This window comes from Oceanimonas marisflavi (assembly GCF_003049725.1).
Taxonomy (GTDB): Bacteria; Pseudomonadota; Gammaproteobacteria; order Enterobacterales; family Aeromonadaceae; genus Oceanimonas; species Oceanimonas marisflavi.
This window is the reverse complement of record NZ_QAGM01000020.1, coordinates 1-53,692: the sequence shown is the minus strand read 5'-3', so window position 1 is coordinate 53,692 and position 53,692 is coordinate 1. Positions and strand designations below refer to the sequence as shown.

Genomic DNA, 53,692 nt, shown 5'->3' with positions numbered 1-53,692 from the left:
TTGATGACGGTTATTCCTGCGAAGAGACGTCATCCCCGCGAAGGCGGGGATCCATGAGAGATTGCACTGGTCTCCCGCCTTCGCGGGAGTGACAACAAAAAATGGTATTACAGCCAGGGGGTAACCCGGGTTGCCGGCAGCGACCACTGACCACCTCCTGCCAGCGCAGCATCGTCCAGAGCCAGTCTGGGCAGGCCCTGAATGCGTTCCTGAGCGTTCAGCGGCTGCAACTGCACTCCCTTGATCTCCGGCACAAAATAGCGCCCCGGCCAGCCGGCCATTTCCTTCAGCAGGGTCTTCATTTCATCTCGAATGCCGCGCAGCTGACCGGCATTCGTCTCCCCGGCAGGCAACAGAGCCTGGATCTGAATGGAAATCTCACAGCGCTCAGGCTGCTCGACGTCCAGCCGGACCACGGCCTTGTCCAGGTCCAGCTGCTTGTCGAAGGGCAGCACAAATTCACCATGAGGCAACACGGTCACATCGCCACGATGCTCACCGGCCACCTCTACCCTGCCCGACTCGATATGACACCAGCCAGCGGTATCGTTACGGCTGAGATAAAATCCCAGGGTAGCGTGCTCGACCCCGGCGTCGGCCACCGTATCCAGGTGCTTGTAAAAACCGCTGTACCCCAGGTTGAGGGAAGCGGCGTGGGCGGGAACGATCAGCAGGGCCAGCGCGGCCCCGAACAATACAGATTTCATGCCTCGAAATGATCCCCTGCTGATGAAGAAGGCGAAGGAGTGCCTTGCTCGCCGGCGCCACGAACGCCGCAGGCTTCCCGGTAAATAATGCCCTTGACCACCATATACAGTGGCGCCACCCAGACAAGGCCGATACCAAAACTGAGCAGGGCCGCCATAAACAGCAGCACCAGCGCCAGATGAATGGCGATGAGGTTGAGCCACTGACGGGCAAACAGCCGCAAAGAAAGCAATATGGCCTGAAACGGGCTCAAACCTTTTTCCAGGATCAGCGGAAACACAAACATCAGCGCCACACTCAGCACCAGAGTCGGCAGCATGGACAGCGCTGCCGGCAGACCCAGTGCCACTCCCAGGGGCAGAAACAGGCTGGTCATAAAGCCCATGATCAGACTGGCTACCGCCAGCGGCAGCACATAACGGAAATAGTCAAAAATCTGATTGGGGCGAATGGGCCGCTCTACCGCCCGGTGAATACCCATCATGTCCAGGCCGCCGCTCATGGGCGCCATGATCATGGAAATCAGCAGGCCCAGCAGGCTGGCATTCCACTCGTTTTCACTGTTGCCGGCCACCGTTACCAGCAACTGATTAAGCAGCAGCCAGCTGCCGGCCACACCGATGGCGGCCATGACCATGGTGAGCTTGGCACCATAAATACGTTGCCAGCCTTCCTGCAACACCGCTCTGGGGTTAAGGGAAAACCCGTGTTGCAGTGATTGCTGCAGACGGGCAAATTCGGGTTCGTTCATCAAATATGGTTTCTGATTCAGGGGATGGCGCCATTATAGCGATATCAGACGGTTCCCGTAACCCGTTGTCGGCTGGATAAAAAACAGACTGATCTGTCTCTGCTGGAACAACAAAACCGTTTGTTGCGGCAATTTTTATTTGCTTTGCATCATGCCGGACGAGTCCTAGAATGCGCGCTTTCTTTTACCCTGAGAACGCCGGGCTGGAGCAGGCCGACAGCGGCCGCATTCTCCTCGCCGGCGAGGACATTACCGCGGTGCCTGCTGAGCAGCGGCACGTCAACACCGTGATGGGCTCCCGGCTCAGGGAGTGGCCGGGCGCATTCTCGACCGCCAGTACAAGGGCGCGACCCTGGAGTCCCGGGTGCAGCTCGACGCCGGCGGCGACATTCTGATCGCCGGCTTCTTCGACGAAGACGATGCCGGCACCGACTTCGCGCTGGAACAGCGGATCTCGGTAAGCTGGGTGGACGGCTGGGAGGTGGTACTGCCCCTTGACATCCTCCCCTCCCTAAAAGAAGGGGATTCCCCGTTAGGGGAGTAGCCTGTCGCCAGGCTGACTGGTTCCTGTTTCACTGTGGACTGCTCGGGCGGGGCTTGGTTATCGCCGTAAATTCCGCGCAATGGCGGATTTTACGATGGTGAATCAACCCCATATCCGCCTAAGTCTCATGTCCACTCCGCAGGCTTAACATTCGGCGAGCCCCGCCGTAGGTCTGCTAGAGACAGGGTTAATTTTAGTGACGGTTGGCGCACCGCGCCAATCGCTTTCCTCCCTGCCCGCCTTTTCCGTGGCCGAAGAACGCCTGGCCGTGTACGCCTGGGCCGAATACCTGCCCGAGGCGGTGTTGCGAGCCTTTACCGAGGAAACCGGCGTGGCGGTGGATTATGCCAGCTTTGATTCCAACGAGGCCCTTTACGCCAAGCTCAAGCTGCTGCAGACCAGTGGCGCCAGAGAAGGCTATGACGTGATTTTTCCGTCCAGCTACATGCTGAGCAAAATGGCCCGGGAAAACATGCTGCAGCCCCTCGACAAGAGCAAGCTGCCCCACTTCGGCCAGCTGGACTCTGCCCTGCTGGATCGGGATTTTGACAAGGGCAACACCTACAGCATGCCCTACGCCTTTGGCAGCACCGCCATTGCCGTTAACCGGGACGAGCTGCCCGATTGCCCGATGCCAGGGTGACCGGCTGGGCCGATATGTGGCGCAGTGAGTTCAGCGGCCAGCTAATGCTGACCGACGACATTCGCGAAAATTTCCAGATGGCGCTGCTGACCCTGGGCCATTCCGCCAACAGCCGGGATCCACAGGAAATTGAAGCGGCCTACGACAAGCTGGTAACCCTGAAGGACAATGTGCTGTTGTATAACTCCGACAATCCGCGCATGCCCTATGTGACCGGTGAAACCAGCATCGGCCTGCTGTGGAGCGATCAGGCCTACAAGACCCCGGCAGGACGGCCTTAACCTGGAGTATGTCTATCCCGAGGAAGGCGCCATCTTCTGGGTGGACAGCGCCGCCATTCCTGCCAACGCCCGTTCGGTGGACGCCGCCCATCGTTTTCTGGATTATCTGATGCGCCCCGAGGTGGCCGCGCAGATCATTACCGAGCTGGGGCTGGCGGTGCCCAACCAGGGTGCCAGGGCGCTGTTGCCCGCCGAGGTAGCGAGCGACCCGGTGCTGTTCCCGTCGGCCGAGGTAGTGGCGAACGGTCACTTCCAGGATGATCTGGGTGACGAGGTGCTCGCCGTCTACGAACAGTTCTGGGTCAGACTGCGTACCCAGTGAATGAAAGAGCCCGCCATTGGCGGGCTCTGCTTTTTTCAGCCGTTATTCAGCCCTGCCGCTGAATGGAGGCGCCGGCCAGACCGGCCAGCAACTCCTCCACCCAGGCGGTGACTTCCCGCGTGGCCGGGCCGTAGCGGTGTTCATCGAAATGGTTGCGTATTTCGCTGGGCTCCAGATTGATTTCCAGGGTATGGGCGTTGTGCATGGCCGCCTCGTGCACAAAGCCGGCGGCCGGGTAGACATTGCCCGAGGTGCCGATGGCAACAAACAGGCTGGCCTCGCTCAATGCCTGGTAAATATGATCGAGCTGCAGCGGCATTTCGCCAAACCACACCACATGGGGCCGCAACGGCTCGGGAAACTGACAGCAATGACACAAATCCGTGGTGTGCAACGGGCCAGGCCAGTCAATGGTCTGGTTGCTTTGGGGGCAACGGACCTTGAGCAGCTCGCCGTGCATATGCAGCACGTTGCGGCTGCCGGCCCGCTCGTGCAGATCGTCGATGTTTTGCGTGACAATGGTGACCCGATCCGGCCACTCGGCTTCAAGCCGGGCCAGGGCAATATGCGCGGCATTGGGCTTCACCGTTGGCAACAACGCCCGGCGCTCGTTATAAAACCGTTGCACCAGTTCGGGATTGCGCCGGTACCCCTCCGGGGTCGCCACGTCTTCGATATGATGCTCTTCCCACAGACCATCCGCGGCCCTGAAAGTGCGAATGCCGGACTCGGCGGAAATGCCGGCCCCGGTAAGAATGACGATGTTTCCTTTCTGCACGCCGTGCATGCCTCTGCTAATTCCATCCTGCCTCATAGGCTAACAGTCAGTGAGGCGCAGAGCCAATAGTGCCTTAGTCTAAATGGCAGAAAGCCAGGCATTTGCCTGGCTTTCTGAACTACTCTGCGTCGTTGGGGCTCGCGTTTTCAACCCGGGCCTTGAGCTTCTGGCCGGGACGAAAGGTCACTACCCGCCTGGCCGAAATGGGAATGTCTTCTCCCGTTTTGGGATTGCGCCCGGGGCGCTCTCCCTTGTTGCGCAGTTCAAAATTGCCGAAGCCGGAAATCTTGACCTGCTCACCCTGTTCAAGTGCGCTGCGAATTTCCTCGAAAAACGCTTCAACCATGTCCTTGGCATCGCGCTTGCTGATGCCAAGGCGGGTGAACAAATGCTCTGCTATATCGGCCTTGGTTAACGCCATAAGCTCAATCCCTCAAGGAAGCATTAAACTCGTCGGAAACCGCCGTTACGATGCGGGCCACGGTGTCGGCGATTTCCTTTTCTTCCAACGTCCGTTGGGTGTCCTGCAATACCAGGCTGAGTGCCAGGCTCTTTTTGCCCTCGGCAATGCCCTGCCCCTGGTATACGTCAAACAAGTTTAATCCAACCAGCTGATTACCGCCAACTTTCCTAACCAAATCAAGGATATCGGCAGCAGCCAGGTTCTGATCGACCACCAGTGCCAGATCGCGCCGGTTGGCCGGGAAACGGGAGACTTCCACCGCGTCGGGCACCCGGCGCTCGGTCAGCGCCGACAGCTCGATTTCAAACAGGTACACCTGGGACTTGAGGCCCAGCTTTTTCAGCAGGCTCGGGTGCAGGGCGCCAAAGTGACCCACTGGCTGACCGCCACGCAGCAGCTGAGCGGATTGCCCCGGGTGCAGAGCAGACAGCTCGGCCCGCTCCACGCTGAAGGCCAGCTCGTCGGCACTGAGTGCCAGCAGGCTTTCCACATCCCCCTTGAGATCAAAAAAGTCGGCGGCCTGGTTACTCATGCTCCAGTGTTCGTCCACTACCGGGCCCAGTACCAGGCCGGCCAGCACAGGAGTCTGACGCACGCCGTTTTCGGCAGTCTCATCAGGTACAAAGGTCAGGCCCTGTTCAAACAGACGCAGCCGTGACTGCTGACGGTTCTGGTTGTACACCGCCGCCTGGATCAGGCCCGGCCACAGGGATACCCGCATGGCCGACATGTCGGCGGCAATGGGATTGGGCAGCACCATGTGCTCGGCGCCGGGGAACAGCAGCTGCTGCTGGGCCGGATCCACAAAGCTGTAGGTAATGGCTTCCTGATAACCGAGATCCACCAGGGCATCCTTCAGCCGGTTCAGCGGCAGGTGCGCCTCATGGTGAGACGACATGGACAGGTTGGCCCGGGGGGCCACATCGGGAATATTGTTGTAGCCATAGATACGGGCCACTTCTTCCACCAGATCTTCTTCAATGGCGATATCAAAGCGGTAGCTCGGCACCACCACGGTCCAGCCTTCATCTGTGGTGGTCACGTCCAGCCCCAGGCGGGTCAGCATTTCGGTGACCTGGCCGGCCTCGATATCGATACCGATCAACCGGTTGAGTTTGGCGTGGCGCAGGGTGACGGTAGCGGCCTGGGGCAGCTTGTCTTCGGCCACGGCTTCAATGACCGGGCCGGCTTCGCCGCCGCAGATCTCCAGCAGCAGCGCGGTGGCCCGCTCCATCACCTTGTGCTGCAGGCGGTAGTCCACGCCGCGCTCAAAACGGTGGGACGAGTCGGTGTGCAGGCCGTAGCTGCGGGCGCGGCCGGTAATGGCCAGCGGGCTGAAAAAGGCGCATTCCAGCAGCACGTCGCGGGTGTTCTCAGTCACGCCGGTGGCTTCACCACCGAAGATGCCGGCCATGGCCACCGGACGTTCGCTGTCGGCGATCACCAGGGTATCGGCGTTCAGGCTTACTTCATTGCCGTCGAGCAGGGTCAGCTTTTCGCCCTGCTCGGCCATGCGTACCTGAATACCCCCCTTGAGGGTATTGAGGTCAAAGGCATGCATGGGCTGGCCCCATTCCAGCAATACGAAGTTGGTGATATCCACCACGGGATCTATGCTGCGAATGCCGCTGCGGCGCAGTTTTTCCTGCATCCACAGCGGGGTTTCGGCCTTGACGTTGATATTTTTCACTACCCGGCCCAGATAACGGGGGCAGGCGTCGGCGGCATGCAGCTGAATATCCAGCTGGTCGTCAATGCTGGCGGACACGGCGGGGATCTCGGGCCAGGACACATCCTGGTTGTTGAGCACGCCCACTTCCCGGGCCAGACCGGCCATGCTCAGGCAGTCGGCGCGGTTGGGGGTCAGATCCACTTCAATGGTGACGTCGTTCAGGGCCAGATAGTCACGCACGTCGGTGCCAACGGGCGCGTCGGCGGGCAGCTCGATAATGCCGTCGGACTCGATATCGATGCCCAGCTCACCGTAGGAGCACAGCATGCCGTGAGACGGCTGGCCGCGCAGTTTGGCCTTCTTGATCTTGAAATCACCGGGCAACACGGCGCCGACCACGGCCACCGCCACTTTCAGGCCCTGGCGGCAGTTGGGCGCGCCGCAGACGATGTCGAGCAGCTCGTCGCCGCCCACATTGACCTTGGTCACGCGCAGCTTGTCGGCGTCCGGGTGCTGACCGCATTCCACCACTTCACCCACCATTACTCGGGAAAAGTCGCCGGCAACGGGCTCGATGCCGTCCACTTCCAGGCCGGCCATGGTGATCTGCTCGGCAAGGGCCTCGGCGTTAAGACCGGTGTTGACCCATTCATCCAGCCATGATTTTGAAAACTTCATTATTGCTCCTGCCGCTTACCGGAATTGCTTGAGAAAACGCAGATCATTTTCGAAAAAGGCTCGCAGATCGTTCACGCCATAACGCAGCATGGTCAGACGCTCCACGCCCATGCCAAAGGCAAAGCCGCTGTAACGCTCGGGGTCGATACCCACGGAACGCAGTACGTTCGGGTGCACCATGCCGCAACCCAGTACTTCCAGCCACTTGCCGTTCTTGCCCATTACATCCACTTCGGCGCTGGGCTCGGTGAACGGAAAGTAAGACGGACGGAAGCGGATCTGCAGATCTTCTTCAAAGAAGTTATGCAGAAAATCATGCAGCACGCCCTTGAGCTGGGTAAAGCTGACGTTTTCGTCCACCAGCAGGCCTTCCACCTGATGGAACATGGGGGTGTGGGTCTGATCGTAGTCGTTACGATATACCCGGCCCGGCGAGATGATGCGAATGGGCGGCTGCTGCTGTTCCATGGTGCGGATCTGCACGCCGGAGGTCTGGGTACGCAGCATCAGTTTGGGGTTAAAGTAGAAGGTATCGTGATCGGCCCGGGCCGGGTGATGGGCCGGAATGTTCAGGGCATCGAAGTTGTGGAAATCGTCTTCGATTTCCGGACCCTCGGCCACTTGAAAGCCCAGCTCGCCAAAAAAGGATTCAATGCGCTTGATGGTGCGGCTGACCGGGTGCAGGCCCCCACTCACCTGACGACGGCCCGGCAGGCTGATGTCCAGGGTTTCACTCGCCAGTCTGGCATTGAGTTCCGCCAGTTGCAGGGCTTCGCGCTTGGCATTGAGCGCATCATTAACGGCCTGTTTGGCCTGGTTGATGGCCTGACCGGCGGCGGGGCGTTCTTCCGGAGAGAGCTTGCCGAGCGCCTTGGACTGCTCGGTAAAGGTGCCCTTTTTGCCCATGTAGCGAACCCGGATTTCATCCAGTTCGGCGGCAGTGGCGGCAGCCTGGATCTCCGCCTGCGCCTTGACGATCACGTCTTCCAGCTGATCCATGTATTCCTCGTTGACTTGCCCGTATACACGGACGCTAAGTATTAGAAAAGGTCTTGATAATAAAGGAAATGCTTTGTTGCTTCCACCACTGAGCCGGGAGGAAGCCAATAAAAAAGGAGGCCGTAGCCTCCTTTGAAAATCATCGTAGTCCGACTTACGCCAGGGCTTCTTTCGCTTTGGCAACCAGAGCGGTGAAGGTGGTCTTGTCGTGTACGGCGATGTCAGCCAGGATCTTGCGATCGATTTCAACAGAGGCCTTCTTCAGGCCGTTGATGAAGCGGCTGTAGGACAGACCGTTCTGACGGGAAGCCGCGTTGATACGGGCAATCCACAGCTGACGGAACTGACGCTTTTTCTGACGACGGTCACGGTAGGCATACTGGCCGGCCTTGGTTACCGCTTGTACCGCTACGCGATAAACGCGTGAACGGGCGCCGTAATAACCTTTGGCCTGCTTCAGAATTTTCTTGTGACGAGCGCGTGCAGTTACACCACGTTTAACTCTTGGCATTGTTCACTCTCCTCTTAAGCGGTGGGCAGCATGGATTTGATCTGGGCAACGTCAGACGCCGCTACCAGACACTTACCGCGCAGCTGACGCTTACGCTTGGTGCTTTTCTTGGTGAGGATGTGACGCAGGTGGGACTGCTTGCGCTTGAAGCCACCAGAGCCGGTCTTCTTGAAGCGCTTGGCAGCGCCCTTGTTGGATTTCATCTTAGGCATGAAATACTCCGCATTGTTAATAACATCAAACAGACAAGGCGAGCCGGACGCAGCGCCCGGCTACTTGTTAAACCTTACTGTTTCTTTTTAGGGGCAAGCACCATCACTGCCTGGCGGCCTTCCAGCTTGGGAAAGGATTCCACCAGAGCCAGCTCTTCGAGTTCGGTCTTGATGCGGTTAAGCAGGTCAAAACCGAGCTCCTGGTGCGCCATTTCACGCCCACGGAAACGCAGGGTGACTTTGGCCTTGTTGCCTTCTTCCAAAAAGCGAACCAGGTTGCGTAGCTTTACCTGATAGTCGCCTTCATCGGTACCGGGCCGGAATTTGACTTCCTTGACCTGGATTTGTTTCTGCTTTTTCTTCTGTTCCTTGGTCGCTTTACTTTTCTCGTAAAGGAACTTGCCGTAATCCATGATACGGCAAACGGGAGGCTCGGCATTGGGACTGATTTCCACCAGATCGACGCCCGCCTCGCTGGCAGCGTTCAGTGCCTCATTGATGGACACGACCCCCAATGCTTCACCTTCCAGGCCGACCAGACGAACTTCTTTCAGTCGGATTTCTTCATTCAGTCGATTGCGGGGAGCGGGCTTGCCCCCTTTTTTGGCGCCTTTTATAACCTATCCTCCACTGTTTTCTTTCCGCGGGTCTGAACCTCTTCCTTGATGAGCGCGATCAGCGCGTCAACATCAAAGGTTCCCAGATCCTGACCTTTTCGGGTACGAACTGCTACCTTGCCGGCTTCGACTTCTTTGTCGCCGCATACCAGCATGAAAGGTACCCGCTTAAGAGTATGCTCGCGGATTTTAAAGCCAATTTTCTCATTTCTCAAGTCCGCCTTGGCTCTGATACCCACATTATTCAGGGACTCGACCAGATTTTTGGCATAGTCGGCCTGATTGTCGGTAATGTTGAGCACCACCGCCTGGGTGGGAGCCAGCCAGGTCGGGAACAGACCGGCGTATTCTTCAATAAGAATACCGATGAAACGCTCGATGGAACCCAGAATGGCCCGGTGGATCATCACCGGCACATGGCGCTCGTTGTCTTCGCCCACATAGCTGGCACCCAGGCGGCCCGGCAGCGCGAAGTCGAGCTGTACGGTACCACATTGCCAGGCACGATTCAGGCAGTCGTGCAGGGTAAATTCGATTTTCGGACCATAAAAGGCCCCCTCGCCCGGCTGCAGCTCATACTCAATGCCATAGGCCTTGAGCGCTTCTTCCAGGGCCAGCTCGGCCTTGTCCCAGATCTCGTCGCTGCCGATACGCTGTTCCGGACGGGTGGACAGCTTGACCGCGATATTGGTGAAACCAAAGGTTTCATAGGTGTCGTACACCATGCGAATGCAGGCGGACACTTCGCTCTGGATCTGATCTTCGGTACAGAAGATGTGGGCATCGTCCTGAGTAAAGCCACGTACCCGCATCAGGCCGTGCAGGGCACCGCTGGGCTCGTTGCGGTGGCAACAGCCGAACTCGGCCATGCGCAGGGGCAGATCCCGGTAGGACTTGAGGCCCTGGTTGAAGATCTGCACATGCCCCGGGCAGTTCATCGGCTTGATGGCGTAATCCCGGTTCTCGGAGTGGGTGGTGAACATGTTCTCGGCATACTTGTCCCAGTGGCCGGATTTTTCCCACAGCACTCTGTCCATCATGAAGGGGCCCTTGACCTCTTCATACTGGTACTCACGCAGCTTGTCGCGCACAAAGGTTTCCAGCTCGCGGAAGATGGTCCAGCCGTCGTTGTGCCAGAACACCATGCCCGGGGCTTCTTCCTGCATGTGATACAGATCGAGCTGCTTGCCGATTTTGCGGTGATCGCGCTTGGCGGCTTCTTCCAGCTGCACCAGGTAGGCCTTGAGCGCCTTCTTGTCGGCCCAGGCAGTACCGTAAATGCGCTGCAGCATCTTGTTTTTGGAGTCGCCGCGCCAGTAGGCACCGGACACCTTCTGCAGTTTGAAGTGCTGGCAGAAGCGCATGTTGGGCACGTGCGGCCCCCGGCACATGTCGATGTATTCTTCATGGTGATACAGGCCGGGCTTGTCGTTCTGGCTGACGTTTTGATCGAGAATTTCGATTTTGTACGATTCATGCCGACGGGCAAAGGTGTCTCTCGCCTCTTGCCAGCTGACCTTTTTCTTGATCACGGCATACTCGGTCTTGGCCAGTTCCAGCATGCGGGCTTCGATCTTCTGAATGTCTTCCTCGGTGAGGGTGTGTTCAAGATCCACATCGTAATAAAAGCCGTTTTCGATCACCGGACCAATGGCCATGCGGGTTTCGGGCCACAACTGTTTGATGGCATGTCCCAGCAGGTGAGCACAGGAGTGGCGGATGATCTCGAGGCCGTCCTGATCCTTTGCGGTAATGATCGACAGGCTGGCGTCGTGGCTGATCAGCTCGCAGGCATCGGCCAGCTCGCCGTCGATGCGGCCGGCGATACAGGCCTTGGCCAGGCCCGGACCGATATCCTGAGCCACTTCCATAATGGTGACGGGGTTCTCGAAATGGCGCTGACTGCCATCGGGAAGAGTAATTGTCGGCATGCAATGTCCTTAACAGTGGTGCACCCTACCAAAGCGCACATGTATTCGGTGAAAAGAATGATGGTTCACTATATTGTTCCCGACCATCTGGCGTTACCTGGCCAGCCTGGCACGCAATGGGTGTTATCCGGCGGCACAGGTCGGGACGCCAAAGACTAACAGAATTAATGCCCGGTCGCCATGCACCCGCCACCTCAATCAGCTTCATCCTGCGCCTTGTGCTTGAGCAGAATGAACCGGCTGTGAGGAATGTAGAGCAGCTCCGCGACCTGGCGCACAATGGCTTCTTCCTGTTTATCCAGTTCACCGTCGACCAGCGCCATGCGCCACAAGGCCAGTAAAATGGCCTCGCGCTGCGGTACCGGCAGTTCCTTGAGATGGGTAGTGAACTCATACAGGGAAACCGCATCTTGCTGATGTGCCCTTCCCTGCTGCAACCACTCGTGCACCTGGGCGGGGGTCTGATCGAAAAGCTGGCCCAGAAGGCTCTCGAGCCGCTGCTGCTCCGCGCGGGTAACCTCTCCATCTGCCAGCATGACTTCACTGAGCAGGGCTGCAACAGCCACTTCTTCCTGCATGGAAAGAGGATCTTCGTTTGTCTGACCCGTAAACCATTGTTTCAGTCGCTCGATCATGATTTATCCTCATTGGCACCGGGCCTGATGCCGGCCGCTTTTGACCTATACTGGTGGCACAGCCCGATAGTGTGGAGTGAATAGTGTATGTGGCCCGTCATTGCCAGTCAGATCAGTGAGGCGATAAACACTGAGTTCAGTATTGCCGAGCGCACCCCCTTGAGCGGCGGTGAAATCAACCAGGCGTTTCGCATCAGCGATGGCCAGCATCACTTCTTCGTTAAACTCAATGACCGCACCAACGTCGATATGTTCCGGGCCGAGTGGACCGGACTCGAGCATCTGCTCAACAGTCAGACGCTGAAAATACCCCGTCCGATCTGCTGCGGCACCACCATGAGCAGCAGCTTTCTGGTACTGGAGTACCTGAAACTGGGACCGGCCGAAGAGCAGGACTGGCACATGCTGGGGCGGCAACTGGCTCATTTGCACATGGGTTGCACTCAGCCCATGTATGGCTGGGACGAGGACAATTTTATCGGCACTACGGTACAACCCAATGCCTGGCACAAAAAGTGGGCCACCTTCTTCGCTGAGCAGCGTATTGGATGGCAACTGCAATTACTTGAAGACAAAGGCATTCATTTTGGTGATATTGAAGAGCTCACGGGAGCCATTAAAAACCGCCTGGCCGGCCATCAGCCGAAGGCCTGTTTGTTGCATGGAGATTTGTGGCGTGGCAACCTTGGCTTCTGTGAACGACAGGGAGTGCTGTTTGATCCGGCCAGTTATTTTGGTGATCGGGAGGCCGATATTGCCATGACCGAGCTTTTTGGCCAGTTTCCACGGGTATTTTACCAGGGCTACGATGCCGTCTGGCCCCGGGAAGAAGGCTATCGGGAACGGCGTGAGATCTACAACCTCTATCACCTGCTCAATCACGTTAACCTGTTTGGTCAGGCTTATCTGGAGCAGACCAAAGCGTTGTTATTAAAAATTATTGCCAGTTAGGAGAAGCCATGTCGCAACCCGTGGTGTTGATTACCGGTGCCGCCAGGCGCATTGGAGCTGAAATCAGTCGTTGCCTGCATGCTCAGGGATACCACCTGGTATTACACTATCACCACAGTGAACAGCAGGCCCGGGAACTGGCCGACAGCCTCAACCAGTCTCGTCCGGACAGCGTCCGGCTGTTGCAACAGGATCTGACCCGGCTCGATGACATTAACGCCATGGCTGACAGAGCCCTCGGTTGCTTTGGCCGGGTAAGTGCCCTGGTTAATAATGCTTCTGCCTTTTATCCCAGCCAGTTTGGCGACATCACCCCCGCACAATGGCTGGAGTTGTCAGCCACCAATGCGGCGGCCCCCCTGTTGCTGAGCCAGGCTCTGTTTCCCTCTTTGAAAAAAGAAAGAGGCAGCATTATCAACATGGTGGACATTCATGCAACCAACGGCCTGCGTCATCACCTGCCCTACAGCATGGCCAAAAATGCCCTGGCGACACTGACTCGCGGACTGGCAGCAGAGCTGGCGCCGCATGTGCGTGTTAATGGTATTGCTCCCGGTCCCATTATCTGGCCCGAACATGAGCTGAATGAGGAGCAAAAACGCCGGGTGCTGGGTTCCGTTCCCATGGGTCGCCTGGGCACGCCGAGGGAAATTGCCGAAACAGCCGCCTTTTTACTGAACGGACCGGAATATCTTACCGGCCAGATCATTGCTCTTGACGGGGGGCGCTCCTGTCAAAGCCTGCCAGAGGCCTGATGTATAACCACCCGGAGAATCGTTATGCGTGACTATTTTGAGCAAAATATCGTCTGCCCTCACTGCGGTCATCATACGCGCATTGAAGTCGATGCCTCCGGGGGGGATCAGGATTATTACGAAGACTGCCAGGCCTGTTGCAATTCCATTCATATCCACCTTATGCGCAACGAAGTAACCGATGAGGTGGAATTGAAAGTGGATGCTGATGATGAGCAATATTTTTAAACCAATAATTGTATGTTGGCATAACTAGGGCAAGTATAATAACCGGGTTAAATACCCGGTTACTATTACTCAGCTGCGGCTCGCCAGCACTCTCTCTACTGTGTCTACAATGGCCTGCGTCTGCGGGTCAACTTCTATGTTGGCCCGGTAGCCCGGCTGTACCTCGCCCAGATTGGTACGGGCCAGGGTCTCGGGGATCAAATGCACGGCAAAGTGCTCGGCGGTCACCTCCCCCAGCGTCAGGCTGATGCCATCAATACCGATATATCCTTTGGTAAACAGGTATTTGCCAAGACCTGCCGGTACGCCAAAACGCAGTGTGGTATTGGTGTCGGTCTCAATGCGCTCCAGCAACTCACTCATGCCCATAATGTGTCCCGACATGGCATGACCGCCAATATCATCGCCAAAGCGGGCCGCCCGCTCCAGGTTGATCTTGTCCCCCACCTTCAGCTGCCCCAGGTTGGTCACCCTCAGGGTCTCCTGCATCAGGTCAAAACTGACCCGATCACCGTCCATGGCGGTCACCGTCAGGCAGCAGCCATTATGGGCCACGGAAGCACCCAGCTCCAGCCCCGGCAGCAGTGCTGCCGGCATGGCCACCACATGAGTGCGAAAATCAGGTTTTTCAATAAGATTAAGCAGAACGCCCTGGCCCTGTACAATTCCGGTAAACATCGTGTAAATCCATAGCAAAACAGTTAAAAACAATGGGAAAAAGCATCCGCAGCCGTTATATTTCCGGCATATTGCGATGCAAGCAAGTCACACTTCCTTTCAATATTTCTGCAATACCGGATCGCCCGTACCGGTTGCGTATTTTGCTGAGCGAGAAAAGCATGTCCTTCCCCTCTTTCCTGGCCGAAATCCGGCACCTGCTGCGGCTATGCGGCCCCATTCTGGTAGCCCAGGTGGCGCAGACCACCATGAGCTTTGTCGATACCGTCATGGCCGGACAAATCAGTGCCACCGACATGGCGGCGGTGGCCGTTGCCACCAGCTTCTGGTTACCGATTATTCTGCTGGTGCAGGGGGTGGTCATGGCACTCACCCCCATCATATCGCAACTCAACGGCGCCCGTCGCCACCACGAAGTAGCCGGGGCCGTACACCAGGGCTTCTGGCTCACCCTGCTGGTCATCGTGCCCGCCTGGCTGGCCCTGTATTTCTCTCCCATGGTGCTGCACTGGATGGACGTGGAGCCACTGCTGGCAGAAAAAACCACGGGTTATCTGCACGGCATCCTCTGGGGCATGCCTGCCTATGCGCTGTATCAGGTGCTGCGCAATTTCAGCGAGGGGCTGTCTCACACCAGACCCACCATGATCATCGGCTTTATTGGCCTCGCAGTAAACGTGCCCGCCAACTATGTGCTGATCCATGGCAAGCTGGGTCTGCCCCAGCTTGGTGGTGTGGGTTGTGGCTATGCCTCGGCACTGGTGTTCTGGGCCATGCTGGTGGCCATGCTCATCTACACCAAACGTTCGGCGCTGCTTAACCGGTTTAATGTTTTTGCCACCCTCACTGCACCAGACATAGCCCGCATTGGCCGAATTTTCCGGCTGGGTTTTCCCATTGCCATGGCCATATTCTGTGAGGTCACCCTGTTTACCGTGGTGGCTCTGCTGTTGGCGCCACTGGGTGCCGATGTGGTTGCAGGCCACCAGGTAGCCATCAATTTTTCCAGCATGATCTTTATGCTTCCCCTCAGCCTTGGGATGGCGCTGACCATTCGTGTGGGCCACAGCCTGGGTGAGGGGCTGGCTGAGCAGGCGAAAATAGCCAGCATGGCGGGCATTGGCTTTGGCGGTTTGCTGGCAGTGGTCACCGCGCTGACTACCGCCCTCTCCCGTCACTGGATCAGCGGTATTTACACCGACAATCCCTTTGTGCTTGAGCTGGCCGCCAGTCTGCTGTTGCTGGCCTCCCTGTACCAGATCTCCGATTCGGTGCAGGTGATTGGCGCCGCTGCGTTGCGGGGCTACAAGGACACCCAGGTGATTTTCTACATTACCCTGCTGGCTTACTGGCTGTGTGGCCTGCCGGTGGGCATGGTGCTGGGCCTCACCGACTGGCTGGTGCCGGCCATGGGGCCTCACGGTTTCTGGATTGGTTTTCTGGTAGGCTTGACCATAGCGGCATTTCTACTGATATGGCGGTTACGCATTATTTATGAAAGGGTCACTCATCGCGATCGTGCTGGCCTGCCTCTGGTTGACGGGCTGTAACGACCGGCAGGCGCTGAAACCGGCTTTTGATACTTACCTTGCCCGGGTAGCAAACGTGCTGGGAGCCGAGCCCCCCACACTCACCAGGCCTGGCCCTCTTCCACCACTACCACCTCAACGGCTGCTGCAGCTGCAGCAGCCACGCATCAGTGCCGGCCTGCTGGATACCCTCAAACTGGGTGAATGCCGGCTGCTGGCTCTGGTGGGCCAGCACAACAGCCCCATCGGCAAAAGCCAGAGCGCCGGCGCCGTACTCTTGTATCATCTTCGCTTTCAGCAGGGATTGCGGGACTGCAGGGGCCGGCATGATGATAGTGAACTGCAGGCCTGGCTGGATGAGCTTGAGCAACAAAAGGCGCCGCTGCTTCCGGGATATCACTGGAACATGATGGTAGCCGAGCCGGAGATCCGCGCCGCCCTGACTCCTCGCCAGCGGCCAGTGCCCGCCGATCACCGCGGCTTTCAGGCGACCATCAACGCCTTTTCCCTGTTTGCAGCACTGCAACGACAGGCTAAAGGCACACCGTCTCTGAGCCTCGTTAACAGCGATGAGTTCAACGAACGCCTCGGCGGTCTTTACAACAACGATTATCTGGGTGAACTCTATTATTCCCTGCACAGCGCGGCTCACTACCTGGAGCAAAGCCTGACATTTCTCGCTCGCTTGTCACAATTCGACTGCGGCCCGGCAGGACAGCAGGATGCAGGTCGCCTGCGAAACGCCATGGAGCATTACTACATCAAGGGCATACAGGGGCAACTGAGCGAACTGGACCGTCACTTTGTGCGACTGGCCCCTTTGCTTGCTCAAAGCCTTGTTGCCCCTCCTGAGCGCCGGGATACCATGGCCGATTACCGCAGCTGGTATGCATCCGGCCTCGACAGCCGTATCTACACTCATTACCGGCAACTGACCCTGAAGCACGCCAAAGCCTGGCAGGCCTTTCTGCGACGGTGTAATCTTTCACCGGGATGAACAATTGTTCTCCATCCGGTTGTTGCAACTGAAAAAAGGCTTGCCCAGCCCTCTCCCCTTGGCTAGTATACGCAGCGCCTGAAGGCCCTATGCGTTCTTAGCTCAGTTGGTTAGAGCACCACCTTGACATGGTGGGGGTCGGTGGTTCGAATCCACTAGAACGCACCAGATTTCAGTGATGTGTCCGTCGAACAGGATGAAACGCATCATATAATGTTTTGCGTCCTTAGCTCAGCTGGTTAGAGCACTACCTTGACATGGTAGGGGTCGGTGGTTCGAATCCACTAGGACGCACCAGTTGCAAAGTCAGGCGTTCTTAGCTCAGTTGGTTAGAGCACCACCTTGACATGGTGGGGGTCGGTGGTTCGAATCCACTAGAACGCACCAGATTAAAAAAAGCCCGCTCACTGAGCGGGCTTTTTGCTTTCCATGCTGTCCACTCTTCTTTCTATTTCACCGTGTTCCTTTAATTATTTGCCAATATATTTGGATGTTGGAATAACAAAATATTCAAAGCGGCGCTCACATTCACTCATGTTGAAGCCAGCCAAACTGAACATTGAAACAAAGTGATTTTCCCGTCATTGCCTTTTGTTCACACTGGCTTCAATTACCGCGCCCACCGGCGCCCATAACAAGAGTCCGAGAGAGTGCCAGCATGAACAAAACGTCGTTAAACGCCCACTGGATGCCCTTCACCCCCAACAAGGGCTTCAAGGCCAGCCCCCGTATGCTCACCGGTGCAAAGGGTATGCACTGGCTCACCGATGACAACCGCCAGGTTCTGGACATGACCGCCGGACTGTGGTGCTGTAACGCCGGTCATGGCCACCCGCATATTGCCGAAACCATTGCCCGTCAGGCCCGGGAGCTCGATTACGCCCCCTGCTTTGGATTTGGTCACCCACTGTCCTTTGAACTGTCGGAACGGCTCGCCAGCCTGGCACCGGGTAATCTTAACAAAGTGTTCTACACCAACTCGGGATCCGAGTCGGTAGAAACCGCACTGAAAATGGCACTGGCCTATCACCACGCCCGGGGAGAGGCCGGCCGACAGTTATTTATTGGCCGTGAGAGGGGTTACCACGGCGTTAATTTCGGCGGTATTTCGGTGGGTGGCATTACCAGCAACTACAAGGCTTTTGGCCAGTGGCTGCCTGTCGATCATCTCTCCCACACCCAGGATCTGAGCCGTAATGCCTTTTCCCGCGGTCTGCCCCTGCATGGTGGCGTGGCGATGGCCAACGAACTGGAAAAACTCATCAGGCTGCACGATGCCAGCCGCATTGCCGCCGTGATCATCGAGCCCATTACCGGTGCCGGCGGTGTGCTGCCTCCTCCGGAGGGGTATCTGCAGCGTATTCGGGAGATCTGCGATCAGTACGGCATTCTGCTGATCTTTGACGAAGTGATCTGTGGATTTGGTCGCACCGGCACTCCCTTTGCCAGCCAGACATTTAATGTACAGCCCGACATCATGACCACCGCCAAGGGGCTCACCAACGGCGCCGCCCCCATGGGTGCAGTACTGGCCGGCGATCACATTCATGATGCCATTGTCGAGTCCAGCGCCAGCGGTGTGGAATTTTTCCATGGCTATACCTACTCGGCCCACCCCCTCGCCTGTGCCGCCGCCATGGCCACACTGGATGTGTATGAACAGGAGGGGCTGTATTACCGAGGGGCCGCCGAGGGCGAGATCAGCCGCTACTTTGAGCTGGGCCTGCACAGCCTCAAAGGTCTTCCTGGCGTGATCGACATTCGTAATTATTCACTGATTGCCGCCGTGGAATTCGAAGCTCCGGCCGGCCAGACCGGCACCACCGGCGCCAGCATTCAGGGCTCGGCATGGGAGCAGGGGCTGATGCTGCGCTCCCTGGGCGACGCCATTGCCATGTCACCGCCGCTTATCCTTGAAAAGGAGCATGTGGATCAGACCATAGGCATACTGGAGCGCTGTATTCGCCAACACCTTGGCTGAACCATCAAAAAGGGCTGCAGATGCAGCCCTTTGGGATCCTGTACTGCCTTAGCCGGCAGCCAGCTCTGCCAGCCTGTTTCGGGCTTCATTCAGCCCGGCCTCTCGGGTTCCCTCCCCCATGGCGAGACCTTCGGCATAAACAAATTCCACCTCAGTAATCCCCAGAAATCCAAGTACGGTCTGCATATAGGGCGTGATCAGGTCAAGAGAGCTGCCTCGGTGCAATCCTCCGCGGGTAGTCACCACAATGGCTTTTTTGCCCTTGAGTAATCCTTCCGGCCCTCTATCCGTATAACGGAAAGTCACCCCGGCCCGACACACCAGGTCAATCCACGCTTTCAGCTGTACCGGCACATGAAAGTTGTACATGGGCGCGGCAATGACCACCCGGTCGGCCGCCCTTAGCTCGGCGATAAGCTCGTTGGAAAGCGCCAGCAGAGCACGCTGCGGCTCATTGAGTTCACCGCCACCACGCAAGGCCTGAGCACCATCACCATCCAGCACCGGCAGCGGACTGGCGGCCAGATCTCTGCTGACAAAAGAGGACGCGGGGATCCGGGATACAAAATGGTCAATCAACTGCCCTGATTCGGACTGATCACCAAGAATGCTGGATTTCAGGATCAAGGTATGAGTCATGTTATAGGCTCCTTAATACAGTAATACTGAATAATCAAAACACCGTCTTGCTTCGTGATTTCAAGCTTAAGGAGAGTACGGAAAGAGTTAAATCGGAATTTGCCGGTCAAAACATTCAAATTATTAGAACTAAAACAGCAGGAAGATTCACGTTGACGTTAACGAGACACCAAAGGACAGGCAAAAGAAAACCCTCGTATAACGAGGGTCAAACAAACGGAAACGTGCTTAAACAGAGCTACGCATCTCACCTAACAAGTTGCTTTCATTGGCTTGCAGCAAGTGGTTAGACCGTGATGCAGGGACAATGTAACCGGTGCAAAATGTGAAGTCAACGTAAAACACCATAAAAAGGATGCCATATTTCGCCACCACCACCCCCGCTTTACGTTGACGTTATGGTCATAATTTTTAACGACCCATCAGGCTTGAATGGCGCCTGTACTGCTCATCTGCAAACCGGCTGAACAGACCACGAGCCCGTGCCGCCGGTCCCCAAGGCATCGGCGGCACTCGTGGCTTCATCCAGAACCACTCGCTTGTTACACAATTGTCAGTTTTTTCCGTGTCTTACACGAGCACAATGGTAAAACCGTGACTAACCTTATCACTAAAGGATGTGAAATGTGTGTGCGCACGGCCCTGTCCTTTTAATCAGGTGCCGCTAGTAAATCAGGGGGAATGACCATGGGTATTTTCGAGCATTATCAAACGCGCTATGAAAAGGCCAAGGAAGAAGAATACAGCCTTCAGGAGTTTCTTGACCTCTGTCGCGAAGACAAGGGCTGTTACGCCTCCGCTTCCGAGCGGTTGCTGATGGCCATCGGTGAGCCGGAAATGATAGACACCGCTCAGGTGCCGAGATACAGCCGGCTGTTTTCCAACCGGGTAATCGCCCGCTATCCCGCTTTTGCCGATTTTTACGGCATGGAAGAAAGCATCGAGCAAATCGTTTCCTACCTCAAGCACGCCGCTCAGGGGCTGGAAGAAAAGAAACAAATCCTCTACCTGCTGGGCCCGGTGGGTGGCGGTAAGTCATCCCTGGCCGAGTGCCTCAAGGCCCTGATGCAAAAGGTGCCCATTTACCGGATCAAGGGCTCTCCGGTAAACGACCATCCCTTCAGCCTGTTCGACATGGCCGAGGATGGCCCGGTGCTGGAGCAGGAATACGGTATTCCACGCCGCTATCTGCGGCCCATCATGTCGCCCTGGGCAGTCAAGCGCCTGCACGAATACGGTGGTGACATTACCCGCTTCCGCGTAGAAAAGGTCTATCCGTCTGTGCTCGACCAGATTGCCGTGGCCAAAACCGAGCCCGGCGATGACAACAACCAGGACATCTCCTCCCTGGTGGGCAAGGTCGACATTCGCAAGCTGGAGCATTACGCCCAGGACGATGCCGATGCCTATTCCTATTCCGGCGCCCTGTGCAAGGCCAACCAGGGCATGATGGAATTCGTTGAAATGTTCAAGGCGCCCATCAAGGTGCTGCACCCGCTGCTCACCGCCACCCAGGAAGGTAACTACAACGGTACCGAGGGGCTCTCCGCCCTGCCCTTTGAAGGCATTATCCTGGCCCACTCCAACGAGTCGGAATGGCAGCACTTCAAGCACAACAAAAACAATGAGGCGTTCCTGGACCGGGTATACATCGTCAAGGTGCCCTACTGTCTGCGGGTCACCGAAGAGGTGGAAATCTACCAGAAACTGCTGACCAACAGTGAACTGTCCACCGCCAAGTGTGCGCCGGGCACCCTGGAAACCCTGGCGCAATTTACCGTACTGTCCCGCCTCAAGGAGCCGGAAAACTCCAGCATTTATTCCAAGATGCGGGTATACGACGGTGAAACCCTGAAAGACACGGATCCCAAGGCCAAGTCCTATCAGGAATACCGGGATTACGCCGGGGTGGATGAAGGCATGACCGGACTCTCTACCCGCTTTGCGTTCAAGATCCTGTCCCGGGTGTTCAACTTTGATCACGCCGAAGTGGCCGCCAACCCGGTGCATCTGTTCTACGTGCTCGAGCAGCAAATTGAGCGGGAGCAGTATCCTCAGGAAGTACACGATCGCTATCTGGAGTTCATCAAGGGTTACCTTATTCCCAAATACGTGGAATTTATCGGCAAGGAAATTCAGACCGCCTACCTCGAGTCCTATTCCGAGTATGGCCAGAACATCTTTGATCGTTACGTCACCTACGCCGACTTCTGGATTCAGGATCAGGAATACCGGGACCCGGATACCGGCCAGCTGTTCGACCGGTCTGCGCTCAACGCCGAGCTGGAAAAAATCGAAAAGCCCGCCGGCATCAGCAACCCCAAGGACTTCCGCAACGAGATCGTCAACTTCGTGTTGCGGGCCCGGGCCAATAACGCCGGTAAAAACCCCAACTGGACCAGCTACGAAAAGCTCAGAACCGTTATCGAGAAGAAAATGTTCTCCAATACCGAAGAGCTTCTGCCGGTCATTTCCTTCAATGCGAAAACCAGTGCCGACGAGCAGAAAAAGCACGACGACTTTGTGGATCGCATGATGGAAAAGGGTTATACCCGCAAGCAGGTACGGCTGCTGTCCGAGTGGTATCTGCGGGTACGCAAATCAAGCTGATAGTCATCAGTTGGGGGAATCATGGCGCATTTTATCGACAGACGACTGAATGGCCGCAACAAGAGCGCTGTCAACCGGCAGCGCTTCATTCGCCGCTACAAACAACAGCTTAAAAAGGCGGTGTCCGACGCGGTGCTCAAACGCAGCATTCAGGATATCGACAAGGGCGAGAGTGTCTCCATACCCACACGAGACATCTCCGAGCCCTTCTTTCATCACGGCAAGGGTGGCCACCGGGATCAGGTGCACCCGGGTAATGATCAGTTCGTTACCGGTGACCGGGTCGATCGCCCTTCCGGGGGCGGCGGTGGTGGCAGTGGCCAGGGGGAAGCCAGCAACCAGGGCGAAGGTCAGGACGACTTCGTGTTCCAGATCTCCAAGGATGAATATCTGGATTTGCTGTTCGACGGACTGGAGCTGCCCAATCTGGAGAAAAACAAACTCAACAAGATCAGCGAAATGAAAACCTTTCGGGCCGGCTATACCGCCGACGGCGTGCCGGCCAATATCAATGTGGTACGTTCATTGCGCCAGTCTCTGGCCCGGCGTACCGCCCTGCAGGCGGGCAAAAAGCGCTCCGTGGCCGAGCTGGAGCAGGAGCTGGCAGAGCTGTGCAAACGACCGGCGGAGAATTATGCCCGCATTCAGGAGCTGGAAGACGAGATCAGCGAGCTCAGGCGACGCATTGCGGCAGTACCCTTTATCGACACCTTTGACTTGCGCTACAACAACTTCGTCAAACGACCGGTGCCCTCCACTCAGGCGGTGATGTTCTGTCTGATGGACGTGTCCGGCTCCATGGATCAGGCCACCAAGGACATGGCCAAACGCTTTTACCTGCTGCTTTACCTGTTTCTGACCCGCAGCTACAAAAACGTGGACGTGGTGTTTATCCGTCATCATACCCAGGCCAAGGAGGTGGACGAACAGGAGTTCTTTTACTCCCAGGAAACCGGCGGCACCATCGTTTCCAGTGCATTACAGCTGATGAAAGAAGTCATGAATGAGCGTTACCCGGCCGATCAGTGGAATATCTATGCCGCCCAGGCCTCTGACGGTGACAACTGGGCTGACGATTCGCCCCTGTGCCGGCAGCTGCTGCAAAAAGACATCATGCCGCTGGTGCGCTATTACACCTATATCGAAATCACCAACCGGGCTCATCAGAGCCTGTGGCACGAATATGAATCCATTGCCCGGCAGTTTCCGGCCTTTGCCATGGAGCATATTCGCTCGGTGGAAGACATTTACCCCGTCTTCCGGGAGCTGTTCAGAAAACAGGCTGCGTGAGGTAACCCATGGCCCAAGCATTGAAAAAACGCCGGCCGCTCAGCGACGGCCCGGACTGGACCTTCGATTTGCTCGAAGCCTATCACAAGGAAATTGCCCGCATCGCCGACAGCTACGGGCTCAGTACCTATCCCAATCAGATAGAGATCATCACCGGCGAGCAGATGATGGACGCCTACTCCAGCATCGGTATGCCCATTGGCTATCATCACTGGTCCTATGGCAAGAAGTTCATTCAGACCGAGCAGACTTACAAGCGAGGCCAGATGGGCCTTGCCTACGAAATCGTGATCAACTCCAACCCCTGCATCGCCTACCTGATGGAAGAAAACACCATGCCCATGCAGGCACTGGTCATGGCCCACGCCTGCTATGGTCATAACTCCTTTTTCAAAAATAACTACCTGTTCAAAACCTGGACCGATGCCGAGTCGATCATCGACTACCTGCTGTTCGCCAAACATTATATTAACGAATGCGAAGAGAAGTACGGCTTATCCGAAGTGGAGAGCCTGATCGACAGCTGTCACGCCCTGATGAACTATGGCGTGGATCGTTACAAGCGACCCCAGAAACTGTCGCTGGCCGAAGAGCGCCGCCGGCAGAAAGCCCGGGAAGCCTATCTGCAGACCCAGGTAAACGAGCTGTGGCGCACCCTGCCCCGCATGGAGGATCCGAAAGAAAAACAAAAACTGCGCTACCCCCGGGAGCCGGAAGAGAACCTGCTGTATTTCATTGAGAAGCATGCACCTCTGCTGGAGCCCTGGCAGCGGGAAATCGTGCGCATTGTGCGCAAGATAAGCCAGTATTTTTATCCGCAGAAACAAACCCAGGTCATGAACGAAGGCTGGGCCACCTTCTGGCACTACACCATTTGTCAGCACATGTATGACGAAGGCCTGGTCACCGATCGCTTTATGATGGAGGTGCTGCACAGCCACACCAACGTGATTTTCCAGCCGCCCTACAACAGCAAGTATTACTCGGGCATCAACCCTTATGCGCTCGGCTTTGCCATGTTCCAGGACATTCGCCGCATCTGCGAACACCCCACCGAGGAGGACAAGGTCTGGTTTCCGGATATTGCCGGCTCGGACTGGGTCAAAACCCTGCACTTTGCCATGGAGAATTTCAAGGATGAAAGCTTTGTCAGCCAGTTCCTCTCGCCCAAGGTGATGCGCGACCTGCACCTGTTTGCCGTCGCCGACGACGATACCCGCAATTATCTGGAAATTTCCGCCATTCACGACGACGCCGGGTACCGGCAGCTACGTCAGACCCTGTCAAATCAGTACAACCTGTCGAACCTGGAACCCAACATTCAGGTCTACAACGTGGAGATCAAGGGCGACCGCTCGCTGACCCTGCGCCATGTGCCCCATAACCGCATTCCGCTGTCGGATTCATGCCATGAGGTCATCAAGCATGTACACCGGTTATGGGGATTTGATGTGTTGCTGGAGCAGGAAGAAGCCGATGGCAGCGGCACTCTGCTGAGCCGCTGCCCGCCCAAAAACAAACCGGAATAGCCGATAAGTAACAAAAACGCCTCATAATGAGGCGTTTTTTTATGACGGCTGCACCAAGGGGGCGGGCAGCTGCTCACGCATTTCCTGCCACAGCCGCCCGGAAGCCTTGCCATAGTCCCGCACCAGCTCCACCACTTCCTCGGCCCGGTTGGCGCTGGCATGCTCGGCCAGACCACGGTAATAGTCCGCTGCCAGAGTACGGGCGCCGGCCCGGGAAAAATAATAGCGCCCTACCCGGCAGTACAGCCCCTTAAAACCATTGAGAATAAGCCCGTAAATGGGATTGCCTGACGCAAAGGCCAGACGATGATGCAGCTGATAGTCAAAGGTGGCATAGGCCTCGGCATCATCAGCCAGCTGCTCCAGTCCGGCCACGACCTCCAGCACCTCATCGGGTTGATGGTGAATGGCACCGCGAATAAAAATACTGCTGATGTGAGTGCGGGCCGACAACAGATGGTCAATCAACTCCGGCGTTTTCTCTGTATCCATCCGGGCCAGGGTTTCAAGAATATTGAGCCCGGAGGTTTCCCAGAAATTGTTGACCCGGGTCGGCTTGCCATGACGAATGGTCAGCCAGCCATCACGGGCCAGCCGGTGCAGCACTTCACGCAAGGTTGTGCGGGTAACGCCTATCAGCTCCGAGAGCTCCCGCTCCGCCGGCAAAATCGAGCCGGGTGGAAACCGGCTGTTCCAGATGGACTCTATGATATATTCTTCCGCAAAACCGGCCGGGCTTTGTGCCTTGATGATCATGAAACCACTCTGTATCACAAATGTTAAAAATGGTAAAAAGCAGAAAAATGATAACAGAGCAGCCCTGAGCGTCACAAGCAAACCCGCCGCCCTTGTACACCAACAGACGAGGATTTTTCTTGAACCACTTCTCCCACACTCGCCTTGCCTGGGCCCTGCTGACGCTGGGCAGCACAGCGCTGCTGCTGGCGGCGCTTTACTACCAGTATGTGGAAGACTATGCCCCTTGCGTGATGTGTGTATACCAGCGTGCGGCCCTTGGGGGCATTATACTGGCCGGCCTGCTGGGCTGGCTGGCCCCGGCGCACAGGCTTGTCGGCAACCTGGCTCTGGCTGGCTGGCTGGCGGCCTCGGCAGAAGGCTTTTTACTGGCCAAAGAACATGTGGGCTACCAGCTCAACCCTTCCCCCTTTCATCAGTGTTCCACCGTGGCCGAGTTTCCCGCCTGGTTTCAGCTGGATGTCTGGTGGCCGACGGTGTTCTACCCCAGTGGTGACTGTTCTTCCATCGACTGGCACTGGCTGGGGCTGTCCATGCCGCAGTGGCTGATGGGAATTTTCGGCGGGCTGGCCGCGCTGGCGTTGGTATTTATTGCCGTGCGAGTGATCAGCTGGCCCAGGTAATAATATGATCTTCCCAGTCGCCGGCCTTTGATTCCGGCACCACCTTGCCCCGCACCGACTGGCCGGCTCTGTGCATGGCGCTCTTGGAGCCGGTGCGCAGAGGATGCCAGGACGGCAGGGATTTTCCCTCGGCCAGCACCCGGTAGGCGCAGGTGGAGGGCAGCCAGTAAAATTCACCCAGTTGTTCACGGGTGATCTTCAGGCAGTCCGGTACCCGGGCAAACCGGTTGGCATAATCACTGCACGCACAGCTATGGGTATTGAGCAGTTCGCAGGCGACATTGGTATGCACCAGCTCGTCGGTGTCTTCGTCTATCAGCTTGTTGAGACAGCACTTGCCACAACCGTCACACAAGGCTTCCCATTCCTCGTCGGTCATGTCGTCAAGGGTTTTGGTCTGCCAGAAATTTTCCTGCATTTAGTTCGCTACCTTCGCCTCAAAGACGAACTTGTTGTCCAGTGTCAGCACAAGCTCATCACCGCCCTGCAGCTCAGCCACACCCTTGGGTGTGCCGGTGAGCACAATGTCGCCGGGCATCAGGGTAAAACTGTGGCTGATATCGGCCAGCAACTCGCCCATGGACCACATCATCAGCCCGGTATTGCCCTGCTGTCTGTTCGAGCCGTTCACGGTAAGAGAAAAGTCCAGCTGCTGCAGGGGCGACAGCAGATCGGGAGCCACAAAGGGACTCATGGGGCAGCTGCCGTCAAAGGCCTTGGCCCGCTCCCAGGGTTGCCCCTTGCCTTTCAGCTCATCCTGCAGCGCACGCAGGGTCAGATCGAGCGCCAGCCCGACGCCGGCCACGGCATCAAGGGCCTGCTCTGCCGTTGCCTTGCACAAACGCCGGCCAACCAGAAGAGCCACTTCCACCTCGTGATGAACCGGGCCCAGCTCCCGCGGCAATACCAGCGGCGCGTCCAGCGGCGCCAGGCTGGTGGCGGGCTTGATAAACAACAGGGGTTGCTCGGGCACAGGGTTGTTCAGCTCTGCGGCATGCTCCCGGTAACTGCGGCCCACGCACACCACCTTGCCGGTGGCATAGGGTAATACGAAGCCTTCCTGATCCACATGCTGATACATGCATTGTCTCCTTATTTGCCGCCGCGTTCGGCAGCCTGACGGGCCAGGTGTTCCTTGAGCAGGTTTTCCGGCGGTGGCGGCAGCTGCAGATAGAACCCTTGGGTCTGCAGGGCCTCGCGCACCTTGTCAATATCGGATATACCCAGGCGGGTCTTGTTGGCCAGATTCAGCATCATCGCAAGTTGCGGGGTGCCAAAGGTCTCCAGCAGAGGAGCGGGAACACGCGAGAAATCGTCGCGCCGTTCAACAAACAGATAGGTCTCGGCCTTTTTGGGGCTTTTATACACTGCACACAACATGGAAATTGCTATAATCCGTCGGGTTTAATTGCCAGTCAGGATGGCAGACTATAACATCAGCACGACCAATAACAAAAAGGTTCACTTCCTTGGGGGACAGCCGCTTATGGCGGAGCGTGGCATTGAATTGAAAGGCAGCAGTTTTACCCTGTCGGTTTTACATATTACCTCGGCCGACATAAAACAGGTCAGGCAGCAGCTTCAGGAAAAAGTCGCACAGGCGCCGGAGTTTTTCCGCGCCGCGCCGCTGGTTATCAATATTGAAAAATTGCCGGAAGTCCCCGACTTTGCCGCCCTGTCTGCCGCCGTTCGCGAACTGGAACTGATACCGGTAGGCGTCAGCGGCATTCTCGACGATCAGGGTCGCGCCGCCGCTCGCGCGGCTGGACTGGCTGTCATGACCACCGGCAAGGTGCCTGCTTCCCCCCAGTCTCCCCCTGCAGCCCTGCTCAACCAGCCGGGCACCCGGGTTCATCGCGGACCGGTCCGTTCAGGCCAGCAGATTTATGCCCAGAATGGCTCCCTGGTGGTAATAGGTGCCGTCAGTAACGGTGCCGAAGTCATCGCCGATGACAGCATTCATGTTTACGGCGCCTTGCGCGGCCGGGCGGTGGCCGGAGCCAAAGGCAATGAGCACGCACGAATTTACTGCCAGCAACTGATGCCGGAGCTGGTGTCCGTCGCCGGCCACTATCAACTCAGCGATGGCCTGCAGGGCGAACACTGGGAGCAGGCCGTCAGCATTTCTCTGGCGGGCGAACAGCTCAAGCTGGACAGGCTCTGATTTTATTTCGACTTAGGAACACACTTTATGGCACGGATAATTGTCGTCACCTCAGGAAAGGGAGGAGTGGGTAAAACCACATCCAGCGCAGCCATCAGTACCGGTCTGGCCAAACTGGGCCATAAAACGGTGGTGATCGATTTTGATATCGGTCTGCGCAACCTGGATTTGATCATGGGCTGTGAACGCCGCGTGGTCTACGATTTTGTCAACGTCATCAATGGTGACGCCAACCTTAACCAGGCCCTGATCCGCGACAAGCGGGTGGAGCAGCTTTATATTCTGCCCGCCTCGCAAACCCGCGACAAGGAAGCCCTCACCCGTGACGGCGTGGAAAAGGTCATCAACGATCTCACCACCATGGGGTTTGACTACATCATCTGCGATTCGCCCGCCGGCATTGAAAGCGGTGCCCTGATGGCCCTCTACTTTGCCGATGAAGCCATTGTGACCACCAACCCGGAAGTGTCCTCGGTGCGCGACTCCGACCGCATTCTGGGGATCCTTTCTTCCAAGTCGCGCCGGGCCGAACAAGGCCTGGAACCGATTCGGGAGCACCTGCTGCTGACCCGTTACTCCCCTGAGCGGGTTAACCGGGGCGACATGCTGAGCGTGGAAGACGTGCAGGAAATCCTGGCCATTCCGCTGCTGGGGGTGATTCCCGAGTCCCAGGCCGTGCTCAAAGCGTCCAACGCCGGTGAACCGGTGATCCTGGACGAAGGGTCCGACGCCGGTCAGGCCTATGCCGATACCGTGGCCCGCCTGCTGGGCGAAGAGCGGGAGTTTCGTTTCCTCGAAGAAGGAAGGAAGGGATTTTTCAGCCGACTTTTTGGGAGTTAACTTATGTCTCTACTGGACTATTTCTTCAGCTCAAGAAAGAACCAGAGCAGCGCCAAGCTCGCCAAGGAGCGCCTGCAAATAATCGTGGCTCATGAACGCAGCCAGCGGGATACCCCCGACTACCTGCCGCAGATGAAACAGGACATTCTGGAAGTCATTCGCAAGTATGTAAATATCGATCTGGATCAGATCTCGGTTCAGCTCGATCAGAAAGGCGAAAACCTCTCGGTGCTGGAGCTTAACATCATGCTGCCCGACCCGGATGACAAACCCGCGTCGTAAGACGTTGATGGTAAAATAAATAAAAACGGCGCTGTGTTTGCACGGCGCCGTTTTTATAATCATTACAGTCTGCTTTGCAGCAATTCGCCGCGCCAGCCCTGCAGCAGCGCCGGCAGAGCGTCTTCGCTCTCTTCCAGCCGCCACTTCCAGCTCAGATACTGATGGATCAGCCGCTTTGAAGCTATCAGCTCTGCCGGCACGCCGGATGCTTCGCCGGCCTGCTCCACCAGGCCGCGAATGCGCTTGAGCTCGGCCTTGTAGCCGGGAAAGTCCACCAGCCGCTGTACCGGCTCGGGCCAGCTTTCCGGTGCCGCCAGCGCCTGTTGCACCAGCGCCAGCAGGGTCTGGCCATGACGCTTGATCTCCATGGGCTCCAGTCCCAGCCGGTTGAGATCGGTCAGGCTTTGTGGCGCCCGCTCGGCCACCCGCAACAGGTGCGCCTCGCGTACCACAAAGTTGACCGCCAGATCCCGCCTGCGAGCCTCATTCAGCCGCCATTCGCACAACCGCTGCAAAATGCCCAGAGCCTGCCGGTCCAGGGTCCAGGCGTTCTTGGCTTCCAGATAGGCCAGCTCGGGCTTTACGCTCACACTCCGGCGTTTTACCGCCCACTCACACTCCTGCTCGAACCAGTCCAGCAGCCCCTTCTGCGCCAGCTGCTCATGCAGTTTCTGATACAGCGGATAGAGATAAATCACGTCATCGGCGGCATAGCTGAGCTGGGCCGCCGACAAGGGCCGGGCCAGCCAGTCGGTACGGGCGTGGGCCTTGTCGAGACTGACACCCAGCAGCTGCTCCACCAGCGGGGCAAAACCCAGCTGAGTGCCAAGGCCAAGAAAGGCCGCGGCCAGCTGAGTGTCGTGCACCCTGGCCGGCAGGGCGCCACTCTGGTGCTGAAACAGCTCCAGATCTTCGCCTCCCGCATGCAGCAGGCACAGCCGGCCCGAATCATGCAGCAGCCGCCACAACGGGCTCATGTCGGTCACCGCCAGCGGATCCACCAGTGCGGTGCGTTCACCATCGTTAATTTGATACAGGCCCGGACGGGCATAATAGGTACGGGTGCGAACAAACTCGGTGTCTATCGCCAGTACGCTGGCGTTGGTCTGGCAGAAATCCGCCAGAGTCTGGTTATCGGTAATAATGGTATAAGTCATGCGGACTCTGTCTGGCATGGCCCGAATTATGCCGGGCCTGAAAAAATAAGTTAACGCCGCTTACCGGCGCCGCTGCCGGTGCCACTGGCGCAACAGGCGCTGACGCTGGCGCTGGCGGCGGCGCGTACACTGACGGGTACGGTGATAGGGCCGCTGGGGAAACATCAGCGGCGTTTCTTCCCGGGTAAACGAATAGAATATGGTCACCCCGACTCCTTAGCGACCGGGCAGCTTCTGCCAGGTTACCTTGTCTCTCAAGTATACCGGCCTGGCCTCGGCGGCGCTGACCCCCTTGCCGGCGGCCAGATCCCGTAACGCGGCGGGCAGCATGTCGCGCGCTTCGGGAAAAGGCACCGCCTCGCACAGGGCATTTACCCGGCTGGTGAGTTCAGAATAGGTGACAAAGCCGCTGCCGGCGCCCTGCTGCCAGCGCTCATCGCCGGCGGCAAGAAACTCATCCGGCGCCAGCACTTGCTCCGGATGAGTTTCCATCATCACGCCGTTTTCAAGCTCAAAGCCGCCCACATAAATTTCGCCCATGCGGGCATCGATGGCAGACAGTACACGGTTGCAGCCGGTATGGCGATGAGCCCCCTGCGCCAGCGCCTGCAAATTGGATATGCCAAACAAGGGCAGATCGGCGCCAAAGGCCAGCCCCTGGGCCACTCCCAGGGTAATGCGCACGCCGGTAAAGGAGCCGGGACCACGGCCAAAGGCCAGGCCGTCAAGCCGGGACAGGGTCACTCCGGCTTCGTCCAGCAGCTCCTGCACCATGGGCAAAATCAGTTCGGTATGGCCCCGGGGCGCCACCTGATAGCGGCTGAGAATGGCGCCATCCTGCCACAGGGCGGCGGAGCAGGCTTCGGTGGCGGTATCAATGGCCATTAACAGGCTCATGGGTGATTACTCCAGATTTGACAAAAATTCATTCAGCGCCGGCAGGCTGCGGGTGCGCGGCATGGCCGGCAGGCTGGCAATAAAGTCGGCGCCATAGGCCCGGTTTACCAGGCGTGCATCGGTGATCACCAGCACGCCTCTGTCTTCCACATCGCGGATCAGGCGGCCCACCCCCTGCTTGAGGGTAATAATGGCCCTGGGCAGCTGAACCCGGGCAAAGCCATCTTCGCCCCGGCGGCGGCAGTCTTCCAGCCGGGCACTGAGCAAGGGATCGTCGGGGGCGGCAAAAGGCAACTTGTCGATCACCACGCACTGCAGGGCGCGGCCGCGCACATCTATACCTTCCCAGAAACTGCTGGTGGCCACCAGCACGGCCTGGCCGTCCTGGCTGAACTGCTCCAGCAACCGCACCTTGTTGTCTTCTCCCTGCATCAGCACGGTGCGATCCAGACGGGCGCGCAGCACCTCGGCCACCTCCCGCATCACCTGATAGCTGGTGCACAGAAAGAAAGTGCCACCGGGCACCCGCGCTATGGTCTCAAGCAGGCTGTTGGCCAGCTGCCGTCCCCGGCCTGCCCCGCTGGTTTCGGGCAGATAGCGGGGCACGCACAGGCGCGACTGGCGAGGGTAATCAAAAGGGCTGTCCAATTGCAAGGTGCGACACTCTGTGAGTCCCAGATCGGCGCAAAAGTGCTCAAAACTGGCCCCCACGGCCAGGGTGGCGGAGGTAAACACCCAGCTGGTTTGTTCCCGCGCCAGCTCGGCGGCAAAGCGCTCGGCCACCGACAGCGGGGTCTTGTGCAGGGTCACATGCAACCGGCTGCAGTCATACCAGAAGGAATAGCCGTTTTCCTCCACCCGGGTCAGCGTTTCCAGCTGAGTGCGCAGGCCAATCAGCCGTTCAAAGCACTGATCCAGCTGCTCACCCCGCCCCAGACACAGCTTCAGCACCTCATGGGTAAAGCCGAGACTGTCGGTCAGCCGGGCAAGGGCCTGGGCTACCGCAGGCCGCGCCAGGGCAGATCTGAGCTGGCCCCGGCCGGTGTCCAGGCCAAAGGCCAGACGAAAATCCTGGGCATTGCGCTCCAGCTGATCCGCCGCCTTGACAAGCTGGGCCATGTCTTTGGCCTCGGTCTTTTGCGCCAGCCGCAGATCCCGGGCAAAGTCGGTCATCTGGCGGCTGGACTGGCTCTGGCCAAAATACTGGCCGGCGATGTCGGGCAGCTGATGGGCCTCATCGAGAATATACAGCTCGGCATCGGGGATCAGCTGGCCAAAGCCGGTATCGCGCACCGCCATATCGGCAAAAAACAGATGATGATTCACCACCACCACCTGCGCCTCAAGGGCCCGGTTGCGGGCCCTGACCAGATGACAGTCCTGATAGTGGGCGCAGTCACGGCCGGCACAGTTGTCGTTGGTACTGGTGACCAGGGGCAGGATCTCGCTGCGCTCGGGCAGGCCGGGAATGTCGCCCACGTCCCCGGTGGTGGTGAGCGGTGCAAAGCGTTTTACCCGTTGCAAATCGGCCAGCGCCTCGGATGACAGCCCGGGCACAGCGTCATTGAGCCGGCCCAGGCGCTCGATACACAGGTAGTTGGCCCGGCCCTTGAGCAGGGCCACCGGCTGGGCATAGTCCAGTGCCTTGACCAGAGTGGGCAGATCCCGGTGGTAGAGCTGCTCCTGCAGGTTGCGCGAGCCGGTGCTCACCACCACCTTCTTGCCGGCGGCCAGGGCCGGCGCCAGATAGGCAAAGGTTTTGCCGGTACCGGTACCCGCCTCCACCACCAGTGGAATGCGATCGGTCAGCGCCTGCGCTACCGCCGCCGACATGTCCACCTGGGGAGCACGGGGGCTGAAGCCCTCTATCGCCTGAGCCAGGGGCCCCTCGGGGTTGAATAGTGCGCTGCTGTCGATGGGATCCACGGCGGTGTTTCCGTTGCTAAAACGCAAATAATACCAAAAGCCGGTCCCGGGCGGCAGGCGCTATACCGTTTTATTCCGTGCAGCGTACTCAGGCACCGTGGCCGATCATCATGTGGCCGAGAATGCCCAGCAGAAAACCCAGCACAGCGCCCATGGGGGGAGCCCAGTGCCGCTTCAGCACCGCCTGGGGAGCAATGTCCTGAAACACCGAGTAGAGAATGCCGCCGGCGGCAAACAGCATGATGCCGGAGACCAGCGGCGGATTGGCCGACAACCAGAAATAGCCCGCCAGCGCCGCCGCCGGCCCCAGCATAGACATCAGCACAAAGGACTTCACCGCCCACCCCCGGCCGTTGCCGGGCCTGGCGTTTGCAGACAGCTCCCGGTAGGCGTTAAAGCCTTCCGGCAGGTTCTGCAGTGCCATCAGCCCCGCCAGCAATATGGCGCCGCTCTTGCTGCCATAGGCAAAGGCGGCCCCCAGCGCCAGCGACTCGGGAATAAAGTCCGACAGCATGGCCGCCAGCTGACCGGCACGGGTTTTCAGGTGATAGAGCAGCATGTCGAGGACCATAAACGCCAGCCCGCCGCCGGCAAAGCACAGCGCCGCCGTGCCCGCCTGCAGCCGGGCGGCGCCTTCCGGCACCAGCACCAGCGCCACCGCAGAAAGCAAAGCCCCCCCACCAAAGGCCACCACCGAATGGCGAAATTCGTTTTCCAGCCAGTTGGGGTGAATACGCTCAATACGCGCCAGCAGGGCACCGGCAGGCATGGCCATGCCTGCCACCAGGGTCAGCACCAGCATAATGAGAATGTCCAGCATAAAGGCTCCCGAATGAATCCAATTGGTCACCTCTTGTTATCACAGCCTCACTGCGAAAGCCATAATGCACCCCGCCCTTCACCGCTTTCAGCGCCGGTACTGGTAAACGCCGTCCTCGCCGGTCAGCAGACCCGGTCCTTCGGGAATTTCCCGCTCACTGTGATAGCTGGCCGGCGTGCCACCGCAGCCGCCCAGTAACAGCACCATCAGCACAATGCCTGTTTTCATGCACACTCCTAGAACTTGATACGGGCACCGGCGATCAGGGCATTGGCATCGTCCAGCGGCTCGTTGGCGCGTTCAAGATCATAATTGCGGTAGCCCACATAGAGCTCGGTGGCCCAGTCGTCGACACTCTGCACCATCTGCACCCCCACCGAAGTGGCCTTGTCGCTGCGCTGATCGGCGTGATTGGCGACATGGTAATCCACCGACATGGCGGTGTTACCGGCGCTGAACCACTGGTTCTGATAACCCAGCTTGCCGTAGACAAAATTGGGATCCTGCTCACCGCTGTCACGCTCACCGGCGGCCAGGGTGACACTCACCCCGCTGGTATGCAGAAACGACGCCGAGCCGTTTACCTGACCGTCGTTGCTTTCCTGATCCGAATAGGCCACGGCGGCGGCCAGCTTGCCCAGGTTATAGTCGGCGGCATAGTTCAGGGCCGCATCCCAGGCGCTGTCTTCCACCGCGCTCACCGCCAGGCGAACGCCGCCAAGGGTGGGGGTGTCGTAACGCAGGCGGTCCCGGCGGCCCAGACCATCCAGGTTGATAAAGCTGTCGCCCACGGTGTTGCTGCTCAGATTACCGGACTCATCCCGGAACTTGATGCCACCGGCAATATCGGCGGTGGAGGAATAACCGGCCAGGGCGGTACCCGACAGATCCATCTCCGAGCTGTCTTCACTGGCGGTCCAGCCCTTACCGACCCACAGCTTGCCCAGCCGGTCGTGATCGAAATACACCTCCAGCCGGCGGTCGGAAAGGGAAAGGGTGTCGCCGCCGGGAGCCTCGTCGTCCTGACTGACGGCAAAGGAGGAGTTGGACTCGAGCTGCACCTCAATGGCGGTACCCACCGTCAGCTCGGGACTGACGTCCCCTTCCCCGATCACCCTTAACCGGGTTGAAGAGCTGTCGTTGTCCACATGGTAAAGCTCGGTTTCCTCACCATCGTCCACCGCCAGCAACGCCCGGTTAACATGCCCGGACACATTGACCCGTATTTTTTCGTTACCGGAGTGCACTGCGGTGGGTTTTGCCGCCGGCATGGCGCGCCCGGCCCGGGCTTCGGCGGCGGCCGCACGAGCTTCGGCATCGCGGGTTTTGGTTTCAAGTTGCTCTACCCGGTCAAGCAGGGTACCCAGCTGGCGCTTGAGTTGCTCCAGCTCCTGAGTGTCGGCCAGCGCCGGGGAGGATGTGCCGGCAAGGGCACAGGCAATGGCCGCTGCCAACATGGTTCTTTGATAGGCCATGATGATTCTCCTTTTGCCTGGCACCGAATACCGGCTTCATCACGGCGAGGAAAGACCCGCCGGAAGGAATGAAGCCGCTGGTAACAGGCAGCAGAGTGATTCTTCCTTTAGTGGTTAACCTCCCTCCCTGGATCGGTTGTTTTTCAAACAACAGCTTGCCTGTTAACCTTAGTCAATCCCGCTGTAAAGCACCATGGACCGCTGCGGCATCTTCATTCCTCCCTTGCGTCTAAAAAGCATATTACACCGGCGCTAACTGAATATTTATTCATTTAATCTGCAATATCAGCAATCTGCCACATGGCAGTTGAGTTTGCGGGCAAGATACGGGGTTTCATAGCCAATCCCCAATCCAGGCATGAATGCCAAGGCGCAGCGGAGCAGCGGATGGGCAGTCTATTTTCGAATAGATTCATTCGAGTAAAAAGTATTCACCTGCTCGCCAAGCGAGGTTGCGCTATCTTCATCTATGAGCGAATAGTCAATGACTGCCGATCTCATGGAGGCTGAAATGTCCAACTCCCCCACCCCTGCGCAGAATCATCTGCTGTCCGCCTTACCCGACGAAGTCAAGGAACGCCTGTTTCCCTTTCTCGAGTTGGTGTCGCTGCCATTGGGAAAGGTCTTGTATGAATCAGGAAGTCAACTACGTTACGTCTACTTTCCCACCGATGCCATCATTTCGCTGCTCTATGTAATGCAGGACGGCGCATCGGCAGAGATTTCGGTGGTTGGTAACGAGGGAATCATTGGTATTGCCGTCTTTATGGGGGGCGAAAGCACTCCCAGCCGGGCACTGGTGCAAAGCGCCGGCCACGCCTACCGGCTGGCCAGCGTGCGGCTCAAGGAAGAATTCAATCGTGATGCGACCATGCGGTTGCTGATGCTGCGCTACACCCAGGCACTGATCACCCAGATGGCCCAGACGGCAGTATGCAACCGCCATCATTCGGTCGATCAGCAACTATGCCGCTGGCTGCTACTGTCCCTGGACCGGTTGCCGGATAACCGCCTGACCATGACCCAGGAGCTGATAGCCAACATGCTGGGGGTACGGCGGGAAGGGGTCACCCTCGCCGCCGGCAAGCTGCAACAGCTCGGCGTCATCCAATACCAGCGCGGCCATATCACGGTACTGGACCGCACCAAGCTGGAACAACTCAGTTGCGAATGCTATGCCGTGGTCAAGAAGGAAACCGACCGTCTGCTGGCCATGTCGCCGACCAGCTCATAAAAAACCGCCGTGCCCCGAACCGGATTGCACGACGGCCCCCCGACTAGCGCGTCATGGGGTTAAAAAGTGAGCGCCTTGGCCTCGACACTCTTGACCCCACGTATATTCTGGGCATGTTCGATGGCCAGCGCCCGTTCCGCGCCACTGTGTACCTTGCCACTAAGATGGACCACGCCGTCTTCCGTGGTAACCGCTATATCGGAGCTGCTGACATTGCTGGAATACATAAAGGTCGCCTTCACCTTCATGGTGATCCAGCTGTCGGACATCCCGTGTCCGGCTCCTTTTTCTGCCTCTTTGGGTTCGTTTTTGGTGATATTCGGATCTATCCGCAGCTGGTTGTTCACGCCCACTACGCCGCGTGTGCTCGCGGCCTGTCGGCCGGCGAATTCCCTGGCTTCGGCGCTGCCGGCCGCTCCCTTCAGTGTGACCTTGCCTCTTTCGGTTGTCACTTCCGCTGCCAGGCCGTCGGCATGCTTACTCCACAACAGCTTAGACTTGACCGCCGCGGTCATGGAGACATCATCGACCCGCTCGCCATAACTGCGCGCGCCGGTCGGCGCCAGCGGCGCATAACCCGCCTTCACCTGGATATCGTTGTTGACGGAGGTGATCCCCTTCACCCCCAAGGCAATTTGCTCGGCCAGCTCTTTATTGACGGCCTCGTCCACCACGCCGGTGAGGGTGGCCTCGCCGTCTTGCACCGTTACCTGCAGATCGTTGGCCCGTAAATAGGGGCTCAGGATATAGGTGGTCCAAATCTGGGTTTCCATCCTGATATCGGACATTTCATAGGGCCGGGTCTGGGTTTGTGCGCCGAGCGAGGCACTGAAAACGGCGAGCAGCAGTAGCCCGCCCAGTGCCATCATTAATTTCAACTGTTGATACTGCATATGGAAAATATGCATGGCCTTTCTCCGGAATAAACCAATACGAAAGCCTGACGAAAGCCTGTGTTCCGCTACCGGATCCGGCCACGCCGCCGAGGCGGCATGGCCGGGGTTGGCGATCGCAGGGCGTTATCATCCGGTCCGTCCATGGACTGGTACCGCCCTGAGACCTATTTATCGGCTTCTATTTCTTGGCTTCAGGGCGTTGCTGCTTGGGCTCTTGCTGGCCCTGTGCCTGCGCTTGCGGCTCTTGCTGACCCTGCGCTTTACGGGGTTCTTGTTGTTCTTCGCCCAGTTTGCGCTGTTGCTGGGGATCCTGGGGAGCCGTTTTTTTGCCGGGCTGCTCGGGTTGGTTGGGCTGATTGGGTTTGTGTGACTTGTCCATAATAACCTCGGGGTGTTGACCGTCCGCGATATTGCGGGCTGGCTACAAGGTAACAATGACAGAGAATCGGTACGGCGTCGGTACGTTGTCGCGCATAACGGGAAATACTTGCTAAACTGCATCTGATGAATGTAAAGGATGGGCTGGCAGACCAGGGACGAGGAAAATGCCCCCAGGGCCTGGTGACCCCAAGGGCGCATGTGAATTTTACTATTCGATCGCCTCAGCCGACACGTATGCCGTCCAGGGCGCCCAGAACGCCGAACGCCTGCAACAGCCAGATGACCACGGCAATAACGACAACGATATTAAGGATATTTTTGATCTTGCGATCCATTGGAATGTAAGCGTTAACCAGCCAAAGCAGAACCCCCACCACAATCAGCACGATAACCAGGTTAATAAGCGGCATGAGGACTCTCCTGTGAGATAAATCCGGTATAGCCTGTTGGTATAAAAGCTACCATCAGGGCCAGTCTACCGATTGATACGAGAAATCTTGGTGCCTTCTATGCTGAGTCCCGCCATCAGCCCCTGCTGGCTGAAAATAAACGCATAGGCATCATGTTGCAGGGACGAGGTCGACAGGTTTTTTGCGACCCCTTCGTCCACCACCACCACGGTGGGACCGACACCCAGCTCCCAGCCTTGGGTATCTTCAACATAGCTCACTGCCTCCTCTGTCATCAGAAACACTGCATAGCCATAGGTCTGGGCACCGATTTGCAGCCCCCAGGATCCCGAAACCGAGTTGTAATAATCGACGGTCGAGTCACCTTTTATCAGCACGCCTTCACCATAGCTGCCGCCAAACACCAGCCCCGCCTTCACCATATTCGGGAATACCAGTACCCCCTTGGCCGTGTGCGAAAAGCTCTCGGCGATAGGTTCGGTGCGATACAGGGTCTGCAGCGCCTGACGGGAATCCCTGTCCAGATCTTCCGCAGTGGCCGCGACGGCCTGATTATTCACCGCCGGCAGGACGAAGAAAGCCGCCGCCAGGATGAGCGCGAACACATTGCGTTGTAGGCTGTACATAATCATTACTCCTTCACATAACATCCCCCACCGTCACGAGCCATAACGATGGCTTCCACAGTGTCGTAGTGCTTGCGGTCAGATCCGCCCCAGCAACAGCAACACCACCACAATAACCAGCACAACCCCCAGTACCCCGCTCGGAGCGAAGCCCCAATTACGGCTGTAAGGCCAGGTTGGAATAGCGCCGATCAACAGCAAGACCAGCAGAATTAACAGAATGGTACCCATAGCGATGCCTCCCGACAGGTGACCAACAAGGATGTCGGCAGATGCCGAACCCCGTTTGCGGGCGCAGCGACGGACATTGCCTGCCACGCCGTTCGGGTGATACCGATAACAGAACTGCCAGCATGGCACTCGGTCATCATCACCTGACTCCCACTTTACTCTCACGGAAAACATCGTCTGTTCGTTAACGCACACGGACCGCCCCGACCTGTTCCGGGGTTATGTGCGTCAAAGTACAGACGGGGACCGCCCGAATGGATAACCTGAACCCGATATCGGATGCCATCCATGGGAGGTCGCCGTGACTAACATGGGTCTTTGCATCAGAAAGACGACCGGCAGCACCGTCACTGGAGGCTGACATGAACCGGCATGACGACGGCCTCGGCCCTAGACACAGGAGTTACATATGAACTGGGATATCGTGGAAGGCAACTGGAAGCAGTTCAAGGGCAAGATCAAGGCGCAATGGGGCAAGCTGACCGATGATCACCTTGACGTGATCGCCGGAAAACGCCAGGAGCTGGCAGGCAAGATCCAGGAAACCTACGGCATCAGCAAGGATGAAGCCGAACAGCAGATCAAGGACTTTGAAGAGCAAAACAAAGACTGAGCTGAACAGCACCGTCCCGAGCCTCCCCGGGACAACAAGCCCCAAACCACTCAGCCCCGCATCCATTCATGGGAACACTCAATGAGGGCCGGCGCCGCTGGGATCAAATTCAACATTTTCAATATTAAACGCTATAAGCATCCACCAGGGCAGAGTAAAATCACTATAAATAACAATAATGCAGCGCATGTCTCCAAAATTCTGTCGCTCCGCCCCTGCCCGCCATAAGACCACCGTCGTCCCCCGTCAAGTTTCTCCGATTACGGGGTTGGCAAAACCGGCGCGAGTTGTTAAGGTGAATCCGTTTTCAACGAATTGAACGAGCCGAATACAGCATCATGAACTTCCTGCACACCGCCAAGCATCACCATCATCATCCACACTAGTCTTTCAGAATGCTTTTTCTGGAAGACCTTGCGCTTGGCGGCTTCCAGCAGGACAGAATTATCGACCCCCGGAAGCTTGGCTTTCGGGGGTTTTTCGTTTCAGGACTCAAATCAGCAACAAGGAACACCGATCATGACTTTGGATAAAACCCGTCTTCGTATTGCGATTCAGAAATCCGGTCGCCTGAGCAAGGAATGCCAGAAGCTGCTCAAGGGCTGCGGCGTCAAGCTCAATCTGCGTGAGCAGCGACTGATCGCCCACGCCGAAAACATGCCCATCGATCTGTTGCTGGTGCGGGACGACGACATTCCCGGCCTGGTGATGGACGGCGTGGTGGATCTGGGCGTGGTGGGTGAAAACGTGCTGGAAGAGACCCTGATGGAGCGCCAGGCCACCGGTGAATCTGCCGACTACACCGAGCTCAAGCGCCTCGACTTTGGCGGCTGCCGGCTGTCACTGGCAGTTGCCGACGACTTTGACTACCAGGGCCCTAAAAGCCTGGAAGGCAAGCGCATTGCCACCTCCTACCCCTGGCTGCTGAAGCGCTATATGGACCAGCAGGGCGTGAAGTTCAAGAGCGTGATGCTGAACGGCTCGGTGGAAGTGGCGCCCCGCGCCGGCGTGGCCGACGCCATCTGCGATCTGGTGTCGACCGGCGCCACCCTGGAAGCCAACGGCCTGGTGGAAGCCGACGTCATCTTCCGCTCCAAGGCGGTGCTGATCCAGAGCGGCAACGCCCTGCCCGCCGGCAAGCAGCAAATTGTGGACAAACTGCTGCCCCGCATTCAGGGCCTGCAACAGGCGCGGGAAAGCAAATACATCATGCTGCACGCCCCCAAGGACAAGCTGGAGCAGGTGATCGATCTGCTGCCCGGCGCCGAGCGGCCCACCATTATGCAGCTGGCGGGCGAGACCAACCAGGTGGCCATTCACATGGTGAGCAGCGAAGACATGTTCTGGGAAACCATGGAAGGCCTCAAGGCCCTGGGCGCGTCATCCATTCTGGTTCTGCCCATTGAGAAGATGATGGAGTAAGCCATGAACACCCTGGACTGGAACCGACTGAGTGCCGCCGAGCAGGCCGCCGCCCTGCGCCGCCCCGCTCTCGCGCAGAGCGGCCGCGAGGCGCAGGTGGCCGACATTATCAGCCAAGTGCGCGAAGGGGGCGACGCCGCCCTGCTCGAGCTGACCCGTACTCTGGACCGAGCCGAGCGCGACACCCTTGAACTGACCGAGGCGGAGATCGCCGCCGCGGTTGAGCGGGTAAGCGATGAGCTCAAGGCCGCCATTGAGCTGGCCATCACCAATATTGGGGCCTTTCACCGCGCCCAGCTGCCCACCCCGGTGGTGCAGGACACCGCCCCCGGCGTGCGCTGCGAGCTGCACTTTCAGCCGATAGAAAAAGTCGGTCTGTATGTGCCCGGCGGCAGCGCTCCCCTGGTCTCCACCGTGATGATGCTGGCCATTCCGGCCCGCCTGGCCGGTTGCGAGCGGGTGGTGCTGGCTTCGCCGCCGCCCATCAACGACGCCATCATCTATACCGCCAAACGTTGCGGCGTGGACGCCATCTATACCCTTGGGGGCGCCCAGGCCATTGCCGCCATGGCCTATGGCAGCGAGACCGTCACCAAAGTGGACAAGATCTTCGGCCCGGGCAATGCCTGGGTGACCGAGGCCAAGCAGCAGGTATCTTCCGATGTAGACGGCGCCGCCATCGACATGCCCGCCGGCCCGTCGGAAGTGCTGGTAATCGCCGACGACAGTGCCGACGCCGACTTTATCGCCTCGGATCTGTTGTCTCAGGCCGAGCACGGCCCCGACTCCCAGGTGATTCTGGTCACCCCGAGCCGCGCCCTGGCGGCACGAGTGGACGACGCCCTTGAGCGCCAGCTGGCCGAGCTGTCCCGCGCCGACATTGCCCGCCAGGCTCTGGGTGAAAGTCGTACCTTTATCTGCACCGATCTGGCCGAGGCGGCGCGCATTTCCAATGCCTACGCTCCCGAGCACCTGATCGTACAGACCGATAACCCCCGCGCCCTGCTGCCGAGCCTGAAAAACGCCGGCTCGGTCTTTCTCGGCGCCTGGACCCCGGAGTCGGTGGGCGATTACGCCAGTGGCACCAACCACACCCTGCCCACCTACGGCTATGCCCGCACCTATTCCAGCCTGGGGCTGGCCGACTACCAGCGCCGCTATACGGTGCAGGAGCTGAGCCCCGAAGGCCTGCGTGCCATTGGCCCGGCAGTGGAGCTGCTGGCCGCCACCGAAACCCTGGATGCCCACAAAAACGCCGTGACCCTGCGCCTGGCGAAACTGGAGAAACAAGCATGAGCCTTACCCAACTGGCCCGGGCCAAAGTGCAGCAATTGACCCCCTACCAGTCCGCCCGGCGCATTGGCGGCCAGGGCCATGTGTGGCTGAACGCCAACGAGGCGGCCGACAGCGGCGAGTTCAGCCTGAACTGCGAGCGGCTGAACCGCTATCCGGAATGCCAGCCGCCCCAGGTGATCAACGCCTATGCCGCCTATGCCGGCGTGAGCCCGGAGCAAGTGCTGGTAAGCCGCGGCGGCGACGAAGGCATTGAGCTGCTGATCCGCACCTTTTGCGAGCCGGGGCAGGACAGCGTGCTGATCTGCCCGCCCACCTACGGCATGTATGCCATCAGCGCCGAGACCAACGGCGTGAACGTGGTGGAAGTGCCCCTCACCGGCGCGCGCCAGCCGGACTTTGACGGCATTATCGCCCGCCTCGACGAGGTGAAGATTGTCTTTCTGTGCTCCCCCAACAACCCCACCGGCGATCTGGTGGACAAAGCCGGCCTGCTGCGGCTGCTGAACGCCGCCAAAGGTCGCGCCCTGGTGGTGGTGGACGAGGCCTATATCGAGTTTTGCCCCGAGCACAGCCAGGCAGAGCTGCTCAACGACTACGACGGCCTGGTGATCATTCGCACCCTGTCCAAGGCCTTTGGTCTGGCGGGCATTCGCTGCGGCTTTACCCTGGCCAGCCCCGAGGTGATTGGCCTGCTGCTGAAGGTCATCGCCCCCTACCCGGTGCCCGATCCGGTGGCCCAGATTGCCGCCCAGGCCCTGAGCGAACAGGGCCTGGTGCTGATGCGCCAGCGGGTTGACGAGATCAACCGCCTGAAAACCGAGCTGGCCGGCCAGCTTGAGCAGCACGACCAGGTGAAAGAGGTGTTCGCCCCCAATGGCAACTACCTGCTGGTACGCTTTGCCCCGGGCAGCGAAATGTTTGCCCGCATGAGCCGGGCCGGTATCATATTGCGCGACTTTGCAAGCAAGCCGGGACTGGCCGACTGCATTCGCATTACCATCGGCAGCCGTGCCGAGATGGACGCGGTACTGAACGTACTGCAAAAGGAGCAATAAGTGTCTAAGGAACGTATTCTTTTTATTGACCGCGACGGCACCCTGGTGGAAGAGCCGCCGGTCGACAAGCAGCTGGACCGCCTCGACAAACTGGCGTTTCTGCCCAACGCCATTCCGGCGCTGCTGACCCTGCAAAACGCCGGCTACCGGCTGGTGATGGTCACCAACCAGGATGGCCTGGGCACCGACAGCTTCCCTCAGGAAGACTTTGACGCCCCCCACAACCTGATGATGCAGATTTTCACTTCTCAGGGCGTGCGCTTTGACGATGTGCTGATCTGCCCGCACTTTCAGCACGATGACTGCGCCTGCCGCAAGCCGCGCCTGGGGCTGGTGAAAGACTACCTGCAGCAGGGCAAAATCGACTTTACCGACTCCTGGGTCATTGGCGACCGCCACACCGACATGCAGCTGGCCGAGAACATGGGCCTGCCCGGCCTGCACTACGGCCACAACAACCTGGGCTGGGACGAAATTGTGGCCAGGCTCACCTGTCGCGGCCGCACCGCCGAGGTGACCCGCACCACCAAGGAAACCGACATTCGCGTGGAGCTGGATCTGGACCGCACCGGCGGCAGCCAAATCAGCACCGGCCTGCACTTTTTTGATCACATGCTGGATCAAATCGCCACCCACGGCGGTTTTCACCTGAAGGTGGCGGTGGAAGGGGATCTGCATATTGACGATCACCACACCGTGGAAGACACCGCCCTGGCTCTGGGTGAAGCCCTGCGCAAGGCCCTGGGCAACAAGCGCGGCATTGGCCGTTTTGGCTTTGTGCTGCCCATGGACGAGTGCGAAGCGGCGGTGACCCTGGACCTTTCCGGCCGCCCCTACATGAAGTTTGAAGGCGAATTCAAGCAGCCCAAGGCCGGCGATCTCACCGTGGAAATGGTGCCGCACTTCTTCCGCTCCCTGAGCGACAGCCTGGCCGCCAACATTCACCTCAAGGTGACCGGCGACAACACCCACCACATGGTGGAAAGCGTGTTCAAGAGCTTTGGCCGCGCCCTGCGCCAGGCCATTCGGGTGGAAGGCAATGAGCTGCCGTCCAGCAAGGGGGTTTTGTGAAAACAGTCATTATCGACACCGGCTGCGCCAACCTCTCCTCCGTGCGCTATGCCATTGAGCGCCTCGGTTATGAGGTGACCGTGAGCCGCGACCCGGACGTGGTGCTGGCCGCCGACAAGCTGCTGCTGCCCGGCGTGGGCACCGCCAAAGAGGCCATGAAAAACCTGGCCGACCGCGGCCTGATTGAACTGCTCGACCAGGTGCAGCAGCCGGTGCTGGGCATTTGTCTTGGCATGCAGATGCTGGTAAAGCACTCGGAAGAAGGCGATGTGGCCTGCCTGGGCAAGGTGGATGCCGAGTGCCGGCACATGGAGGGAGGCGACGGCGTGCGCCTGCCCCACATGGGCTGGAACCAGATCACCCCCATGCCGGAGCACCCGCTGTTTAAGGACATTCCCGAAGGCAGCTTCTTCTATTTTGTGCATTCCTACGCGGTGCCCGTGGGTGAATACACCCTGGCCACCAGCCAGCACGGCCAGACGTTCAGCGCCGCCATTGGCCAGGAAAACTTCTTTGGTGTGCAATTTCACCCGGAGCGCTCCGGTGCCGCCGGCGCCCAACTGCTGAAAAACTTTCTGGAGCTGTAATGATTATCCCTGCAATCGATCTGATCGGTGGAAAAGTGGTTCGCCTGTATCAGGGCGACTACCAGCAAAAAACCGAATACACCGCTTCACCCCAGGAGCGCTTTGATCTGTATGTGGCCGAAGGGGCCACCCAGCTGCATCTGGTGGATCTGGACGGCGCCAAGAACAGCAGCGAGCGCCAGCTTGAAGTGATCAGGAGCCTGATTGAAAACACGCCGGTGCCGGTGCAGATTGGCGGCGGCATTCGCACCGAGCAGGACGTGAAAGACCTGCTCGACATCGGCGCCCAGCGGGTGGTGATTGGCTCCACCGCGGTGAAAAACCCGGAAATGGTGGCCGGCTGGCTCAAGCAATACGGCGCCGACCGCATTGTGCTGGCGCTCGACATCAACATTACCGCCGACGGTGAGAAGAAAATCGCCATCGCCGGCTGGCAGGAAGACAGCGGCATTACCATTGAATCCCTGCTCGAGCACTACCTGCCCGCGGGCCTGTGCCATGTGCTGTGCACCGACATCTCCAAGGACGGCACCCTCACTGGCTCCAACGTGGCGCTGTATCGTGAGCTGGCCGCCCGCTACCCCACCATTCTGTGGCAGGCCTCCGGCGGCATCGGCAACATCGACGACATCGACGCCCTCAAGGGCACCGGCGTGGCCGGGGTGATCCTGGGCCGCTCGCTGCTGGAAGGCAAATTCACCGTCAAGGAGGCCATCGCATGCTGGCAAGACGCATAATTCCCTGCCTGGACGTAAAAGACGGCCAGGTGGTCAAGGGCGTAAAATTCCGCAATCACGAGATCATCGGCGATATCGTTCCGCTGGCGGAGCGCTACGCCGCCGAGGGCGCCGACGAACTGGTGTTTTACGATATTACCGCTTCAAGCCAGGACAGAGTGGTAGACAAGAGCTGGGTAAGCCGGGTGGCGGAAGTGATCGACATTCCCTTCTGCGTGGCCGGCGGCATCAAGTCGGTGGAAGACGCGGCGCGCATTCTGGAATTTGGCGCCGACAAGATTTCCATCAACTCCCCTGCCCTGGCCAACCCGGAGCTGATCACCGAGCTGGCCGACACCTTTGGCGTGCAGTGCATCGTGGTGGGCATCGACTCCTACTATGACGAGGCCACCGGCCAGTATCAGGTGCACCAGTTTACCGGTGACGAAAGCCGCACCCAGGTGACCCGCTGGAACACCTTTGACTGGGTGGAAGAAGTGCAGAAACGCGGCGCCGGTGAAATTGTGCTGAACGTGATGAACCAGGACGGCGTGCGCCAGGGCTACGACATTGAGCAACTGCTTAAGGTGCGCGCCATCTGCAACGTGCCGCTGATCGCCTCCGGCGGTGCCGGCGAAATGGTGCATTTTCGTGATGCGTTTCTGGAAGCAGACGTGGACGGCGCACTGGCCGCCTCGGTGTTTCACAAGGGTATCATCAACATGGGTGAGCTCAAGCAGTATCTCAAGCAGGAAGGAGTGGTGATCCGTGATTGATGCCAACAAGCTGGACTGGAACAAGGTGGACGGCATGATGCCGGTAATTGTGCAGGACAGCCACAGCGGCCGGGTGCTGATGCTGGGCTATATGAACCAGGATGCCCTCGCCAAAACCCAGGAAACCGGCCAGGTGACCTTTTTCAGCCGCACCAAAAACCGGCTGTGGACCAAGGGCGAAAGCTCCGGCCATGTGCTGAAACTGAAAGACATCAGCACCGACTGCGACAGCGACACCCTGCTGGTCATGGCCGAGCCGGTGGGCCCCACCTGCCACCTGGGCAATGTGTCCTGCTTTAACGAGCAACAGGCCCCGGCCCTGACCTTTCTGGCCGAGCTGGAACAGGTGATCGCCAGCCGCAAGGGCGCCGATCCCAAGTCCAGCTATACCGCCAGCCTGTATGCCAGCGGCACCAAGCGCATTGCCCAGAAGGTGGGTGAAGAAGGCGTGGAAACCGCGCTGGCCGCCACCGTGCACGACAAGGACGAGCTGGTGAATGAATCTGCCGATCTGCTCTACCACCTCACCGTGCTGCTGCAGCAGGAAGGCCTGCAACTAGCCGACATCATGGCCAAACTCAAAGAGCGCCACAGCAAGTAACTTGCAAAGCCGGGTTTCACGCCCGGCTTTTTAGTACGCCTGTACGCCCCAATTTATTGGGGCAACCTATTCAAAATCAACGAATTAACCGCAGGTTGGCGATGAGCGCAGCGAATCCCAACACTTCCCCCGGCCACCCCGCCGCCTGAAATCCCGCAAACCGTCTGTAATACCGTGCACCATCGTCGGCCACGGGGCACTACTTCACGACACGCTTCAAGCCCTTCCGTGGGGCGTTCGGCAAATGCCATCCATGGCATTTGATCGGTCGTGAAGCAGACACCCCGCTCCCTCCTCAATCAGCTCCTTGCACCGCTTTTCTCGTTCCCACGCCCCGCGTGGGAACGCATACCAATTCAGACATCCTTGCCTGGGCAAATACAATACGAATGGATGTAAACGATCTTTCCCTTCTTAATGTGGTAAACATCGCAGTATCTCACGTCACCATCGACTTCCCGCCCCTCGACCACGACCGAATGTGCTCCAACAGTAATGTGTTCATTCCGAAAGTTGGGGGCCCCCTGCTCCGTCATCTGAGCACAGAACGCCTGCACGGAACCGAGCCCGGCAATGGTTTTCTGCCCGATCACCTCCCACCTGACGTTAGCATCCAGGTGTGGCAGACAGGGTTCAAGCCGACCTTCAGAAAACGCTTCACATACCTGCGTACCGCTTCATCCACCATGACCACCTCCTTGAGCCGAATCTCTTCTCGGCACAACGCCGTTTTCCCCAAGGAATGAGCGCGATCCTGTTCAATAATTATAGAAAGAGGGAGTTCCGGCCATCATGCCCGGTAAAGTGCGTCATTCCCGCGAAGACGGGAATCCATTCCTCAGGCTCACCCGGTGCATCAGATAAAAATTCGCACCACAAAGCATTATGTAAAATACAAACTAAAAACTCTTACAACACCCGGCTCATGCGATAATACGCCACCCCATGCTTGTAAAACCGCTCTCCTTCCACCGCAAAACCAAACCGCTGATAAAAATCCAGGGCCGAGGCCCGAGCATCAAACCAGAACACCCGCACGCCTCTTGCACGCAAATGCTCAATCAAAAACTCAAGCACCGCAGAGCCAACGCCCTGCCCCTGGCACTCGGTGCTGTTGGCAAATTTGCGCAGCCGCGCCGTGTCCCCCTCAAAAAACACCGAGGCCACGCAAATCACTTCTCCGTTTTGGCGCACGCCAAAATGCTCACCGACATCGTCTTCCGCCACACGGCAAAATGCCACCGGTTCGTTCGGCCACAATACCTCATGGCGCACCGGCAGCACTTCTTCAATGGTTAACACTTCAACCTGCATCGTCAGCCAGCCATTTGTACATCACAAAGGTATCCACATACCCCAGCCGTGCATGCCGGTACGCCCTGGGCACCCGGCCAACAATATCAAAGCCGAGCTTTTGCCAAAGCCGTACCGCCACCTCGTTGGTGGACACCACACTGTTAAACTGCATGGCCTTAAAGCCAAGGGCCAGCGCCTGCTGCTGGGAATGCTCGCACAGCGCCTGAGCAATGCCCTTGCCTCTGGCCTGCTCAGACACCATATAACCGCAGTTGCACACATGGCTGCCCGGCCCGGCGGCATTGGCCTTGATGTAATAAGAGCCCAGCACCTCCCCCTGCTCCACATACACAAAGGTCTTCAGCGGCAGCTCGCACCACAACTCATACGCCTGCTCCAGGCTCATATCCGGCGCAAAGACGTAGGTCTCCTGCGCCTGAATCACCCGGAAGAACTCGGGCCAGAAGGATTCAAACTCCGAACGTGTAATGGGCTTAATCATGGGCCAGCGCATAATCAATGGCCGCACACACCGCCGCCACCTGAGCGGCATTGCACTGTTCGGGCGTAGCACGGGGGCTGTCGGGGTACACTTCCGTGGTGGTCTTGTAGCGGGCATTGGTGATGCCGGCACACAGGCCAAGTTTTGTGAGCGGATATTCAATCACGCCTCTAGCCACCACGGGGGAGCCGATGATCTCGCCCTTGTCATCCGCCGGGGCAATATGCGTCACCTCCTCCACTGCCTTTATCACCGCCTGCTGGAACTCAGGCTGCGGCTGTTCGCTGTCATCCACCAGATAAAAACCATCGGGAATGCCACAGGGCTCATAGGGCTTGCCGTCCCGCGCTGCCAGCGCCGGGCGGAACTCGCTTTCATCGGTATCCGTGGTCTCGTGCAGATCGATATGCAGCAACACTTGCTCACGCACCGGCGCCACCAGCTGCAGCAATGCTGCCGACTCAGCCGCCGGACTGTTTTCCCTGAACGAACGGTTCGGATCCACCGCGTTGGCGTTCCAGCGATGAATACGCTCATAAGCCCAGGGGCTGACACAGGGTGCCACCAGCAGATTCACCCGGCCGGCATAACGCCCGGCATGCTGCTCCACAAACTGCAGCGCCCCGTGCACCCCACTGGTTTCATAACCGTGCACCCCGCCGGTGACCAGCACCACCGGCAAATCATGCTGCCAGTGGTTACGAATAGCCATCAGCGGAAAACGCTCATCGCCGTAATTCAGCTCGTCGTAGGACTGCACCTCAAAGCGCGAGCGCAGGCGCTCAATTACCGTAAGCACTTCGGTCTGATAACTGCGCTGGCGGCGCTGCAGTGCCCGCCACGCGGCGCGCTCCGCCTCGCCCCAGGGGGTATTGGGAGTGCCAATGGGATAGGTATTCATGTGATGTCTCCGGGTAATCAATGCTTTCGGGCATTCTATCAGGTGCAAACGGGGTCGCAATCAGGGCCGACAAAGCGCAACGAACGCTGACGTAAACTCAGCAAAGTATGTCATCACACAGCCAATCTCCAATTAACAACACGATTGGCCCCGCTGTACCGGAGGACAGGGTGTATCCAGGGCAAGATCATGAACGTTTTATGACCAGTATGGGGTGATTTGACCCGCTGATCGACTTGTGATCTTATACTCCCTTTTGGGAGTACGACTATGAGCCTGGATGCCTTTTCCGAGTACTTTGCTGCACTGAAAGATCCCCGCCAGACGGCCAAAATCCGTTACCCGCTGTTCGATGTGCTGTTCCTGACGGTCTGTGCCGTCATCGCCGGTGCCGAAGGGTGGGAGGACATCGAAGACTTCGGTGAGGCACACCTCGACTGGTTTCAGAGTAAAGGCCTGTTTCCCAATGGCTTGCCGGTTCATGACACCATCGCCCGTATCGTCTCCGCCCTTGACCCGGCCGAGTTCCAACAGTGTTTTATTCAGTGGGCACAATCGGTCAATGAGCGGACCGGCCATGAGCTGATTGCCATTGATGGCAAAACCTTACGGGGCTCCTATGACCGTGAGGACAGGTGCTCAGCCATCCACATGGTCAGTGCCTTTGCGGTCGATAACAAGGTCGTCATGGGGCAACTGAAAACCGAGGCCAAATCCAATGAAATCACGGCCATCCCCGCGCTGATAAGCCTGCTGGATATCAACGGCTGCTTGGTTTCTATTGATGCCATGGGCTGCCAGACCAAGATTGCAGAGGCCATTATCAACCAGGGCGGCGATTACCTGCTGGCAGTAAAAGACAACCAGGAGCGGTTGCATCAGGCTGTGCAGCGTGAGCTTCGCCCGGTACACAGCGCGGAAATCAATCCGGAAAACGTCACCATCGAGCAGGGGCATGGCCGTATCGAAGCCCGGGAGTACCATGTTCTGCCAGCGGATGTGCTGCGTAACGAGTTTCCCGAATGGGCGGGCATGACGACACTGGGCGTTGCCATCGGCTATCGCCAGGGTAAGTCAGGCACGCCGTCTTTGGAGTATCGTTACTACATCAGTTCAGCAGCGCTGGACACAGCTCGGTTTGCCGCAGCGGTTCGTGGTCACTGGGGCATTGAAAATAGTCTGCACTGGGTTCTGGACGTCTCAATGAAGGAAGATGCTTGCCCCATTTATCGCGGCAATGCTGCCGAAATCCTCGCTGGCTTCCGGCATATGGCCCTGAATATGCTCCGCGCTGACACCTCGAAGAAGGCCAGTATCCGGCGAAAACAGAAGATGGTGAGCATGAACAGCGCTTACCTGGAGAAAGTGTTCATTGCCGGGCTGGCTTCGCTGGGCAAAAAATAATCACTCATGCTCTCACCCTGAGGGTGTATCTCCATAAGAACAAAATACACAGCAATCGCCATGCCTGGGTTTAAGCATGGCTTTGCAGTTTTTACATTCATAAAAATACTGGCAAGCATCCTCTGGCATGGTCTCCGTTTCCCTGTGACCGCACTTTGGGCATGTTACCTCAGATATGAATTTGGGTTTCATAATTCACCTTTATTTTAAGGACTAACGCCGCCATAAACGGCGCGAGCTTGCGAGCGTCCGGCGACCGCAGGGAGCGAATTTGATAGCCTTGTTAGAAGGGATTATGCTCCCCAGCCTGACATGCTGGTTTTGCCACCCACATATTGGTCACTGACCATCATTCCAAGTATTTGCCCCACAGATGTAAGTTGACAGCTTTTAAGTGATCCCCCCTCCCAAACGGACAACATCTTTTCTCCTAGCTGGCTTGTCTTGAATTGTTCGTAATTAAAACCATTGCCCATTTTTTGATTAAGGATTTGAGACAGATCCCTTGTGATAAAGGGTTCGAATTTCAGGCAAGACAACGATTCCAAGTGTGTATAGTCCATATGGTTTGGATTGACACTCAAAAATGGAGCCAGCCTTGCTTGCAGCCAAGGCATATGCTGGGACTCGTGAATAAGACCGTTAGGTTGAATATAAAGAACGTTTGCAAGTAGCCCGAGGATAGTTAGCTGATTGGGTGTCGTGTATGAGATGGCATCACATGCCATCTTACTAGCCATAGATAACATTGACTCTGCTGATGATTGTATCCTTTCTGCAACCAACCTCTATCGGAATTTCCTTATTCTCAACATTCTCAAGCACGCATGCAGCACTCTTTTCATTTCTAGAAGATTGTGAATGGGTGAATTTAATAGTTTCTACTTTCTTTTCTTTGTTAATTGTAATATTTGGGTATTCATTAACACTTACGGATGCACATGAAGTGACCAATGCAACGTTCAACAAGGCCAAGGTTGCTTGAACCATTCTTTTCTTGACTTTGATCATAAGGCTCCAAATTTATGTGAGAAATTTATAACGCTGCCAGCAGGGGCGCAGTTTACTGCGTCCCTGCTGGCTGGCCTTGTTAGGCTCTATTCTCGGGATATTCTGTCCCATTGACGGGCATAATAACCCTCTTCATTATCACAACTGTCGCAAACTAAAAACTCTGCATCATCACATCGGTGATATGCATCTAAAAGCGCCTCACCTTCTAACTTAGCAGAACAGTTATTATGATGTCCTCCTGGATCCGTGACACCTGAACATGTTTTTGAAAGATAAGGAGCAAGTACCGTTTTTTGTTTGGGAGATAACGTACTAAAACCTTGCGTTACTGCACGTTTAGCAATTCCTTCAGCCCCCGCAAATTTTGCATTATCAAAAACTCCGTGCTCCAATTGATAATCTAAGATTTTTTCTTCAATTCTCATAACTTGTCCTTTTCAATAATTGTGAACTTACGAAATTGTCGACATGAAGCCTAACATTTTAATAGTGAGCGTGCTCATATATGTTCAGACACCCGCTCTCGGTAAATTTCATAACGCCCTGATATACGATCATTTCCTCTCTTTTAGAGCAACTACTCCGTGATCAAAATGAGCATGCTCACTATCTACACAGCTTTACTCGTTATCTACATCTTCATCAAGCAAGCCCTTCAATTCAGGGCGAGATCGTGAACGTTTATTGAACAAATATAGGTGGTTGACGCAGTCATCCGGCTGTGATCTTATGCTTACTTTTTAGGTCTGAATCCATGTCTCTCGACGCCTTTAAAGAGCATTTCAAGC

General features: G+C 57.7%; 64 protein-coding genes, 3 tRNA genes and 1 pseudogene. 32 read left to right on the top strand and 36 right to left on the bottom strand.

The window, feature by feature from the left end; all coding sequences use genetic code 11:
• Nucleotides 1–107 precede the first annotated feature (107 nt).
• Complete coding sequence (locus tag DA373_RS12605; protein ID WP_107852658.1) at nt 108–707, bottom strand: DUF2987 domain-containing protein; 600 nt, start codon at nt 705–707, stop codon at nt 108–110.
• Nucleotides 704–1,459 carry a DUF2189 domain-containing protein gene (locus tag DA373_RS12600; RefSeq protein ID WP_107852657.1) on the bottom strand — a complete coding sequence of 252 codons (756 nt, stop codon included), beginning with the start codon at nt 1,457–1,459 and terminating at the stop codon, nt 704–706. The genes DA373_RS12605 and DA373_RS12600 overlap by 4 nt, the downstream gene beginning before the upstream one ends.
• A 310-nt stretch (nt 1,460–1,769) precedes the next feature.
• On the opposite strand from DA373_RS12600, the gene DA373_RS12595 reads away from it, so the two are divergent.
• The 4 genes from DA373_RS12595 (at nt 1,770) to DA373_RS16485 (ending at nt 3,249) form a co-directional block, all read left to right on the top strand.
• Nucleotides 1,770–2,003 carry a TOBE domain-containing protein gene (locus tag DA373_RS12595; RefSeq protein ID WP_107852656.1) on the top strand — a complete coding sequence of 78 codons (234 nt, stop codon included), beginning with the start codon at nt 1,770–1,772 and terminating at the stop codon, nt 2,001–2,003.
• 196 nt (nt 2,004–2,199) lie between these two features.
• Nucleotides 2,200–2,646 carry an extracellular solute-binding protein gene (locus DA373_RS16495; RefSeq protein ID WP_232821273.1) on the top strand — a complete coding sequence of 149 codons (447 nt, stop codon included), beginning with the start codon at nt 2,200–2,202 and terminating at the stop codon, nt 2,644–2,646.
• Complete coding sequence (locus tag DA373_RS16490; protein ID WP_232821272.1) at nt 2,628–2,927, top strand: extracellular solute-binding protein; 300 nt, start codon at nt 2,628–2,630, stop codon at nt 2,925–2,927. The genes DA373_RS16495 and DA373_RS16490 overlap by 19 nt, the downstream gene beginning before the upstream one ends.
• Nucleotides 2,863–3,249, top strand: coding sequence for an ABC transporter substrate-binding protein (locus DA373_RS16485; protein ID WP_232821271.1), 387 nt, complete (start codon nt 2,863–2,865; stop codon nt 3,247–3,249). The genes DA373_RS16490 and DA373_RS16485 overlap by 65 nt, the downstream gene beginning before the upstream one ends.
• 46 nt (nt 3,250–3,295) lie before the next feature.
• Here the strand turns inward: DA373_RS16485 and cobB are convergent, their stop codons facing one another.
• The 9 genes from cobB to DA373_RS12545 all read right to left on the bottom strand — a co-directional run bounded on the left by cobB (nt 3,296) and on the right by DA373_RS12545 (nt 11,745).
• Nucleotides 3,296–4,036 carry a Sir2 family NAD+-dependent deacetylase gene (gene cobB, locus DA373_RS12585; protein WP_107852655.1) on the bottom strand — a complete coding sequence of 247 codons (741 nt, stop codon included), beginning with the start codon at nt 4,034–4,036 and terminating at the stop codon, nt 3,296–3,298.
• A gap of 109 nt (nt 4,037–4,145) precedes the next feature.
• The gene (locus tag DA373_RS12580) at nt 4,146–4,448 is read right to left on the bottom strand and encodes an integration host factor subunit alpha (RefSeq protein WP_107852654.1); all 303 of its coding nucleotides are present in this window, start codon (nt 4,446–4,448) and stop codon (nt 4,146–4,148) included.
• Between the two features lie 4 nt (nt 4,449–4,452).
• Nucleotides 4,453–6,840 carry a phenylalanine--tRNA ligase subunit beta gene (pheT, locus tag DA373_RS12575; protein ID WP_107852653.1) on the bottom strand — a complete coding sequence of 796 codons (2,388 nt, stop codon included), beginning with the start codon at nt 6,838–6,840 and terminating at the stop codon, nt 4,453–4,455.
• A 15-nt stretch (nt 6,841–6,855) separates the two neighbouring features.
• Nucleotides 6,856–7,839, bottom strand: coding sequence for a phenylalanine--tRNA ligase subunit alpha (pheS, locus tag DA373_RS12570; RefSeq protein WP_107852652.1), 984 nt, complete (start codon nt 7,837–7,839; stop codon nt 6,856–6,858).
• 154 nt (nt 7,840–7,993) lie between these two features.
• Complete coding sequence (rplT, locus tag DA373_RS12565; RefSeq protein WP_014292510.1) at nt 7,994–8,350, bottom strand: 50S ribosomal protein L20; 357 nt, start codon at nt 8,348–8,350, stop codon at nt 7,994–7,996.
• Between the two features lie 14 nt (nt 8,351–8,364).
• Nucleotides 8,365–8,562 carry a 50S ribosomal protein L35 gene (gene rpmI / locus DA373_RS12560; protein ID WP_014292509.1) on the bottom strand — a complete coding sequence of 66 codons (198 nt, stop codon included), beginning with the start codon at nt 8,560–8,562 and terminating at the stop codon, nt 8,365–8,367.
• A 74-nt stretch (nt 8,563–8,636) separates the two neighbouring features.
• Nucleotides 8,637–9,134, bottom strand: a complete 498-nt coding sequence (infC, locus tag DA373_RS12555; RefSeq protein WP_456299517.1) for a translation initiation factor IF-3 — start codon at nt 9,132–9,134, stop codon at nt 8,637–8,639.
• Nucleotides 9,135–9,175: 41 nt separating this feature from the next.
• On the bottom strand, nt 9,176–11,110 hold the full coding sequence (gene thrS / locus DA373_RS12550) for a threonine--tRNA ligase (protein ID WP_107852650.1): 1,935 nt from the start codon (nt 11,108–11,110) through the stop codon (nt 9,176–9,178).
• Nucleotides 11,111–11,304: 194 nt separating this feature from the next.
• The gene (locus DA373_RS12545; protein ID WP_107852649.1) at nt 11,305–11,745 is read right to left on the bottom strand and encodes a tellurite resistance TerB family protein; all 441 of its coding nucleotides are present in this window, start codon (nt 11,743–11,745) and stop codon (nt 11,305–11,307) included.
• Nucleotides 11,746–11,832: 87 nt separating this feature from the next.
• Here DA373_RS12545 and DA373_RS12540 point away from each other — a divergent pair, with 87 nt between their 5' ends.
• Genes DA373_RS12540 through DA373_RS12530 form a run of 3 tightly spaced genes read left to right on the top strand, consistent with a single transcriptional unit; the run spans nt 11,833 to nt 13,679 of the window.
• Nucleotides 11,833–12,696 (top strand): fructosamine kinase family protein, encoded by an 864-nt coding sequence (locus DA373_RS12540; protein ID WP_107852648.1) that lies wholly within the window; start codon nt 11,833–11,835, stop codon nt 12,694–12,696.
• Nucleotides 12,697–12,704: 8 nt separating this feature from the next.
• Complete coding sequence (locus DA373_RS12535) at nt 12,705–13,451, top strand: pteridine reductase (protein WP_107852647.1); 747 nt, start codon at nt 12,705–12,707, stop codon at nt 13,449–13,451.
• Between the two features lie 24 nt (nt 13,452–13,475).
• Entirely contained in the window at nt 13,476–13,679 is a 204-nt protein-coding gene (locus DA373_RS12530; protein ID WP_107852646.1) for a CPXCG motif-containing cysteine-rich protein, read from the top strand.
• Nucleotides 13,680–13,748: 69 nt separating this feature from the next.
• On the opposite strand, the gene DA373_RS12525 is transcribed toward DA373_RS12530, so the two are convergent.
• Nucleotides 13,749–14,357: a riboflavin synthase subunit alpha gene (locus DA373_RS12525; protein WP_107852645.1), complete on the bottom strand. Its 609-nt coding sequence runs from the start codon at nt 14,355–14,357 to the stop codon at nt 13,749–13,751.
• 161 nt (nt 14,358–14,518) lie between these two features.
• Here DA373_RS12525 and DA373_RS12520 point away from each other — a divergent pair, with 161 nt between their 5' ends.
• The 6 genes from DA373_RS12520 to DA373_RS12495 all read left to right on the top strand — a co-directional run bounded on the left by DA373_RS12520 (nt 14,519) and on the right by DA373_RS12495 (nt 18,864).
• On the top strand, nt 14,519–15,907 hold the full coding sequence (locus tag DA373_RS12520) for an MATE family efflux transporter (RefSeq protein WP_107852675.1): 1,389 nt from the start codon (nt 14,519–14,521) through the stop codon (nt 15,905–15,907).
• Nucleotides 15,852–16,883, top strand: coding sequence for a DUF3080 domain-containing protein (locus tag DA373_RS12515; protein WP_107852644.1), 1,032 nt, complete (start codon nt 15,852–15,854; stop codon nt 16,881–16,883). Before DA373_RS12520 ends, DA373_RS12515 begins: the two co-directional genes overlap by 56 nt.
• A 91-nt stretch (nt 16,884–16,974) precedes the next feature.
• A tRNA-Val gene (locus DA373_RS12510) sits at nt 16,975–17,051 on the top strand.
• Between the two features lie 52 nt (nt 17,052–17,103).
• A tRNA-Val gene (locus DA373_RS12505) sits at nt 17,104–17,180 on the top strand.
• 13 nt (nt 17,181–17,193) lie between these two features.
• Nucleotides 17,194–17,270: transfer RNA gene (locus tag DA373_RS12500), tRNA-Val, on the top strand.
• 271 nt (nt 17,271–17,541) lie between these two features.
• Complete coding sequence (locus tag DA373_RS12495; RefSeq protein WP_107852643.1) at nt 17,542–18,864, top strand: aspartate aminotransferase family protein; 1,323 nt, start codon at nt 17,542–17,544, stop codon at nt 18,862–18,864.
• Nucleotides 18,865–18,912: 48 nt separating this feature from the next.
• Here the strand turns inward: DA373_RS12495 and DA373_RS12490 are convergent, their stop codons facing one another.
• Nucleotides 18,913–19,503 carry an FMN-dependent NADH-azoreductase gene (locus DA373_RS12490; RefSeq protein ID WP_107852642.1) on the bottom strand — a complete coding sequence of 197 codons (591 nt, stop codon included), beginning with the start codon at nt 19,501–19,503 and terminating at the stop codon, nt 18,913–18,915.
• 687 nt (nt 19,504–20,190) lie between these two features.
• Here DA373_RS12490 and DA373_RS12485 point away from each other — a divergent pair.
• The 3 genes from DA373_RS12485 to DA373_RS12475 are packed head-to-tail and all read left to right on the top strand — an operon-like array spanning nt 20,191 to nt 24,932.
• Nucleotides 20,191–22,113 (top strand): PrkA family serine protein kinase, encoded by a 1,923-nt coding sequence (locus tag DA373_RS12485; RefSeq protein ID WP_107852674.1) that lies wholly within the window; start codon nt 20,191–20,193, stop codon nt 22,111–22,113.
• Between the two features lie 21 nt (nt 22,114–22,134).
• On the top strand, nt 22,135–23,403 hold the full coding sequence (locus DA373_RS12480; RefSeq protein WP_107852641.1) for a YeaH/YhbH family protein: 1,269 nt from the start codon (nt 22,135–22,137) through the stop codon (nt 23,401–23,403).
• Between the two features lie 8 nt (nt 23,404–23,411).
• Nucleotides 23,412–24,932, top strand: coding sequence for a SpoVR family protein (locus DA373_RS12475; protein ID WP_107852640.1), 1,521 nt, complete (start codon nt 23,412–23,414; stop codon nt 24,930–24,932).
• Between the two features lie 39 nt (nt 24,933–24,971).
• Here DA373_RS12475 and fadR read toward each other — a convergent pair whose 3' ends face one another.
• The gene (fadR, locus tag DA373_RS12470) at nt 24,972–25,688 is read right to left on the bottom strand and encodes a fatty acid metabolism transcriptional regulator FadR (RefSeq protein WP_107852639.1); all 717 of its coding nucleotides are present in this window, start codon (nt 25,686–25,688) and stop codon (nt 24,972–24,974) included.
• Between the two features lie 119 nt (nt 25,689–25,807).
• Here fadR and dsbB point away from each other — a divergent pair, with 119 nt between their 5' ends.
• Nucleotides 25,808–26,311, top strand: a complete 504-nt coding sequence (gene dsbB / locus DA373_RS12465) for a disulfide bond formation protein DsbB (protein WP_107852638.1) — start codon at nt 25,808–25,810, stop codon at nt 26,309–26,311.
• Here the strand turns inward: dsbB and DA373_RS12460 are convergent.
• From DA373_RS12460 to DA373_RS12450, 3 genes are read right to left on the bottom strand one after another with little or no spacing between them, the layout of a single operon-like run.
• A complete protein-coding gene (locus DA373_RS12460; RefSeq protein ID WP_107852637.1) occupies nt 26,295–26,729 on the bottom strand; it encodes a YcgN family cysteine cluster protein in 435 nt (144 codons plus the stop codon). The two genes, dsbB and DA373_RS12460, sit on opposite strands and share 17 nt — an antisense overlap.
• A complete protein-coding gene (locus DA373_RS12455; RefSeq protein WP_107852636.1) occupies nt 26,730–27,392 on the bottom strand; it encodes a fumarylacetoacetate hydrolase family protein in 663 nt (220 codons plus the stop codon).
• A gap of 11 nt (nt 27,393–27,403) precedes the next feature.
• A complete protein-coding gene (locus tag DA373_RS12450) occupies nt 27,404–27,691 on the bottom strand; it encodes a YcgL domain-containing protein (protein ID WP_107852635.1) in 288 nt (95 codons plus the stop codon).
• A 106-nt stretch (nt 27,692–27,797) separates the two neighbouring features.
• Here DA373_RS12450 and minC point away from each other — a divergent pair, with 106 nt between their 5' ends.
• The 3 genes from minC to minE are packed head-to-tail and all read left to right on the top strand — an operon-like array spanning nt 27,798 to nt 29,597.
• Nucleotides 27,798–28,475: a septum site-determining protein MinC gene (gene minC, locus DA373_RS12445; RefSeq protein ID WP_107852634.1), complete on the top strand. Its 678-nt coding sequence runs from the start codon at nt 27,798–27,800 to the stop codon at nt 28,473–28,475.
• A 27-nt stretch (nt 28,476–28,502) separates the two neighbouring features.
• The gene (minD, locus tag DA373_RS12440; protein WP_107852633.1) at nt 28,503–29,315 is read left to right on the top strand and encodes a septum site-determining protein MinD; all 813 of its coding nucleotides are present in this window, start codon (nt 28,503–28,505) and stop codon (nt 29,313–29,315) included.
• 3 nt (nt 29,316–29,318) lie between these two features.
• On the top strand, nt 29,319–29,597 hold the full coding sequence (gene minE / locus DA373_RS12435; RefSeq protein WP_107852632.1) for a cell division topological specificity factor MinE: 279 nt from the start codon (nt 29,319–29,321) through the stop codon (nt 29,595–29,597).
• Nucleotides 29,598–29,659: 62 nt separating this feature from the next.
• On the opposite strand, the gene rnd is transcribed toward minE, so the two are convergent.
• The 7 genes from rnd to DA373_RS12410 form a co-directional block, all read right to left on the bottom strand.
• Nucleotides 29,660–30,754 (bottom strand): ribonuclease D, encoded by a 1,095-nt coding sequence (gene rnd / locus DA373_RS12430; protein WP_107852631.1) that lies wholly within the window; start codon nt 30,752–30,754, stop codon nt 29,660–29,662.
• A gap of 60 nt (nt 30,755–30,814) precedes the next feature.
• Complete coding sequence (locus DA373_RS16345) at nt 30,815–30,961, bottom strand: hypothetical protein (RefSeq protein ID WP_157953721.1); 147 nt, start codon at nt 30,959–30,961, stop codon at nt 30,815–30,817.
• A 9-nt stretch (nt 30,962–30,970) separates the two neighbouring features.
• Nucleotides 30,971–31,651, bottom strand: a complete 681-nt coding sequence (tsaB, locus tag DA373_RS12425; RefSeq protein WP_107852630.1) for a tRNA (adenosine(37)-N6)-threonylcarbamoyltransferase complex dimerization subunit type 1 TsaB — start codon at nt 31,649–31,651, stop codon at nt 30,971–30,973.
• Nucleotides 31,652–31,657: 6 nt separating this feature from the next.
• Nucleotides 31,658–33,568, bottom strand: coding sequence for an ATP-dependent DNA helicase (locus tag DA373_RS12420; RefSeq protein WP_408635782.1), 1,911 nt, complete (start codon nt 33,566–33,568; stop codon nt 31,658–31,660).
• A gap of 97 nt (nt 33,569–33,665) precedes the next feature.
• Nucleotides 33,666–34,397: a ZIP family metal transporter gene (locus DA373_RS12415; protein WP_107852628.1), complete on the bottom strand. Its 732-nt coding sequence runs from the start codon at nt 34,395–34,397 to the stop codon at nt 33,666–33,668.
• 87 nt (nt 34,398–34,484) lie between these two features.
• Nucleotides 34,485–34,625 (bottom strand): hypothetical protein, encoded by a 141-nt coding sequence (locus DA373_RS16340; RefSeq protein WP_157953720.1) that lies wholly within the window; start codon nt 34,623–34,625, stop codon nt 34,485–34,487.
• An 8-nt stretch (nt 34,626–34,633) separates the two neighbouring features.
• Nucleotides 34,634–35,872, bottom strand: a complete 1,239-nt coding sequence (locus DA373_RS12410; protein ID WP_107852627.1) for a porin family protein — start codon at nt 35,870–35,872, stop codon at nt 34,634–34,636.
• Between the two features lie 511 nt (nt 35,873–36,383).
• On the opposite strand from DA373_RS12410, the gene DA373_RS12405 reads away from it, so the two are divergent.
• On the top strand, nt 36,384–37,106 hold the full coding sequence (locus tag DA373_RS12405; RefSeq protein ID WP_107852626.1) for a Crp/Fnr family transcriptional regulator: 723 nt from the start codon (nt 36,384–36,386) through the stop codon (nt 37,104–37,106).
• A gap of 59 nt (nt 37,107–37,165) precedes the next feature.
• Here the strand turns inward: DA373_RS12405 and DA373_RS12400 are convergent, their stop codons facing one another.
• Nucleotides 37,166–38,014, bottom strand: coding sequence for a BON domain-containing protein (locus tag DA373_RS12400; RefSeq protein WP_107852625.1), 849 nt, complete (start codon nt 38,012–38,014; stop codon nt 37,166–37,168).
• Between DA373_RS12400 and DA373_RS12395 the strand changes: the two genes are divergently transcribed.
• A complete protein-coding gene (locus DA373_RS12395; RefSeq protein WP_107852624.1) occupies nt 38,013–38,372 on the top strand; it encodes a hypothetical protein in 360 nt (119 codons plus the stop codon). The genes DA373_RS12400 and DA373_RS12395 overlap by 2 nt on opposite strands.
• A gap of 232 nt (nt 38,373–38,604) precedes the next feature.
• On the opposite strand, the gene DA373_RS12390 is transcribed toward DA373_RS12395, so the two are convergent.
• From DA373_RS12390 to DA373_RS12380, 3 genes are all read right to left on the bottom strand, one after another.
• Nucleotides 38,605–38,793 carry a Thivi_2564 family membrane protein gene (locus DA373_RS12390; protein ID WP_019933687.1) on the bottom strand — a complete coding sequence of 63 codons (189 nt, stop codon included), beginning with the start codon at nt 38,791–38,793 and terminating at the stop codon, nt 38,605–38,607.
• A 65-nt stretch (nt 38,794–38,858) separates the two neighbouring features.
• Complete coding sequence (locus DA373_RS12385) at nt 38,859–39,419, bottom strand: lipid-binding SYLF domain-containing protein (RefSeq protein ID WP_107852623.1); 561 nt, start codon at nt 39,417–39,419, stop codon at nt 38,859–38,861.
• A 78-nt stretch (nt 39,420–39,497) separates the two neighbouring features.
• The gene (locus tag DA373_RS12380) at nt 39,498–39,650 is read right to left on the bottom strand and encodes a DUF3309 family protein (protein WP_019933689.1); all 153 of its coding nucleotides are present in this window, start codon (nt 39,648–39,650) and stop codon (nt 39,498–39,500) included.
• 409 nt (nt 39,651–40,059) lie between these two features.
• Between DA373_RS12380 and DA373_RS12375 the strand changes: the two genes are divergently transcribed.
• The 9 genes from DA373_RS12375 to hisIE all read left to right on the top strand — a co-directional run bounded on the left by DA373_RS12375 (nt 40,060) and on the right by hisIE (nt 47,787).
• Nucleotides 40,060–40,263 (top strand): CsbD family protein, encoded by a 204-nt coding sequence (locus DA373_RS12375; protein WP_107852622.1) that lies wholly within the window; start codon nt 40,060–40,062, stop codon nt 40,261–40,263.
• A gap of 525 nt (nt 40,264–40,788) precedes the next feature.
• A complete protein-coding gene (hisG, locus tag DA373_RS12370; RefSeq protein WP_107852673.1) occupies nt 40,789–41,685 on the top strand; it encodes an ATP phosphoribosyltransferase in 897 nt (298 codons plus the stop codon).
• 3 nt (nt 41,686–41,688) lie between these two features.
• Entirely contained in the window at nt 41,689–42,981 is a 1,293-nt protein-coding gene (gene hisD / locus DA373_RS12365) for a histidinol dehydrogenase (protein ID WP_107852621.1), read from the top strand.
• Nucleotides 42,978–44,036 carry a histidinol-phosphate transaminase gene (gene hisC / locus DA373_RS12360; protein WP_107852620.1) on the top strand — a complete coding sequence of 353 codons (1,059 nt, stop codon included), beginning with the start codon at nt 42,978–42,980 and terminating at the stop codon, nt 44,034–44,036. Before hisD ends, hisC begins: the two co-directional genes overlap by 4 nt.
• Nucleotides 44,037–45,107 (top strand): bifunctional histidinol-phosphatase/imidazoleglycerol-phosphate dehydratase HisB, encoded by a 1,071-nt coding sequence (hisB, locus tag DA373_RS12355; protein ID WP_107852619.1) that lies wholly within the window; start codon nt 44,037–44,039, stop codon nt 45,105–45,107.
• Complete coding sequence (gene hisH, locus DA373_RS12350; protein ID WP_107852618.1) at nt 45,104–45,694, top strand: imidazole glycerol phosphate synthase subunit HisH; 591 nt, start codon at nt 45,104–45,106, stop codon at nt 45,692–45,694. Before hisB ends, hisH begins: the two co-directional genes overlap by 4 nt.
• Nucleotides 45,694–46,431 (top strand): 1-(5-phosphoribosyl)-5-[(5-phosphoribosylamino)methylideneamino]imidazole-4-carboxamide isomerase, encoded by a 738-nt coding sequence (hisA, locus tag DA373_RS12345; protein WP_107852617.1) that lies wholly within the window; start codon nt 45,694–45,696, stop codon nt 46,429–46,431. The genes hisH and hisA overlap by 1 nt, the downstream gene beginning before the upstream one ends.
• Nucleotides 46,413–47,186, top strand: a complete 774-nt coding sequence (gene hisF, locus DA373_RS12340; RefSeq protein WP_107852616.1) for an imidazole glycerol phosphate synthase subunit HisF — start codon at nt 46,413–46,415, stop codon at nt 47,184–47,186. The genes hisA and hisF overlap by 19 nt, the downstream gene beginning before the upstream one ends.
• Complete coding sequence (gene hisIE / locus DA373_RS12335) at nt 47,179–47,787, top strand: bifunctional phosphoribosyl-AMP cyclohydrolase/phosphoribosyl-ATP diphosphatase HisIE (RefSeq protein ID WP_107852615.1); 609 nt, start codon at nt 47,179–47,181, stop codon at nt 47,785–47,787. Before hisF ends, hisIE begins: the two co-directional genes overlap by 8 nt.
• Before the next feature lie 356 nt (nt 47,788–48,143).
• On the opposite strand, the pseudogene DA373_RS16635 reads toward hisIE, so the two are convergent.
• The 4 genes and pseudogenes from DA373_RS16635 to DA373_RS12315 form a co-directional block, all read right to left on the bottom strand.
• Nucleotides 48,144–48,443 (bottom strand): annotated as a pseudogene (locus DA373_RS16635) (nuclear transport factor 2 family protein); the annotation flags it as partial.
• Nucleotides 48,444–48,696: 253 nt separating this feature from the next.
• Complete coding sequence (locus DA373_RS12325) at nt 48,697–49,089, bottom strand: GNAT family N-acetyltransferase (RefSeq protein WP_232821270.1); 393 nt, start codon at nt 49,087–49,089, stop codon at nt 48,697–48,699.
• A gap of 1 nt (nt 49,090) precedes the next feature.
• Nucleotides 49,091–49,585, bottom strand: a complete 495-nt coding sequence (locus DA373_RS12320) for a GNAT family N-acetyltransferase (protein ID WP_107852672.1) — start codon at nt 49,583–49,585, stop codon at nt 49,091–49,093.
• A complete protein-coding gene (locus DA373_RS12315; protein WP_107852612.1) occupies nt 49,578–50,486 on the bottom strand; it encodes a M14 family metallopeptidase in 909 nt (302 codons plus the stop codon). The genes DA373_RS12320 and DA373_RS12315 overlap by 8 nt, the downstream gene beginning before the upstream one ends.
• Before the next feature lie 270 nt (nt 50,487–50,756).
• Here DA373_RS12315 and DA373_RS12310 point away from each other — a divergent pair, with 270 nt between their 5' ends.
• On the top strand, nt 50,757–51,890 hold the full coding sequence (locus DA373_RS12310; protein ID WP_107852611.1) for an ISAs1 family transposase: 1,134 nt from the start codon (nt 50,757–50,759) through the stop codon (nt 51,888–51,890).
• A 12-nt stretch (nt 51,891–51,902) separates the two neighbouring features.
• Here the strand turns inward: DA373_RS12310 and DA373_RS16575 are convergent, their stop codons facing one another.
• From DA373_RS16575 to DA373_RS12295, 4 genes are all read right to left on the bottom strand, one after another.
• Nucleotides 51,903–52,082 (bottom strand): GDCCVxC domain-containing (seleno)protein, encoded by a 180-nt coding sequence (locus tag DA373_RS16575; RefSeq protein WP_107852610.1) that lies wholly within the window; start codon nt 52,080–52,082, stop codon nt 51,903–51,905.
• Between the two features lie 101 nt (nt 52,083–52,183).
• Complete coding sequence (locus tag DA373_RS12300) at nt 52,184–52,639, bottom strand: LPO_1073/Vpar_1526 family protein (protein ID WP_157953719.1); 456 nt, start codon at nt 52,637–52,639, stop codon at nt 52,184–52,186.
• Entirely contained in the window at nt 52,623–52,901 is a 279-nt protein-coding gene (locus DA373_RS16335; protein WP_157953718.1) for a hypothetical protein, read from the bottom strand. Before DA373_RS16335 ends, DA373_RS12300 begins: the two co-directional genes overlap by 17 nt.
• Before the next feature lie 86 nt (nt 52,902–52,987).
• Complete coding sequence (locus DA373_RS12295; protein ID WP_107852608.1) at nt 52,988–53,329, bottom strand: hypothetical protein; 342 nt, start codon at nt 53,327–53,329, stop codon at nt 52,988–52,990.
• Nucleotides 53,330–53,692: the final 363 nt, after the last annotated feature.

What these genes read in the sequence shown, in the direction of transcription:
- DA373_RS12605 (WP_107852658.1), bottom strand. Translation starts at nt 707, where the DNA reads ATGAAATCTGTATTGTTCGGGGCCGCGCTGGCCCTGCTGATCGTTCCC.
- DA373_RS12600 (WP_107852657.1), bottom strand. Translation starts at nt 1,459, where the DNA reads ATGAACGAACCCGAATTTGCCCGTCTGCAGCAATCACTGCAACACGGG.
- cobB (WP_107852655.1), bottom strand. Translation starts at nt 4,036, where the DNA reads ATGCACGGCGTGCAGAAAGGAAACATCGTCATTCTTACCGGGGCCGGC.
- DA373_RS12580 (WP_107852654.1), bottom strand. Translation starts at nt 4,448, where the DNA reads ATGGCGTTAACCAAGGCCGATATAGCAGAGCATTTGTTCACCCGCCTT.
- pheT (WP_107852653.1), bottom strand. Translation starts at nt 6,840, where the DNA reads ATGAAGTTTTCAAAATCATGGCTGGATGAATGGGTCAACACCGGTCTT.
- pheS (WP_107852652.1), bottom strand. Translation starts at nt 7,839, where the DNA reads ATGGATCAGCTGGAAGACGTGATCGTCAAGGCGCAGGCGGAGATCCAG.
- rplT (WP_014292510.1), bottom strand. Translation starts at nt 8,350, where the DNA reads ATGCCAAGAGTTAAACGTGGTGTAACTGCACGCGCTCGTCACAAGAAA.
- rpmI (WP_014292509.1), bottom strand. Translation starts at nt 8,562, where the DNA reads ATGCCTAAGATGAAATCCAACAAGGGCGCTGCCAAGCGCTTCAAGAAG.
- thrS (WP_107852650.1), bottom strand. Translation starts at nt 11,110, where the DNA reads ATGCCGACAATTACTCTTCCCGATGGCAGTCAGCGCCATTTCGAGAAC.
- DA373_RS12545 (WP_107852649.1), bottom strand. Translation starts at nt 11,745, where the DNA reads ATGATCGAGCGACTGAAACAATGGTTTACGGGTCAGACAAACGAAGAT.
- DA373_RS12540 (WP_107852648.1), top strand. Translation starts at nt 11,833, where the DNA reads ATGTGGCCCGTCATTGCCAGTCAGATCAGTGAGGCGATAAACACTGAG.
- DA373_RS12535 (WP_107852647.1), top strand. Translation starts at nt 12,705, where the DNA reads ATGTCGCAACCCGTGGTGTTGATTACCGGTGCCGCCAGGCGCATTGGA.
- DA373_RS12530 (WP_107852646.1), top strand. Translation starts at nt 13,476, where the DNA reads ATGCGTGACTATTTTGAGCAAAATATCGTCTGCCCTCACTGCGGTCAT.
- DA373_RS12525 (WP_107852645.1), bottom strand. Translation starts at nt 14,357, where the DNA reads ATGTTTACCGGAATTGTACAGGGCCAGGGCGTTCTGCTTAATCTTATT.
- DA373_RS12520 (WP_107852675.1), top strand. Translation starts at nt 14,519, where the DNA reads ATGTCCTTCCCCTCTTTCCTGGCCGAAATCCGGCACCTGCTGCGGCTA.
- DA373_RS12515 (WP_107852644.1), top strand. Translation starts at nt 15,852, where the DNA reads ATGAAAGGGTCACTCATCGCGATCGTGCTGGCCTGCCTCTGGTTGACG.
- DA373_RS12495 (WP_107852643.1), top strand. Translation starts at nt 17,542, where the DNA reads ATGAACAAAACGTCGTTAAACGCCCACTGGATGCCCTTCACCCCCAAC.
- DA373_RS12490 (WP_107852642.1), bottom strand. Translation starts at nt 19,503, where the DNA reads ATGACTCATACCTTGATCCTGAAATCCAGCATTCTTGGTGATCAGTCC.
- DA373_RS12485 (WP_107852674.1), top strand. Translation starts at nt 20,191, where the DNA reads ATGGGTATTTTCGAGCATTATCAAACGCGCTATGAAAAGGCCAAGGAA.
- DA373_RS12480 (WP_107852641.1), top strand. Translation starts at nt 22,135, where the DNA reads ATGGCGCATTTTATCGACAGACGACTGAATGGCCGCAACAAGAGCGCT.
- DA373_RS12475 (WP_107852640.1), top strand. Translation starts at nt 23,412, where the DNA reads ATGGCCCAAGCATTGAAAAAACGCCGGCCGCTCAGCGACGGCCCGGAC.
- fadR (WP_107852639.1), bottom strand. Translation starts at nt 25,688, where the DNA reads ATGATCATCAAGGCACAAAGCCCGGCCGGTTTTGCGGAAGAATATATC.
- DA373_RS12460 (WP_107852637.1), bottom strand. Translation starts at nt 26,729, where the DNA reads ATGCAGGAAAATTTCTGGCAGACCAAAACCCTTGACGACATGACCGAC.
- DA373_RS12455 (WP_107852636.1), bottom strand. Translation starts at nt 27,392, where the DNA reads ATGTATCAGCATGTGGATCAGGAAGGCTTCGTATTACCCTATGCCACC.
- DA373_RS12450 (WP_107852635.1), bottom strand. Translation starts at nt 27,691, where the DNA reads ATGTTGTGTGCAGTGTATAAAAGCCCCAAAAAGGCCGAGACCTATCTG.
- minC (WP_107852634.1), top strand. Translation starts at nt 27,798, where the DNA reads ATGGCGGAGCGTGGCATTGAATTGAAAGGCAGCAGTTTTACCCTGTCG.
- minD (WP_107852633.1), top strand. Translation starts at nt 28,503, where the DNA reads ATGGCACGGATAATTGTCGTCACCTCAGGAAAGGGAGGAGTGGGTAAA.
- minE (WP_107852632.1), top strand. Translation starts at nt 29,319, where the DNA reads ATGTCTCTACTGGACTATTTCTTCAGCTCAAGAAAGAACCAGAGCAGC.
- rnd (WP_107852631.1), bottom strand. Translation starts at nt 30,754, where the DNA reads ATGACTTATACCATTATTACCGATAACCAGACTCTGGCGGATTTCTGC.
- tsaB (WP_107852630.1), bottom strand. Translation starts at nt 31,651, where the DNA reads ATGAGCCTGTTAATGGCCATTGATACCGCCACCGAAGCCTGCTCCGCC.
- DA373_RS12415 (WP_107852628.1), bottom strand. Translation starts at nt 34,397, where the DNA reads ATGCTGGACATTCTCATTATGCTGGTGCTGACCCTGGTGGCAGGCATG.
- DA373_RS16340 (WP_157953720.1), bottom strand. Translation starts at nt 34,625, where the DNA reads ATGAAAACAGGCATTGTGCTGATGGTGCTGTTACTGGGCGGCTGCGGT.
- DA373_RS12410 (WP_107852627.1), bottom strand. Translation starts at nt 35,872, where the DNA reads ATGGCCTATCAAAGAACCATGTTGGCAGCGGCCATTGCCTGTGCCCTT.
- DA373_RS12405 (WP_107852626.1), top strand. Translation starts at nt 36,384, where the DNA reads ATGTCCAACTCCCCCACCCCTGCGCAGAATCATCTGCTGTCCGCCTTA.
- DA373_RS12395 (WP_107852624.1), top strand. Translation starts at nt 38,013, where the DNA reads ATGGCCTTTCTCCGGAATAAACCAATACGAAAGCCTGACGAAAGCCTG.
- DA373_RS12400 (WP_107852625.1), bottom strand. Translation starts at nt 38,014, where the DNA reads ATGCATATTTTCCATATGCAGTATCAACAGTTGAAATTAATGATGGCA.
- DA373_RS12390 (WP_019933687.1), bottom strand. Translation starts at nt 38,793, where the DNA reads ATGCCGCTTATTAACCTGGTTATCGTGCTGATTGTGGTGGGGGTTCTG.
- DA373_RS12385 (WP_107852623.1), bottom strand. Translation starts at nt 39,419, where the DNA reads ATGTACAGCCTACAACGCAATGTGTTCGCGCTCATCCTGGCGGCGGCT.
- DA373_RS12380 (WP_019933689.1), bottom strand. Translation starts at nt 39,650, where the DNA reads ATGGGTACCATTCTGTTAATTCTGCTGGTCTTGCTGTTGATCGGCGCT.
- DA373_RS12375 (WP_107852622.1), top strand. Translation starts at nt 40,060, where the DNA reads ATGAACTGGGATATCGTGGAAGGCAACTGGAAGCAGTTCAAGGGCAAG.
- hisD (WP_107852621.1), top strand. Translation starts at nt 41,689, where the DNA reads ATGAACACCCTGGACTGGAACCGACTGAGTGCCGCCGAGCAGGCCGCC.
- hisC (WP_107852620.1), top strand. Translation starts at nt 42,978, where the DNA reads ATGAGCCTTACCCAACTGGCCCGGGCCAAAGTGCAGCAATTGACCCCC.
- hisA (WP_107852617.1), top strand. Translation starts at nt 45,694, where the DNA reads ATGATTATCCCTGCAATCGATCTGATCGGTGGAAAAGTGGTTCGCCTG.
- hisF (WP_107852616.1), top strand. Translation starts at nt 46,413, where the DNA reads ATGCTGGCAAGACGCATAATTCCCTGCCTGGACGTAAAAGACGGCCAG.
- DA373_RS12320 (WP_107852672.1), bottom strand. Translation starts at nt 49,585, where the DNA reads ATGATTAAGCCCATTACACGTTCGGAGTTTGAATCCTTCTGGCCCGAG.
- DA373_RS12315 (WP_107852612.1), bottom strand. Translation starts at nt 50,486, where the DNA reads ATGAATACCTATCCCATTGGCACTCCCAATACCCCCTGGGGCGAGGCG.
- DA373_RS12310 (WP_107852611.1), top strand. Translation starts at nt 50,757, where the DNA reads ATGAGCCTGGATGCCTTTTCCGAGTACTTTGCTGCACTGAAAGATCCC.
- DA373_RS16575 (WP_107852610.1), bottom strand. Translation starts at nt 52,082, where the DNA reads ATGAAACCCAAATTCATATCTGAGGTAACATGCCCAAAGTGCGGTCAC.
- DA373_RS12300 (WP_157953719.1), bottom strand. Translation starts at nt 52,639, where the DNA reads ATGTTATCTATGGCTAGTAAGATGGCATGTGATGCCATCTCATACACG.
- DA373_RS16335 (WP_157953718.1), bottom strand. Translation starts at nt 52,901, where the DNA reads ATGATCAAAGTCAAGAAAAGAATGGTTCAAGCAACCTTGGCCTTGTTG.
- DA373_RS12295 (WP_107852608.1), bottom strand. Translation starts at nt 53,329, where the DNA reads ATGAGAATTGAAGAAAAAATCTTAGATTATCAATTGGAGCACGGAGTT.